This window comes from Pseudomonas sp. 14P_8.1_Bac3 (genome assembly GCF_025466085.1).
In the GTDB taxonomy this organism is placed as follows: Bacteria; Pseudomonadota; Gammaproteobacteria; order Pseudomonadales; family Pseudomonadaceae; genus Aquipseudomonas.
The window spans coordinates 56,932-114,602 of record NZ_JANLOD010000021.1; the positions used below are offsets into that span (position 1 = coordinate 56,932).

The window sequence follows — 57,671 nt, forward strand, 5'->3', positions numbered from 1 at the left end:
CCACGCCACCCCGCTGGATCAACCCGAACGCTTCAACCAAACCCTGCTCGAGTTTCTCACCGCAGTCGACACCACCACACTCAGGATCACTGACCCATGCTGAAAAAAATCGCCCTCGTCGCCGGCTCCGTTCTGTTTGCCGCCAACCTGATGGCCGCCACGCCGGCCAAGGCGCCGCACGTGCTGCTGGAGACCACCAACGGCCAGATCGAAATCGAACTGGACCCGGTCAAGGCGCCGATCAGTACCAAGAACTTTCTTGAGTACGTCGACAGCGGCTTTTACAACAACACGATTTTCCACCGCGTGATCCCGGGTTTCATGGTCCAGGGCGGTGGTTTCACTCAAACCATGCAGCAAAAAGACACCAAGGCACCGATCAAGAACGAGTCGAAAAACGGTCTGCACAACGTCCGTGGCACCCTGTCCATGGCCCGTACTTCCGTGCCTGATTCGGCCACCAGCCAGTTCTTCATCAACGTCAAGGACAACGACTTCCTGGACCAGGGCGACGGCTATGCTGTCTTCGGTAAAGTCGTGAAAGGCATGGATGTCGTGGACGTCATCGTCAACTCGTCGACCACCACCCGCGGCGGCATGAAAGACGTGCCTGCCGACCCTGTGTACATCAAGTCGGCCAAGCGCATCGACTGAGACTCACACGCACAGGGATGTTGAGCGGCCGTCGACCTTCGGCGCCGCTCATAGCGTTTAAAGAAGAGCCCGTACGCGGGCGGAGATCCGATGCTTTATCGCCGTTTTGAACAACTGATCGACGTATTCCGCGACGCCCCGACGGCGGCTCCGCCCGACCGCGTCTGGCCCTTCTATACCTATTACCTCAAGCAGGTCTGGCCAAGCTTCGCCGCCCTGCTGACCGTCGGCCTGTTCGGCGCGCTGATCGAAGTGGCGCTGTTCAGCTACCTGAGCCGCATCATCGACCTGGCCCAGGGCACGCCGAACGTCAATTTCTTCAAGGACCACGGCATCGAACTGGCCTGGATGGCGGTGGTGGCGCTGGTCCTGCGCCCGGTGTTCGTGGGCCTGCATGACCTGCTGGTGCACCAGACCCTGAGCCCGAGCATGACCAGCCTGATCCGCTGGCAAAACCACAGCTACGTGCTCAAGCAAAGCCTGAATTTCTTCCAGAACGACTTCGCCGGACGTATCGCCCAGCGCATCATGCAGACCGGCAACTCGTTGCGCGACTCCGCCGTGCAGGCAGTGGATGCGCTCTGGCACGTGCTGATCTACGCGATCAGTTCGCTGGTGCTGTTCGCCGAAGCCGACTGGCGCCTGATGATTCCGTTGCTGACCTGGATCGCCGCCTACATCGGCGCGCTCTACTACTTCGTGCCGCGGGTGAAAGAGCGCTCGGTGGTGTCCTCGGATGCGCGTTCCAAGCTCATGGGTCGGATCGTTGATGGCTACACCAACATCACCACGCTGAAGCTGTTCGCCCACACCAATTTCGAACAGCAATACGCCAAGGAAGCTATCGAAGAGCAGACCGTGAAAGCCCAACTGGCCGGCCGTGTGGTCACCAGCATGGACGTGGTCATCACCAGCATGAACGGCTTGCTGATTGTCACCACCACCGGTCTGGCGTTGTGGCTGTGGACGCAGTCGCTGATCACGGTCGGCGCCATCGCCCTGGCCACTGGCCTGGTGATTCGCATCGTCAACATGTCGGGCTGGATCATGTGGGTGGTCACCGGGATCTTCGAAAACATCGGCATGGTTCAGGACGGTTTGCAGACCATCTCACAACCGGTGAGCGTCACCGACCGTGAAGCGGCCAAGCCGCTGGCGGTAGCTCGTGGTGAAGTGCGCTTCGAGCACGTGGATTTCCACTACGGCAAGAAAAGCGGGATCATCGGCGACCTCAACCTGACGATCAAACCCGGTGAGAAAATCGGCTTGATCGGCCCGTCCGGTGCGGGGAAATCCACCTTGGTCAACCTGCTGCTGCGCCTCTATGACGTGCAGGGCGGACAGATCCTCGTCGATGGTCAGAACATCGCCGAGGTCGGCCAGGAAAGCCTGCGCGCGCGCATCGGCATGATTACTCAGGACACGTCACTGCTGCACCGTTCGATCCGCGACAACCTGCTTTACGGCAAGCCCGATGCCACCGATGCGGAACTCTGGGAAGCGGTGCACAAGGCTCGCGCCGATGAGTTCATTCCGTTGCTGTCGGATGCCGAGGGACGCACCGGTTTCGATGCCCATGTCGGTGAACGCGGGGTGAAGCTTTCCGGCGGCCAGCGTCAGCGGATCGCCATCGCCCGGGTGCTGCTCAAGGACGCGCCGATCCTGATCATGGACGAGGCGACGTCGGCGCTGGATTCGGAAGTTGAGGCGGCGATTCAGGAAAGTCTTGAAACCCTGATGCAGGGTAAAACCGTGATTGCCATTGCCCACCGGCTCTCGACCATTGCGCGGATGGACCGGTTGGTGGTGCTGGAAAAGGGCCGGATCGCCGAGACCGGGACCCATGCGGAGTTGTTGGCGCAGGGCGGGCTGTATGCGCGGTTGTGGCAGCATCAGACGGGTGGGTTCGTCGGGATCGATTGATCGGTGGGAGCGAGCCTGCTCGCGATGAGGGCGTGCCAGTCTACGGCCATGCTGCCTGGCACAGCGCTATCGTCGGAACGCCGCCCGGAGCCGGCTCGCTCCCACAGGGTTTGAACCGTAAAAAACCGCCACAGCCCTTTGATACTGGGCCCTGGCGGTTTTTTGTGGGCACTGGAAATCTGCACCAATCGTGCTGTACTCAGCGCAGGTTCTGGAGATGAGCCTGTCGTAAATCTGCAGGATGCATAACTCGATACAGTCTCGATAGGAAACCTATCAAGGACGCTCTCATGTCTCTGTTCAAACGTTCAGTCACTGAGTTGTTAGGTACGTTCTGGCTGGTGTTGGGGGGTTGCGGCAGTGCGGTCCTGGCCGCGTCGTCTCCGCTGGGAATCGGGGTGCTTGGCGTGGCCCTGGCGTTTGGTCTGACGGTGCTGACCATGGCGTTCGCCATTGGCCATATCTCCGGCTGCCATCTGAACCCTGCTGTCTCGGTCGGTCTGACGGTGGGAGGCCGGTTCCCCGCCAGGGAACTGCCCGCCTACATCATCGCCCAGGTGATCGGCGCCATTATCGCCGCCGCGTTGATCTACTACATCGCGAGCGGCAAGGAAGGTTTCGACCTCTCTGCCGGCCTTGCCTCCAATGGCTATGGCGAACACTCACCCGGTAAATACTCGATGGCCGCCGGCTTTGTCTGTGAGCTGGTGATGACGGCGATGTTCGTGCTGATCATCCTCGGCGCCACCGATAAACGCGCACCGGCCGGGCTGGCACCGATCGCCATCGGTCTGGCCCTGACGCTGATCCACTTGATCTCGATCCCCGTCACCAACACCTCGGTCAACCCGGCCCGTAGTACCGGCCCGGCGCTGATTGTCGGCGGCTGGGCCATCGCGCAGTTGTGGATGTTCTGGGTCGCGCCGCTGCTGGGCGCGGTGGTCGGGGGCGTGACGTATCGATGGCTGGGCAAGGAAGGTACGTAAGCCGGAAACGAGGATCAGCCTTGTCGATAAGGCAAGGCGGTCCTCGCTTCCTCGGCATACGCCAGCACGCCGAGGCGCTCTTGCGCCAGGAAATCCTTCACCGCGGCTTTCAGGCCGGGATGGCGCAGGTAGTGCCAGGAATGGGTGATCACCGGTTCAAACCCGCGAATCAATTTGTGCTCGCCCTGGGCGCCGGCATCGAAACGCTGAAAGCCGTTGGCGATCGCGTAGTCCATGCCTTGATAGAAACACGTCTCGAAATGCAGGCGGTCGAACTCCGCCAGACAGCCCCAGTAACGACCATAAAAACTGTCGCCGCCGACGAGGCTGAACGCCATGGCCACCGGCCGTGAGCCCTGCCTGGCCAGCACCACGCGAATGGATTCCGGCATGCGTTCGGCCAACAGGCTGAAAAATTCCCGCGTCAGGTAAGGTCGTTGCCGGCGCACCGCATAAGTGTTGGCGTAACAGGCATAGACGAAATCCCACTGCGCCTGATCCAGTTGCCGGCCTTCCAGCCATTCAAATTCGAAGCCCTGCCCCGCGACTTGCTCACGCTCTTTGCGCATCTGCTTGCGCTTGCGCGAACTGAGGACGTCGAGAAAGTCCTGGAAGTCCCGATATCCGCGATTCTGCCAGTGGTACTGACAGCCGATGCGTTGCAGCCAGCCGGGTTGCTCGGCCAGTGCCGCGTCTGTGAACGGGTCGGTGAAATTGATGTGCGCGCTGGAGAGCTCTTCGATCTCAAGGTAGCCCGGCAAGCTCTTCAGCAGCTCAAAGCCGTCTTCGACCGTGGCCGCCAGCAAACGCGGCCCGCTGACCGGGCTGAACGGCACGGCAGTCAGCAGCTTGGGGTAATAGTCGATGCCGGCGCGTTCGCAAGCATCGGCCCAGGCATGATCGAACACGTACTCGCCGTAGGAATGCCACTTGCGGTAACTGGGCAGCGCGGCGATCAAGCGGCCACCTTCCATGTGCAACAAATGCTCGGGCTGCCACCCGGAATGCGGGCCGACGCTGCCGCTGTCCTCCAGAGCGCTGAGAAAAGCATGGCGTAGAAACGGCTGACACTCCGGCACCAGGGCATCCCAGCTTCGCGGTTCGATATCAGACAGCTTTTCCAGACGTTGCAACGGCATCACCTTCTCTCCACTTCGCGGCGTAAAGCCCTGCGAGTATCGCTTATCGCCGTCCTTTCCACACCTCGCGATCCGCCGACAGACCTGCGGATAAAAAGTTCACTCGCGCTCCGAACCGTCATCGAGACGCCATCACATTGCCACTGCTTTGTCATAAACCATCGCGATACTGGCGCCAGTTTTTAGAGCGTCGGGTTCTAGCCCGGCCACTGTTTTCCGTCCATCAATGGTCGGTTGTGTCCTGGGATGGCTCAGTCATCCTCTCTCATCTTCGGAGATTGATATGCGTCTTGCTTCCACGAAAACTGCGGCGGCCCTGTGTGGCGGCCTGCTGCTGGCCATGAGTGTACCGGCCAGCGCCGCAGTCGACGCCAAACTGCTCGACATGCTGAAGGCTAACGGTTCGATTACCAACGCGCAGTACAGCGAACTGCAAGCCGAACTGGCACGGGATCAGAAAGACCAGCAAATCGCCCGTCAAGCTCAGCAAGAGACCAATGAGCAGATCGCGGCGACGGCGAAGAAAACCAACGAACTGAGCACCTTCGACCAGAAACTGGCGTGGGCTGCCAAGACCCAGTTCAAGGGTGACGTGCGTTTCCGTCAGGAAACGGTCAAGAACGACGGTGTTTCGAACAACCGCGACCAGGATCGTCAGCGCGTTCGTGCCCGTCTGGGTGCCTACACCGAGATCAACCCGCAAGTCGACACCGGTATCCGTATCGCCACCGGTAACAACGACGACGCGCGTTCCACCAACCAGAGTCTGGACAACTACTTCGACAAGAAGTCGATCTGGCTGGACCAGGGTTACGTCGACTACCACCCTGACTTCGCCAAGAACCTGCACATCGTTGGCGGCAAGATGCCCCAGCAATGGGTGAGCATGGGCGACATCATCTGGGATAGCGACATCAACCCGGAAGGTCTGTCCCTGTCCTATAAATACCCGCTGGGTTCCACCGCCGAACTGTTCGGTAGCGCCGGCCACTACACCCTCAAGGACAACGTCGATGGCGACGGCGTGCAGTTCAAGCACGACCTGCGCCTGTACGCCGGCCAGTTGGGCGCGCGCTTCGCGATTACCGACAACCTGAAACTGACCCTGGGTGGCAGCATCTACGGCTACGACAACGACGACGACATCACCGCGGGCGGCACCAGCATCCCATCGGTACTGGCCACCAACGGCAACACCCCGAACGAACAGTTCAAATTGTACGAAGGCTTTGGTCAGCTCGACATCGGCGGCCTGCCGGTGCCCCTGTCGTTGTACGGTCAGATCGTCAACAACAAAGATGCCAGCAACGACCAGGACACTGGCTGGCTGGCCGGCGTGAAGACCAAGTTCTACGGCTTCGGCGTGGACTACAACTACCGCGACGTGCAGCGTAACGCCGTGGTCGGTGCCTTCACCGACTCCGACTTTGCCAACGGTTTCACCGGTTCGCGCGGTAGCAAGCTGAAAGTGAACTACGAGCTGGACAAGAACTTCGCCCTCGGCGCGACGTACTTCATGGCGAAGTCCGACTACACCAACGCCACCCTGCGGGACTCGAAGATCAACACCCTGCAACTGGATGCTGAAGCCAAGTTCTGATTCAGCCGCCATAAGACTCGGGCAAGGACGCCTGAGTTGTCCTCATAAACTCGCGTTGCCGTATCGGTCCCCATCATCCGTCCGATACGGCAGCGCGAGTTTTTTTGCGCCTGTTAAAACCTGAGCGAGCTTGCTCGCGATGGTTTCGAGAACGCCGCGGAGTGTCAGGTTCCCAGCGTCATCGTTGACGACCCTCGCGAGCAAGCTCGCTCCTACCATTTCAGCGCTTGCGCAGAATCACGCTACCAATCGAATAACCCGCGCCGAACGAACTGAGCACCGCCAGCGAGCCGGCCGCCAGGTCATCCTGGTTCTTGTGAAACGCAATCACCGAACCGGCGGAACTGGTGTTGGCATAAGTGTCGAGAATCACCGGCGCTTCCTGCTCGGTCGCTTCACGGCCCAGCAACTTCTTCACGATCAGGTGGTTCATGCTGAGGTTGGCCTGGTGCAGCCAGAAGCGCTTCACGTCGCTGACGTTGAGCTGGTTTTCTTCCAGGTGCTTGGCAATCAGCTCGGCCACCATCGGGCAGACATCACGGAACACCTTGCGGCCTTCCTGCACGAACAGTTTGTCCTTGGCACCGATGCCCTCTTCCGCGGCGCGGTTGAGGAAGCCGAAGTTGTTGCGGATATTGTTGGAGAACTTGGTCAGCAGTTTGGTGCTCACCACGTCGAATTGATGCTGCGAGGTTGCCAGATCAGCGCGCTCGATGATCACCGCGGTCGCCGCGTCGCCGAAGATGAAGTGGCTGTCGCGGTCGCGGAAGTTCAGGTGACCGGTGCAGACTTCCGGGTTGACCATCAGGATCGCCCGGGCCTGGCCCAGTTGCACGCTGTTGGCGGCGGCCTGGATGCCAAAGGTGGCCGAGGAGCAGGCCACGTTCATGTCGAACCCGAAACCCTGGATGCCCAGCGCTTCCTGGACTTCGATGGCAATGGCCGGGTAGGCGCGTTGCAGGTTGGAGCAGGCGACGATCACGCCGTCGATGTCAGCGGCGGTTTTGCCGGCGCGCTGCAAGGCTTGCTCGGCGGCGCCGATGGCCATCTGGCAGAGGACCGACCATTCGTCGTTGGAACGCTCCGGTAGGCGTGGCGCCATGCGTTGCGGATCAAGGATGCCGTCCTTGTCCATGACGAAGCGACTTTTGATGCCGGAAGCTTTTTCGATAAACGCCGCGCTGGACTCGGTCAACGCTTCGACTTCGCCACGGGCGATGGCATCGGCGTTGTCGGCGTTGAAAAGCGCGACGTAAGCATTGAAAGACTGCACCAGCTCTTCGTTGGAAATGCTGTTGGCCGGGGTGTACAGGCCGGTGCCGCTGATGACGACGTTATGCATGGTCGTTTCTCTAATCTGTTCAGGCAGAAAGCATTGGCACCGACGTACCAACACACAAAGGGTCTGTTCCCGTCAGAGGAAGCAAACCTGGCATCGCTTTATTCCGAGATCCGGCCCGAGCGAAGGCTCTGGGTCGCAAAACCGGCATTTATGGTCGCGAAGTTTGCCATAAACGCCGGGGTTTGGCGCCTTTTGCAATCACAACGACGTCCTCCTGTTGGAGCGGGCTTGCTCGCGAAGACGCCGTCAGACTCAATATCAATGTTGGCTGACCTGGCGCTTTCGCGAGCAAGCCCGCTCCCAGAGGATTGTGCAAGCCCAACGCCTTATGGCTCGACCTGGCTCCACTGCTTGCTCAGGCGCTTGTCGGAAATCGGCACTTTGGTACCCAACTGCTGGGCAAACAGCGACACCCGGTATTCCTCCAGCCACCAGCGGTACAGCTCGAGCTGCGGATCGCGCTTGCCTTCCTGGGCATGCTTGCTGGCGCGTGCCTGGTACTGAGCCCAGAGACCAGACAATTCGCCGCTCCAGACCCGATCCCGCTGCACTTGCGCGCCTATTTTCTCGAAACGTTGCTCGACCGCCTTCAGGTAACGCGGCAGCTCCTTGAGCCATTGCATCGGCGTTTCGCGGACAAACCCCGGGTACACCAGATGACTGAGCTGCTGCTTGATGTCGTTCAGGGCCACGGCTTGCGCCAGGTCGATCTTGCCCTTGAAGCGTTTTTGCAGGCCGTGCCAGAGCTTGAGAATTTCCAGGGTCAGCTTCGCCAGACGCTCGGCGTGCTCGGTCCAGCCGCCCCGTTTACGCTCGGCCAACGCCGCCAGCCCGGCACCGTCACGCGGCAGCGGATCCTCGCCGTCGAGAATGCAGCTGTCGAGACTGGCCAGCAGAATGTCTTCCACCAGGCTGTCGACCCGCCCCATGTCGCGGTACATCAGGCCCAGCTCGGTCAGGCCCGGCAGCTTGCCGCGCAGGAACTTCGCCGGTTCCGCCAGTTGCTGCATCAGCAAGCGCTGCAAGGCGCGGCGATGCTGGAACTCGGCTTCGGCCGGCGTCGAGAAGCGCCCTTCCTTGACCGTGCCGGCCTCCTCCACCAGCGCCGGATAGACCGTCATCGACAACCCGGCGATCTTCTGTTGGGTCTTTTCCGCCACCGCCGCGAAGACTTTCGCCTCGACCGGCTGCTGGCTTTTCGCGGTCTGCGGCACCGCCAGTGCCGCCTGGCTCGCCTCGGCGAATTTCGCGGTCAGTTCCGCCAGGTCGCGCCCTTCGCCGAGGAACTTGCCCTGGCCATCGACGATTTCCAGGTTCATGCGCAGATGGCTTTCGACCTGCTGCGCCGCTTCGGCCCAGGCTTCGTCGCTGACCCGCGCGCCGGTCATGCGCAGCAGTTCGCGACCCAGCGCCTGAGGCAACGAGCCCTCGGCAAAGGTCATGCGTTGCAACGCCGCCTTGACGAAGTCCGGCACCGGCACGAAGTTCTTGCGCAGCGCCTTCGGCAGGTTGCGTACCAGTGCAATGCACTTGGCCTCGATCACACCGGGCACCAGCCATTCCAGGCGTTCCGGTGGCAGCATCGGCAACAGCGGCGCCGGCACGCGCAGGGTCACGCCGTCGCGCGGATGGTTCGGTTCGAAGTGATAACTGAGCGCCAGCTCCAGATCGCCAATGTGCAAGGTGTCCGGGTAATGCAAGGCGGTGACTTCACTGGCCTCGCGGGCCAGCACGTCTTCTTCGCGCATGATCAGCAGCTGTGGATCTTTCTGACTGTTGACCCGGTACCAGCTGTCGAAGGTCGCGGTCTGGTGGATCTCCGCCGGCAACCGCGCGTCGTAGAAAGCGAACAGGGTTTCTTCGTCGGCCAGGATGTCGCGCCGCCGGGCCTTGGCCTCCAGCTCGTCGAGTTGTTCCAGCAGCTGTTGGTTGGCCGTCAGGCATCGGGCCCTGGACTGGATCTCGCCACGCACCAGGCCTTCGCGAATGAACAACTCGCGGGAGACCACCGGATCGACCGGCCCGTAATGCACCGGACGGCGGCCGACGATGATCAGCCCGAACAACGTGATCTGCTCGAACGCGACGACCTGACCGCGCTTCTTCTCCCAATGGGGCTCGAAGTGGTTTTTCTTGATCAGGTGCCCGGCCAGCGGCTCGATCCAGTCGGCATCGATCTTGGCGACCATACGCGCATACAGCTTGGTGGTTTCCACCAGTTCGGCGGTCATCAGCCATTGCGGACGCTTTTTGCCGAGGCCCGAGGACGGGTGAATCCAGAAGCGGCGCTGACGGGCGCCGAGGTAATCGCCGTCTTCGGTTTTCTGCCCGATCTGGCTGAGCAGGCCCGAGAGCACGGCTTTGTGCAGTTTCGGGTAATCCGCCGGCTCTTTGTTCAGGCTCAACTGCATGTCGCGGCAGATCAGGCTCAACTGCCGATGAGAGTCGCGCCACTCGCGCAGGCGCAGGTAATTCAGGAAATGCTTGCGACACCAGTTGCGCAGCGGGCTCGCCGTCAGCGCCTGGCGTTGCTCTTCGAAACCGCGCCACAGATTGACCAGCCCGGCGAAGTCAGAGTCCACGTCTTTCCATTGCGCGTGCGCCTGATCCGCCGCTTGCTGACGCTCCGGCGGACGTTCGCGCGGGTCCTGGATCGACATGGCGCTGGCGACGATCAGCACTTCCTGCAAGCTGCCGAGTTTCGCCGCCTCCAGCAACATGCGCCCCATGCGCGGGTCCACCGGCAAACGCGCCAACTGGCGACCTAGCGGCGTCAGCTGGCTGTTGCGGTCCACCGCCGAGAGTTCTTGCAGCAGGTTGAAACCATCGCTGATGGCCTTGCCATCCGGCGGCTCGATGAACGGGAAATCGGTGATCTCGCCGAGACGCAAATGCAGCATCTGCAGAATGACCGCCGCGAGGTTGGTACGGAGGATTTCCGGGTCGGTGAATTCCGGACGACCGAGGAAATCCTCTTCGCTGAACAGCCGTACACAGATGCCCGGCTCGACCCGCCCGCAACGACCTTTACGCTGGTTGGCGCTGGCCTGGGAAATCGCTTCGATGGGCAGGCGCTGGACCTTGGCGCGGTAACTGTAGCGGCTGATGCGCGCGGTGCCGCTGTCGATCACGTAACGAATGCCCGGCACGGTCAGCGAGGTTTCCGCGACGTTGGTCGCCAGCACCACGCGACGGCCCGGGTGCGACTGGAATATCCGCTGCTGCTCGGCCGGCGAGAGCCGCGCGTACAACGGCAGAATTTCGGTGTGCTTGAGCTGGGCCTTGCGCAGCATGTCGGCGGCGTCGCGGATCTCGCGCTCGCCGGGCAGGAACACCAGCACGTCGCCCGGGCTCTTGCGCTCGCTGCGTTCGAACGCGGCGATTTCGTCGAGGGTGGCGAGGATCGCCTGATCCACGGTCAGGTCATCCTCGACACGGTTGCCCTCTTCGTCCTGCTCCAGGGTCAGCGGGCGATACCAGGTGTCCACCGGGAAGGTGCGGCCGGAGACTTCGACAATCGGCGCGTCATCGAAATGCCTGGAGAAGCGCTCCAGGTCGATGGTCGCCGAGGTAATGATGACTTTCAGGTCCGGGCGCCGGGGCAGCAGGGTTTTCAGGTAGCCGAGCAGGAAGTCGATGTTGAGACTGCGTTCGTGGGCTTCGTCGACGATGATCGTGTCGTAGCGTTCGAGGTAGCGGTCGTTCTGGGTTTCCGCCAGCAGGATGCCGTCAGTCATCAGTTTGATCAGGGTGTTGGAATCGCTCTGGTCCTCGAACCGCACCTGATAGCCGACCAGCGCGCCCAACGGCGTGGCCAGTTCTTCGGCGACCCGGCTGGCAACGCTGCGCGCGGCGATTCGACGCGGCTGGGTGTGGCCGATCAGGCCATGTTGGCCGCGACCGATTTCCAGGCAGATTTTCGGCAACTGGGTGGTTTTGCCCGAGCCGGTTTCGCCGGCGATGATCAGCACCTGATGCTTGAGCAGCGCCTCCTTGATTTCGTCGCGCTTGGCGGCGATCGGCAGGCTGTCGTCATAGCGGATCACCGGCAGGCTGGCACGCCGCGCCAGCACCTGATCGCAGGACGCCTGCATGCGCGTTACCCATTGGGCCAGCTTGGCCTCGTCGGGTTTCTTGCGCAGCTCAAGCAACTGCCGCCGCAGCCGGTGGCGGTCGGCAAGCATGGCGTGATCGAGGTTTTTCAGCAGTTTGTCGATTGCAGGCGATTCGTCAGTCATCAGGTACGCATTAAGTCGTCTAGTGGCGCAGGGGGCGGATTGTCGCAGATTTTGCGACCGCTGCGCGGCCGATCGCGAGCAGGCTCGCTCCCACACTGGATCTGTCGCGACCACAACATCGGGGCGTCGCGGTCAAATGTGAGAGCGAGCCTGCTCGCGATCGATGGCGCAGCAAACGCAGCGAACTACTCGCTATCGAGGCCCTTGCGCCGATACGGGAACACATCGATCACCTTGCCGGCGCGAATGGCGTCCTGCAGGCTTTTCCAGTAATCGGCGTTGTACAACTCGCCATGCAATTGATCGAACAACTTGCGCTGCCCGGCATCGGCAAACAGAAACGGCGGAAATTCTTCCGGGAACACATCCAGCGGTCCGATCGAATACCACGGTTCAGACGCCATCTCGTCTTCCGGCGTGCGCGGTTGCGGGATGTGGCGAAAATTGGCTTCGGTCAGGAAGCAGATTTCGTCGTAGTCATAAAACACCACCCGCCCGTGACGCGTGACGCCGAAGTTTTTCAGGAGCATGTCGCCGGGAAAGATGTTTGCCGCCGCCAGCTGTTTGATCGCCAGGCCATAATCTTCCAGCGCCTCGCGCACCTGATCGTCATTGGCATTTTCCAGGTACAGGTTCAACGGTGTCATCCGCCGCTCGGTCCAGCAGTGGCGGATCAGCACGGTGTCGCCTTCCACCGACACGGTGGACGGCGCCACGTCGAGCAATTCCTCCAGGCACGCCGGATCGAACTTGCCCAACGGGAAACGGAAGTCGGCGAATTCCTGGGTATCGGCCATGCGCCCGACGCGATCGACGCTTTTCACCAGCCGATACTTCTCGATCACCGTGGCGCGGTCGACGTTTTTCGACGGCGAGAAACGGTCCTTGATGATTTTGAAGACGGTGTTGAAACCCGGCAGGGTGAACACGCTCATCACCATCCCGCGCACGCCGGGGGCCATGATGAACTGATCGTCGGTGTTGGCCAGGTGATTGATCAACGCCCGGTAGAACTCGGACTTGCCGTGTTTGTAGAAGCCGATCGAGGTGTACAGCTCGGCGATGTGCTTGCCCGGCAGGATGCGCCGCAGGAAACCGATGAACTCCGCCGGCACCGGCACATCCACCATGAAGTACGAACGGGTGAACGAGAAGATGATCGACACGTCGGCTTCATCGGTGATCAACGCATCGATCTGGATGCCCCGCCCTTCGCGGTGCAGCAAAGGAATCACCAGCGGCCACTGTTCGTCCTGGGTGAAGATCCGGCCCACCAGGTAGGCGCCCTTGTTGCGGTAGAGCACCGAGGAGAACAGCTCGACGCTCAGCTCCGGGTCCTTGCACACCCAGTCCGGCAGGTTCTCGCGCAGTTGCGCTTCGAGGCGGCGCAGATCCCCCGGCAGGTCGGCGTAATCCTCGCTGAAGCGGTAGTCGGCAAAAATGCTCGCGAGCATGCCGGACAGCTGGCCCTGGGGTTTATAGGTGCGGGTTTGCGCAGCGCGGGCCCGGCGCAGGCTTGGCCGGGTGGTGTGGATGAACATGCAGCCGTCGCTGATCAGGTCATGGCTGAACAGGCCGCAGAAGATCGAGTTGTACCAGGTCTCGGACAGCTCATCATCAAAGCGCAGGTCGATCAGGCTGATGTAGGCGCTTTTCACCAGCGGCCAGCAGCTGACATCCAGCGTGTCGGTGTCGAACGCAATGCGCAGCCGGTCGACCGTCTCGCTGACTTTCTCTTCGTAGAGGTTGATCCGCGCCGCCGAAGCGACTTGCGTCGCCTGCCACTGCGCCTGCTCGAAGCGCGCTCGGGCGCCGTCGGTGATCTGCCGGAAATGCTCGCGGTAATCGTCAAAGCCATCGAGGACCATTCGGGCGATGTCGGCGGCTGGCCATTGCTGCGGCATGGGGAGACCTCTGCGGGAATTCGGAAGCCCTGAGCTTAGCCAGTGAACCGGGTGCAGGAAAAGCGTAATTTTTGGGAGCGGCCACGCCCCCAGCAGGAGCCGCGGGGTCTTTGCTCTGCGGGCTCTGCCGGATTTATTTGGTTACAGATGTTTCGAGTTTTTTTAATTCGACTGTTCGGTCAATAAACCGCCTTGCGAGTCATCGCCTTTTTCAAATAATCGATTTACCTGCAGCCCTTGGACCGTCTGGCTTTCGGATCCAATTCCGGCATTCGGCCGTCGGCAACCCGGTGACTTCCGGCATCTCCTTCCGCCCTCGTTTGCCCGCGACGCACGCCGGGATTGGCCTTACCAAAATAGTGGCACTTTGATATACACGCCGACTTCATTCGCCTGACAACAAGATCCTCGTACACGAGGACTCCCTCTCAATACACCCAAGGAGCACGTTGTATGCCTATAAGGAATCTGCGCATCGGTTTGCGCGCGAGTTTGAGTTTTGCCGTGCTGGCCAGCCTTCTGGTGCTGGTCGGTCTGTTCGGCCTCGGTCAGATGGCGACCCTGCGCGAGAGCGCAGTGGTCATCGAGGAATCGTGGATGCCCAGCATCGAAAGCATCCACGACAGCGCGGCCAATATCGCCACCATCCGCCTGGAATCGTTGCGCTTGATCGCCAACAGCCAAAGTGCGGTGCGGGAAAAGAGCAAAGGCCTCCTCAGTGCCCAACGCCAGGAATTGCTCAAACGCCTCAATGACCACAAGACGCTGCTGTCCAGCAACCAGGAACGGGCCATGCTCGACAGCCTGAATACGGACGTCGGCAAATACCTGTCGATCCTCGACCAGATCATCGCGCGAATCGACGCCGGCCAGAGTGATCAGGCCTACGCCCTTCTCAACAACGAACTGGCCCCGCAAGGCGGCGTGCTGGATAAATCCCTCGAATCGATGATCCGTTTCAATCAGCAAGGCGCCGCGGCTGCCACTGCCGCGTCCGCGTCGATGTACCAGCGTGCGCAATGGATCGTCGGCGCGATCATCGTGGTCGCGTTGATCGCCACCCTGCTGTTGGCCTGGCTGCTGACCCGCAGCATCACCGCGCCGATCAACCAGGCGCTGAACGTCGCGCGGCGGATTGCCTCGGGTGACCTCAGCGGCCAGATCGTCAGTGAGGGCCAGGACGAAGCCGCGCAGTTGCTCGATGCCCTGGCCGAGATGCAGGTCAGTCTGCAGGCGACCATTCGCGGCATCAGCGAATCAGCGCGGCAACTGGCGTCCGCCGCCGAGGAGATGAGTTCGGTGATGGAAGAAAGCACCCGCGGCCTGCAACAGCAGAACGACCAGATCGAAATGGCCGCCACCGCCGTCACCGAAATGAGTACCGCGGTGGATGAAGTGGCTGCCAACGCGGTGTCCAGCGCCGAAGCGTCCCAGGCATCGAACGACGACAGCAAGCACGGCCACATTCAGGTCAGCGAAACCATCGCTTCGATTCAGGGCCTGGTCAGCGAAGTGCTCGGCGCGTCGCAACAGGCCGAGGGCCTGGCGGTTCAGGCGCAGGACATCAGCAAAGTGCTGGAAGTGATCCGCGGCATCGCCGGGCAGACCAATCTGTTGGCGCTCAACGCTGCCATCGAAGCCGCCCGGGCCGGTGAAGCCGGACGCGGCTTCGCCGTGGTGGCCGATGAAGTGCGCTCGCTGGCGCTGCGCACGCAGAATTCCACCGAAGAAATCGAATTGATGATCAACGCTATCCAGCAAGGCACCGGGGCCACGGTCAGCGCCTTGCAGAACAGTGCCGAGCAGGCGAGCCAGACCCTGCGCCGGGCCAATAGCGCCGGCAACGCCCTGGAGAAAATCACCGCGTCGATCTCGCAGATCAACGAGCGCAACCTGGTCATCGCCAGCGCCGCCGAACAGCAAGCGCTGGTGGCTCGGGAAGTCGACCAGAACCTGGTGAACATCCGCGACCTCTCGACCCAGACCGCCGCCGGCGCCACCCAGACCTCGGCCGCCAGCCAGGAACTGTCGCGGCTGGCCGTCGACCTCAACGGCCTGGTGACACGCTTCATCATTTGATGTCGGTTTTTCGGTTGCCACGGACAAGGCTCTCGGCAACACTCTCGCCCCCATCAAGGAAGGAGTGCACCGTGAGCCCTGTCGATATCATTCGTATGTTGTCGCTTGCCGCCATCTGGGGCGCGAGCTTTCTGTTCATGCGCATCATTGCCCCGGTGATCGGCACCGTGCCTACGGGATTTTTCCGCGTGTCGATTGCGGCAGTCGGGTTGCTGGTGATTGTCGCGATGATGCGCATCAGCTGGGATTTCAAAGGCAAATTGAAAACCGTGATGCTGCTCGGGGTGATCAACTCCGGGATCCCGGCGACCCTTTATTCCGTGGCGGCCCAGGTACTGCCCGCCGGATACTCGGCGATTTTCAACGCCACCACGCCGTTGATGGGCGTGCTGATCGGCGGCCTGTTTTTCCATGAACGGCTCACCGCGGCCAAGCTGGGCGGCGTATTTCTCGGACTGTTCGGCGTCGGCGTCCTGACCCGAGCCGGTCCGGTGGCCTTCGACCTGCAACTGCTGATGGGCGCCCTCGCCTGCCTGCTCGCCACCACTTGCTATGGCTTCGCCGGGTTCCTCGCGCGCCGCTGGCTGGATCAGGCCGGCGGTCTCGACAGCCGTCTCTCGGCGCTGGGCAGCATGCTCGGGGCGACGCTGTTTCTGCTGCCGTTGTTCGGGTACAGCGTGATCAGCCAGCCGCCGGCGAGCTGGGGCGGCTGGAATGTCTGGCTGTCGTTGCTGGGCCTGGGTCTGGGGTGCACGGCGTTTGCGTACATTATTTACTTCCGCTTGCTCAGCTCGATCGGGCCGGTGAAATCGATGACCGTGACCTTCATGATTCCGCCGTTCGGGGTGTTGTGGGGCGCGTTGTTGCTGGATGAGCCGTTATCGATGGCGCATATCTATGGCGGGGTGTTGATTGCGGCGGCGTTGTGGCTGGTGTTGAAGCCGGCGGTGGTGAAGTCTGTTGAAGTGACGGCCCGGTAAATGTGTAGCGCGGCTCATGGCGCCTTCGCGGGCAAGCCCGCTCCCACAGTGATGGCTGTCGTACGCAGATTTTGTGTACCACGCCGAACCCTGTGGGAGCGGGCTTGCCCGCGAAGGCATCGGTCCAGGCGCTACAACGCCGCCTGACTCACCTCTCCCTCCACCAACCGCCGAATCCCCAGCGGATTGGCGTTTTGCAACGCCTCGGGCAACAGCGCATCCGGATAATTCTGGAAGCATACCGGCCGCAGGAATCGATCGATCGCCAATGTCCCCACCGACGTCCCGCGAGAATCCGAGGTCGCCGGATACGGCCCGCCATGGACCATCGCCTCGCAGACCTCGACCCCGGTCGGATAACCATTAAGCAAGATCCGCCCGACCTTTTCCTGCAGCGACTCCGCCAGCCAGCGGTATTCCAGCAACTCGTCGGACTCGCCAATCAACGTCGCCGTCAATTGCCCGCGCAAGCCGTGCAGCGCGGCCGCGAGCTGTGCCCGGTCCTCGACTTCGATGACGATGGTGGTCGGCCCGAACACCTCTTCCTGAAGCAGTTCATCACCGTTGAGCAACAGGCTGACATCGGCCTTGAACACCTGCGGTTGCGCCTGCTTGCCCTGCTGCGGCCGGCCCGCCAGGTGCATCAGCCCTGGATGCTCGTGCAGTTCGGCCAAGCCTTTGCTGTAGCTGACCAACGCACCGGCGTTGAGCATGGTTTGCGCCGGTTGCTGGTTCATGCTCGCACACAAGGTTTCGAGGAAGGTGCTGAACTGCGGCGAACGCAAGCCGATGACCAGGCCCGGATTGGTACAGAACTGGCCACAGCCCAGAGTCACTGAGCCGGCCAGTTGCGAAGCGATCTGCTCGCCCCGCACCCTGAGGGCTTCCGGCAACAGGAACACCGGGTTGATGCTCGACATTTCGGCAAACACCGGGATGGGCTGCGGACGGGTCGCGGCCATGTGGCTCAGCGCGTTGCCGCCCTTGAGCGAGCCGGTAAAACCCACCGCCTGAATCGCCGGGTGCTTGACCAGCCACTCGCCGACACCTGCGCCATAAATCATGTTGAACACACCGGCCGGCATTTCGGTTTTATCCGCGGCGCGAATGATCGCGTCAGCCACCCATTCGGCCGTCGCCATGTGCCCGCTATGCGCCTTGAACACCACCGGGCAACCGGCGGCCAGGGCCGAAGCGGTATCGCCACCCGCCGTGGAGAACGCCAGCGGAAAGTTGCTGGCGCCGAACACCGCCACCGGACCGATGGCGATGCGGTATTGACGCAGGTCCGGCCGTGGCAGCGGCTGACGATCCGGCAGCGCCCGGTCAATACGCGCACCGTAGAAATCGCCGCGCCGCAACACCTTGGCGAACAGACGCATCTGCCCGCTGGTGCGTCCGCGTTCACCCTGGATGCGAGCGGCCGGCAAAGCGGTTTCCCGGCACACGGTGGCGACGAAGTCATCGCCCAGCGCATCGATTTCATCGGCAATGGCATCAAGGAACGTGGCGCGTTTTTCCGCGCTCAGATTGCGGTAGATCGGGTACGCCGCGGCGGCGGCCTGAGCGGCGGCATCCACTTCGGCTTCGGTGGCCTGAAAGAAGCCGCCGGGCAGCGGCTCGCCCGTGGTCGCGTCGAGGCTTTGCAGTTGCAGCGTGCCGGCGGCACTGCGCCAGCCGCCGATGTAGTTGTGTCCCAGTAACGTGGTCATGAGGTCATTCCTGATCAATTAGCACGGACCTGTAGGAGCCGGCTTGCTGGCGATGGCGTAGGGTCAGCCCACATCAATTTCGCCTGACAAATCGCTATCGCCAGCAGGCTGGCTCCTACAAGGGTCTAGCGTTCCGCCAGTTTTTAGAGCGCCCGAATCTGGCCGATGGGCAGTGGCTGGGCGCTCTCGCCGATGCCGTTTTCCAGCGGTGCGCCGAAGGCGTCGAGGCTGATCTGGAAGCGATCGCCGGGCTGGGTCTTCACCCCATCGGCAAAAGACAACGTGGCGGTGCCGAAGTAATGCACGTGAACATCGCCGGGCCGCAGAAATTGTGCGTACTTGAAGTGGTGGAATTCGAGGTTGGCGAGGCTGTGGCACATGTTGTCTTCGCCGCTGAGAAACTCTTTTTCCCAGAGCGTTTCGCCGTTGCGGATGATGCGGCTGGTGCCGGCCAGATGCCGGGGTAATTCACCGACGCGCAACTCAGGACCATAGGCGCAGAAGCGCAGTTTCGAATGGGCGAGGTACAGGTAATTACGGCGCTCCATCACATGGTCGGAGAACTCGTTGCCCAGGGCATAACCGACGCGATACGGCTGGCCATCGTCGCCGATCACGTAGAGACCGGTGAGCTCCGGCTCTTCACCGGCATCTTCGGCGAACGGCGGCACCGGAAAGTCCGCACCGGGGCGCACGACGATGCTGCCGTCACCTTTGTAGAACCATTCCGGTTGCGCGCCGACCTGGCCCGCCGCCGGTTTGCCACCTTCCAGGCCCCACTTGAAGATGCGCATGGTGTCAGTCATCCCGGCTTCGACCGCACCGTCCTGCTGATGCATTTTGTCTCGCGTCGAGGCGCTGCCCAAATGCGTCAGGCCGGTGCCGCTGATCAGGCAGTGGGCCGGGTCTTCGTGGTCCAGCGGCGGCAGGACCTGACCCTGTTGCAATAGCTGCGCGTAATCGGGGCCGGGTTCGCTGCCGCGCAGGGCGGCTTCGTCTTGCAGGCTGTGCTGGGCGCGGATCGCCGCGAGGGCCAGTTCACGGGTGCTGCGGGTGTTGTTCAGTACCTGGACGCGGGAGCCGTCGACCACGCCGACCTGGCGTTCTCCGGCAGTGTTTTCGAATTGAATCAGGCGCATGTCGGCCTCCATAAGTCGGGGAGAGCGCCGCCGCGAGACGGCACCTCAAGGTCACTCGATGATGTTGAAGTCGCTCAGGTATTCATCGGAGATTTCCAGGCCCAGACCAGGCTTGTCGTCGTCGAGCTGGATGTAGCCGTTGACCGGTTGCGGCTCGCCCTTGAACACGTAGTAGAAGAGTTCGTTGCCGACCTCGACATCGAACACCGGGAAGAACTCGGCCATCGGCGAGGCGGTGGTGGACATGGTCAGGTGATAGTTGTGCATCTGCCCGGCGTGCGGAATCACCGGCACCGACCAGGCTTCGGCCATGGCGTTGATCTTGCGCGCAGCGGTGATGCCGCCGACGCGGTTGGTGTCGTACTGGATCACGTCGACGGCGCGGCGTTCCAGCAGGTCCTTGAAGCCGTAAGAGGTGAATTCGTGCTCGCCGCCGGAGATCGGCATGATGCCCATTTTTTTCAGTTCGACGTAGCCTTCGATGTCGTCGGCGATCACCGGTTCTTCGAGCCAGCGCGGCTCGAATTCTGCGAGTTTCGGCAACATGCGCCGGGCGTATTCCAGGGTCCAGCCCATGTAGCATTCGAGCATGATGTCGATGTCCGGGCCGGCCAGTTCACGCAGGGCGCGCACTTGCTCGATGTTCTTGCGCATGCCCGCCGGTCCGTCTTTCGGGCCGTAGCCGAAACGCATTTTCAGCGCGGTAAAGCCCTGGTTGAGGTAACCCTGGGCCTCTTCGAGGAACAGGTCGAGGTTGTCGTTGGCATAGAGCTTGGACGCGTAGGTCCAGATCTTTTCCTTGGTGCGACCGCCGAGCAGTTTGAACACCGGTTTGTTGACCGCTTTGCCCATGATGTCCCAGATCGCGATATCGATCGCCGAGATCGCCGCCATGCCGATGCCTTTGCGGCCCCAGGCGTGACTCTGGCGGTACATTTTCTGCCAGATGTATTCGTTGTCGAACGGGTCTTCGCCGATGGCGATCGGGGCCAGGTAGGTGTCGATGATTTCCTTGGCCACACGCGGCGCCAGGGCGCAGTTACCAATGCCGACGAGGCCGGTGTCGGTCTCGACTTCCACCACCAGCCAGCCGTGGAAACGGAACGAGCCCATGGCGTCGCCGCGTTCGAACAGGATGTCGCTGGCGTTAGTGCAGAAGTGCGCCTGAGGGGGAACGACTTTGCCTTTCCACTCGAAAACGCGGGTACGGATGGCTTTGATTTTCATGAATACGGATTCCTTGCGCTGACGGCTTTTTGTAGTTGTTCGAGTCGTGTGCGCCGAGCCGTCCGAGGGGCGGGTGACGGGCATTCGATGGAGCGACTTTAGCCAGCGCCCGGGGGCGGCGGATAATCACTTATGCGCATCCGTCGATAACCTGAGGTGATCGCATGGGGCAATTTCTGCGTTGATGAGGTTATGGGTACACCCCAAAACAACTGTGGGAGCGGGCTTGCTCGCGAAGAGGGCGTGTCAGTCGACATTGATGCCGTTTGGCACAGCGCCTTCGCGAGCAAGCCCGCTCCCACCGGGTCTTGCAATGATCAAAAATTCGGGCAGCACCACCGGATACTGTGGGAGTGGGCTTGCCCGTGAAGAGGGTGTGCCAGTCGACATTGGTGCCGGCTGACACAGCGCTTCGCGAGCAAGCTGGCTCCTACAGGGGGCGGCTGCGTGTTAGTAGGTGTTGCCGCCCATGCGGCAGGCGATTTCGAAGGCCTGGCGGATGGCGCCGACGTTGGCCTTGCCTTGCCCGGCGATGTCGAAGGCGGTGCCGTGGGCCGGTGTGGTGATCGGGATCGGCAAACCGCCCTGTACCGTCACGCCGCGGGAGAAGCCCATCAACTTGATCGCGATCTGTCCCTGGTCGTGGTACATCGTCACCACCGCATCGAAGGCGCTGGCGTCGCCCTGAACCTTGAGGAAAATCGTGTCGCCCGGGTACGGCCCTTCTGCGGCAATACCCAACGCCTGCGCCGAGCGAACCGCGGGACCGATGATGTCCAGCTCCTCGCGGCCGAACGAGCCGTTGTCGCCGTTATGCGGGTTCAAGCCACACACGCCGATGCGCGGTTTTTCCAGACCGTTGCGCTTGAGCGCGGTGTCGATCAGCTGGATCGCCTCCACCACACGCGCCTGGCTGAGCATGCCCGGCACCTCGGCCAGCGCGACATGGGACGTCACCCGCGAGGTCCAGAGGTTGTCGAGCACGTTGAATTCGCAGAACGGCCCGTGGAAATCCAGCAATTCGGCGAACCAGTGCAGCTCATCGTTGTGCGCCATGCCGGCCATGTGCAGCGAGGTCTTGTTCAACGGCCCGAAGAGAATGGCATCGGTGGTGCCGGCCTCGGTCAGGCGCAGGGCTTTTTCCAGGGTATCGAGGCTGTAGCGACCGCCGATCACACTGGCTTCACTGCGCGCAAATTCACCGACCGTGTCGCCCCGAAAGTCATAGAACAGCGGCGTGTCATCGGTAAACGTCAGTTGCTCCAGTGACTCCACCCGACGGTATGGAAACTCCGTCCCGGCGATGCGCATGCCGCGACGCATTTCCGCCTCGTCGGCAATCAGGATCACGTTGGCCTGACGGCGCACGTCGGGCTCGCCGAGCAGGCGCGCGATCAGTTCCGGGCCGATGCCCGCCGGGTCGCCCAGGACCATGGCGATGGTTGTCTTGTTCATGCTTCACTCCTCAAGGATTCGGGCCATGTACGGTCAATGGCGCAAGGCTCGCAGCGGTAGACCCGCTGGGCGTTGCCGTAGAACAGTCGCTCCTGATCCGCCCGCGGCAGGTCAGCAACGATGGATTTGAAACCGCTGTAGATGTCGTCGAACGAGCCACACAGGCTGTCCACCGGGAAGTTGCTGGCGAACATCACGCGATTGGTGCCGAACATCGCAATCACTTCGCGCACGATCCACGCATTGTCCTTGGCGCGCCACGCCTGGCCTTTCTGGCCCAGGCCGGAAATCTTCACCTGGACGTTCGGCCACTCGGCCACTCGCGCCATCGCCAGACGCCAACCGGCCAGGCCTTCGGCGCTGCGGTCGCTGGGTAAACCGGCGTGGTTGAGGATCAGCGTGGTGCCGGGAAAATCCCGGGCCAGGCGCTCGGCTTCGTGGAGGTTCCACCACGGCGTCTGCAAATCGAAATGCAGCCCCAAACCTTGCAGCGCGGCGTAACTGCGGCGCCAGTGCTCATCGCTCATCAGGCTGCGCACATGGCCGACCTGCGCGGGCGAGGTCGGTCCGCCAGGCTTGTGGCGCACGCTGCGCACGCACTTGAAACCGGCTTGCTCGGCGAGCATGTCGAGGGCGTCCGGGTGATCGAGCCAGGCTTGCGCGACGATCGCATTCGGTACGCCGTAACGGGCGGCCAGTTGCTCGACGAAGCGGGTTTCGCCAATCGGATCCTGCGGGTCCCATTCGGTTTCGATGTACACCGTTTGCACCACGTGATGCGGACCGGCATCGGCGAAATAATCGTCGGGAAAATAGCGCCGCTTGATCGCGCTGTAATCACCGTAGCGAAACGGAATGTTGGCCTCAGGCGCAAGCCACGGGTGGGGATTGATCGTCGGATCCCAGAAGTGGTGATGGGCGTCGATGATCGGTCCGTCATACAGCTTGGTCATGCCGCACCTCGTCGAGGCTGATGAACAACGTGGCGAACACGAAGACTGCCGAGCACGCGGCGAAGAACCCCAGCACCGGCGCAAAGCCACCGGCCATCTGCAGGATGACGCCGACCAGGATCGGCACCGCAATGCCACCGGTGCTGCCCGCCATATTCATTACGCCGCCGATCAGGCCGACGCGCGCCGGTGCTGCCAGCAGCGCCGGGAAGCTCCAGTAGAGGCTGCCCCACATGAGGAAAAACGCGGTCATGGCCAACAACGCCACAGCGGCAAACGGGTTGCTCAGGGTCGGCAGCAACAGGAACGCGCCGAGGGCCACCAGGCCGGAAAACGTCAACAGGCTCTTGACCGCGATGCCGCGGCTGACGCCTTTGCGGATCAGCCCGTCGCAAAGGAAACCGCCGGTCAAAGACCCCAGCGCGCCGCAGACGAAAATCACGAAGGTCGCCGCGCCAATACCCTTGATATCAAAGCCACGGGCCTGCGCCAGATAACTCGGGCCCCAGGTCAGCAAGCCGAAATACACCATCGCCCAACTGGCGCGGCCGATCAGCAAGCCGCTCAGGGAACGCGCGGCGATGCCCAGGCCTTTGACCGGCACCCGCGCCGCTTCGGCAGCCGGTGTGGCGCGCCCGGCGTTGATCTTCTCGAGTTCCCCGGCATTCACTTGCGGGTGTGTCGCCGGGTCATCACGCAGGTAACGCCGCGCCAGCCACGCCAGCACCAGCGTGGCGATCCCGGCGATCACAAAAGCCAGGCGCCATGAGTCGAGTGACGCAATCAGGTAGGCGATGATCAGTCCGCCGAGCGCCACGCCCAGCGGGCTGCCGCTGTCCATCAAGACTGCACCGCGACTGCGTTCGTTCGGCGCCAGCCACAGGGAAATCAGCTTGCCGCCCGAAGGGAACAACGGCGCCTCGGCAGCCCCGAGCGCGACCCGGGCGAACAGCAATGACAAGCCGCCGGTGGCGAACGCGGCGATCACCTGGAACGTGCCCCACAATCCGGTGGACCAACTGATCACCCGGTGCGGCCCGAAGCGATCGATCATCCAGCCGCCGGGAATCTGCAACAGCGCATACGCCCAGAAGAAGCTGCTGAGGATCAGCCCTTGCATGCTCGGCGACAGGGAAAATTCATGGGCGATGGTCGGCATCGCGATCGACAGCGACACCCGGTCGATCAGGTTGACCATGGTTAGCGCGAAGATGATCGCGAAGATTCGCCAGCGCACATGGCTGGCTTTGGTGGCGCCGGTCAGCGGGGTGGCCGCTGCGACGGGCTGGGCAACTACGCCTGGTAGCTGCAGGGAAGCACTGGGACGAGCCATGGTGCGTACCTCGATTTATTATTTTTGTGGGGCAATCAAGGCGTAACGCCATTCAAACTGTGGGGGCGAGCATGCTGGCGATGAAGCTCAGGGCTCCGCGGGGTTTCAGGCTTCCCGCGTCATCGTTGGCGACCCTCGCGAGCGAGCTCGCTCCTACAGGTTGAATGGCACTCCGCTTTGGTGAGCACTATCAAAGGCTCAGTGATAACCGTCTAATCAAAGATTGAAATACGGCGATAGCCTTGGGTTATGGCATGCCCTGCTTTCACCTCGCTTTCAATCGATTAGACCCGCATCAAATATGCTGTGAAACCGCTCTGGTACAAAGGCTTTAGCGATCAGCGCGATTTTTCCCATCCAGACCTATAACCCCAGGCTATCGGTGTATGTATTGTTTTGACTAGACGCGGCGGCAGAGGCTTCCCACACTCAGGCCAGGCTTGCAGCTTTACCGCACCGACAAGTCACTCATAACAACTACAAAAAACGAGGCCCTTCCATGCGAAATGCATTCGTCCGACGCACATCCCGTCTGTTTCTTGGCTGCACGCTGGTTGCCGCCGGCGCCCTTCCCGCCCTGGCGCAGGCCGCCTGGCAACCGGACAAGAACGTCGAAATCGTGGTTGCCGGCGGTCCCGGTGGCGGCACCGACCAACTCGGCCGGCTGATCCAGTCGATCATCACCACCCACAAGTTTCTCGACGTGAATACCATCGTCCTCAACAAGGGCGGCGGCAATGGCGCCGAGGCCTTCCTTGACCTGAAAATGAACAAGGGTGATGCGGAAAAACTGGTGATCGGCACCAACAACATCTACCTGCTGCCGCTGGTGTCCAAGCTTGGCTATCAATGGCAGGAACTGACCCCGGTCGCCGCCGTGGCCGAGGATGACTTCATTCTCTGGAGCTACAAGGATGCGCCGTGGAAGGACGCCAAGGGTTTCTACGAAGCGGTCAAGGCTGACCCGTCGAACCTGCGCATGGGCGGCAGTCAGTCCAAGGATGTCGACCAGACCCTGACCCTGCTGCTGAACCAGACCACCCACAGCAAACTGGTGTACATCCCGTTCAAGAGCGGCAGTGAAGCCGCGACCCAACTGGCCGGCAAGCACATCGCCGCCAACGTCAACAACCCCAGCGAAAGCATCAGCCAATGGCGCGGCGATCAGGTCGAGCCGCTCTGCGTCTTCAGTAAGGAGCGCATGACCTACACCGAAAAAGTCGCCGGCGATAAATCCTGGGCCGATGTGCCGACTTGCCACGAACAGGGCCTGGGCATTGATCAGTACCGTTTCCCGCGCACCGTGTTCATGCCCGGCGAAGTCACCGCCGAGCAGCGGGCGTTCTATGTCGAGCTGATGCGCAAAGTCACCGAGACGCCGGAGTTCAAGGCCTACGTCAAGCAGAACGCGCTGGTGCCGACCTTCCTTGAGGGCGAGCCGTTGACTGCCTACATCGAACAAGACACCGCCCGCGTCACCCCGGTGTTCAAAGAAGCCGGCTGGCTGAAAAACTGAGTTGCCGACGGCCGTCCGCCCGCGCACGGCCGTCACCTCTGGAGGTGTCTGCATGTCCCAATCTACGGATTCACCGGCGCTGGTCGGTACCCGCTGGGTCGAACTCGGCCTGGCCATCTTCACTGCGCTGATCGGCGTGGTGGTGATGTTCGGCAGCGTCGAACAAGGTATTGGCTGGGGTGATTCCGGCCCCGAGCCGGGTTACTTCCCCTTCTACATCGGCCTGATGCTCAGCGCCGCGAGCGTGGCCAACGGCGTCTGGACGGTGGTGCGCTGGCAAGCCTTGAGTATTGCATTCGTCAGCCGCAGCGCGTTCAAGCAAGTGCTGTCGGTGTTCATCCCGATTGCGCTGTTTGTCGGTGCGATGCCGTTCACCGGGATCTATGTTGCGTCAGCCTGTTTCATCGCCTGGTTCATGTGGCGTGACAAGGTCCGCGCCAAGCCTTACGGCAAACTGATGATCGGCAGCGTGTCCCTTGGCGCGGTGTTGGCCAGTTACCTGATTTTCGCGCTGTGGTTCAAGGTGCCGCTGGATGCTGGTCCGATGGGCGACTGGATTGCCCTGGCCGGGAGACATTTCAAATGAGCGAGTTCGATTCCCTGTTGCAAGGCATGAACCTGATTTTGACTCCGGGCCACATCGGCCTGATGGTGATCGGCGTGCTGCTGGGCATTCTGGTCGGCGTGCTGCCCGGTCTCGGCGCCCCCAATGGCGTCGCGTTGCTGCTGCCGCTGACGTTCACCATGTCGCCGGTGTCGGCGATCATCCTGCTGTCGTGCATGTATTGGGGCGCGCTGTTCGGCGGCTCGATCACCTCGATCCTGTTCAACATACCCGGCGAGCCCTCGTCGGTGGCGACGACGTTCGACGGCTACCCGATGGCCCGCGAAGGCCGCGCCGCGGAAGCGTTGACCGCGGCATTCAGCTCGGCGCTGGTCGGCGCACTGGCCGGGGTGTTGTTGCTGACCTTCCTCTCGACAAAGATCGCCGCGTTCGCCATGTCGTTCAGCTCGCCAGAGTTCTTCGCGGTGTACTTGCTGGCGTTCTGCACTTTCATCGGCATGAGCAAGAACCCGCCGCTGAAAACCGTGGTGGCGATGATGATCGGTTTCGCCATGGCGGCGGTCGGCATGGACACCGTGTCCGGCAACCTGCGCCTGACCTTCGATCAGCCGATCCTGATGACCGGCATCAGCTTCGAAGTGGCGGTGATCGGTCTGTTCGGCATCGGCGAAATCCTCTGCACCGTCGAGGAAGGCCTGGTGTTTCGCGGCGAGCATGCGCGCATCACACCGATGGTCATCCTGCGCACCTGGGCCAAGTTGCCGCGTTACTGGTGGACCATTGTGCGCAGCACCCTGGTCGGTTGCTGGATGGGCATCACCCCAGGCGGTCCGACCGCGGCGTCGTTCATGAGCTACAGCCTGGCGCGGCGTTTCTCGAAGAATCGCGAAAACTTCGGCAAGGGTGAACTCGAAGGCGTGATCGCCCCGGAAACCGCTGACCACGCGGCGGGCACCAGTGCCCTGCTACCGATGCTGACCCTGGGGATTCCGGGCTCCGCGACGGCGGCGGTGATGCTCGGCGGGTTGATGATCTGGGGCTTGCACCCTGGCCCGACACTGTTCGTCGAGCAGCATGATTTTGTCTGGGGCCTGATCGCCAGCATGTACCTCGGCAACGTGGTCAGCCTGATCGTGGTGCTGGCGACCGTGCCGCTGTTCGCCTCGATCCTGCGCATCCCGTTCTCGATCATTGCGCCGATCATCATCATGGTCTGCGCCATCGGTGCGTACTCGGTGCACAACTCGTTCTTCGACGTGGTGCTGATGCTGGGCTTCGGTGCGCTGGGGTATCTGTTCAAGAAACTCGGCTACCCGATTGCGCCGCTGGTGCTGGCGGCCGTGTTGGGGGACAAGGCGGAAGATGCGTTCCGTCAGTCGATGCTGTTTTCCGATGGCCACTTGGGTATTTTCTGGTCCAACCCGCTCGTGGGCTGCCTGACCACCGCGGCGCTACTGATGCTGTTCTGGCCGTTGATTTCCAAAGCCGTGGGCGGCCTGATGGGCCTGCGCAAGACGCCCGTCGCCAAGACCAAATCGGTGCTGTGACACAGCAATGCTGGCAACGCCTGACATTTGTTGTCAGGCTTGCCGCAGACTTTTCTGCGAGCGCGGCCCATGACCCGAATTCCTGATGCCAATGTGATCCACAGTCGACTGCGTCTGCGCCAATTGCGGCTGATGCTGGCGCTGCAGGAATTCGGCTCGTTGCGCCGCGCCGCCGATCACATCGGCATGACCCAGCCGGCAGCCACCAAAATGCTGCACGAGGCCGAGGACTTGCTCGGCGTCGAACTCTTCGAACGCCTGCCCCGGGGCATGCGCTCCACCCCGTTCGGGGAAACGGTGATTTATTACGCGCGCATGGTGTTCGCCGAACTCAGCGGTATGCGCGAAGAACTGGTCGCCCTCGAATCCGGCAACCTCGGGCGGGTCGCGGTCGGGGCGATTCCGGCGCTGGCCTCGGGGTTGTTGACCCGCACCATCGCCACCCTGAAGCAAAGCCATCCGCGCTTGTCGATGAGCATCCAGGTCGACACCAGCGACGTGCTGGTCCAGGCACTTTTGCAGGATCAACTCGACATCGTGCTGGGGCGGATTCCCGCCGGCGCGCGCGCCGAAGAGCTGCTGTTCGACAGTCTCGGCGAAGAGGCCTTGTGTGTGATCTCCGGCGCACAGAACCCATTGGCGAAGGAGAAACACCTGAGCTGGGCGGAACTGCAGAACATGACCTGGGTGCTGCAACAGCAACCGAGCCCGATGCGCGCGATCATCAACCAGGTGTTCCACAACGCGCGGGTCGACATCCCCAGCAGCATCGTCGAAACCACCTCGATCATGACCCTGCTGTCGCTGATCCAGCAAACAGACATGCTCGGCGTCACACCGGTGTCGGTGGTCGAGGATTACCCCGGCCGCGACCTGCTGGCGGTGTTGCCGATCAAATTTGAAGCGCGGCTGCCGCCCTACGGGCTGATCACCCGGCGTCATCGCATTCAGTCGTCAGCGATGCAGGCGTTCATGAATTCGGTGCGGGCGGAGCATGCGTTGAGCAAATAAAAAAGGCCTGACGCAATGCGCCAGGCCTTCTCGTTTTTACGCTGTCTTGCGGAACACAAATACCAGCCCGACGATGATCAGCAGCATGCCAAGGATGCTTAATGTCGCCAGCCTGTTACCGAAAAACAGATAATCCATCACCGCCGTGACGGCCGGCACCAGATAAAACAGGCTGGTGACGTTCACCAGATTCCCCCGCGCAATCAGGCGATACAGCAGCAACGTCGCCAACACCGACACCACCAGCCCCATCCACAACACCGGCACGATGAAACCACTGGAGTGTTCGAAGTGGAACGGCTGGAAAGGCACGAATATCCCGCAGAGCAACATCCCCGCGAGGTATTGCACCGGCATCGTGCCCAGCGGATTTTCGGTGATGCGCTTTTGCATGATCGAACCGAACGTCATGCTCGCCAGCGCCAGCAAACCGAAGAGCATCCCCGCCAACGACATGCCGGCCAGGCCGATGCCCTGGTAAACCACCATGATCAGACCGGCAAGGCCCAGAGTCAGGCCGAACATCCGGCTGGCCGAGCGCTGCCGCTCCATGATCACCACCGTGAGAATCGGTTGTACGCCCATGATCGTGGCCATCACCCCTGGCGTGACTTTCAGGTCCAGGGCCAGCAGATAGAAAATCTGATAAGCCCCCAGCAACACCACGCCCGTAGCCATCGCATACGCCATCGGTTTGCCGCGTTTGGGCAACTTCAACTTCAGCAACGGCACCAGCAGCACCAACCCGCACAGGGCGATGGCAAAGCGGATCAGCAGAAAAGCAAACGGTGAAGCGTGGGCCAGGCCCCATTTGGAGAAAATCGCCCCGCTGCTCCACAGCAGGACGAACAGGCTCGTGGACGCTGCCGCGAGCGCGGACTTTTTCGAAAGGACAAACATGAATACCACCTGTAGTCAGGCAAAAAGCCAACTCAGCCGAAGCTGAAATCCAGTAGTTGTTCAGGCGGGCGTGGGGAACAGCAAAGAGCAGCTGATCAGCCCGAAATGCCAACGCCCGGCGGTGATAAGACTGCGTACACCGGCGTGCTACGGACAGGTGGGGGGTAATGACTGATCTGCACAGGCTGCTGATTCCCGCACGGCACGACGCCAGCGTTGACCGCTGAATCGACTACCGCATTGATGAGGGAAACTGGCATGGGCTGATCTTTTTGATGGGTGGACGGTGACTCAGGAAATCACCGTGCGCCGACTATAACCAGCGGGTGACATGGATTGCAATGACTTGGACAAAGGGCCAGTAAGGACGGTTAAAGATTTGCTGCTTACGCTGAGGGAAAGGAATCACCCGTTGCGGGAGACTGGGAATGCAAGAGATCACATGCCAAGGGAACGGACGCATCTTCGGTATCAGTTGTATAAATCTCAGGCCAGAAAGCTTGCCGGCCTCAGCGCTATTCAGCTGCAACAAGAACTGGAACTGCCCAGTCCTGACACTCCCGACTTATCACAGAGGCGCAGTTTCGACCTATCAACGACTCGGCTTTGAATTCGATGCCAGTGGCCGACTTGTAAAATCACTGGAGAGCCGCGGTGGAACTGACAGCCAGCCAGCGCCGTACACTTCAATTCGTAGTGACAGGTATTGAAGATGAACCGGATGGCGTTCTCGCAGGCGCTTCATTCAAGTTTTCGTAAAAAAACCGCTCAGAGAGCGTTTTTTTATAGAGACAATCACCCAAACAACCAATACCCCAACAACGTCAACACCGCCACCGCCAGCACCGGCCGCAGCACACGGTAGGCTTTTGGATGACGACGCTTCCACTGCTTGACCACGCCACTGAATTTGTCGCTGGAGTTCTTGCTCCAGGCATACGCCTGGTTGATCCCGCCTACCCGCTCGTCGTCGAGGTTCTGCGGCGCCGTGGCGCGACCGAGCAGGCCACTGATTCCGCGGTTGATGCGGGTCATGATGCGATTGCTCAGCGGGCGTTCGATGTCGCAGAACAGAATCACCCGGGTCTTCTCGGTTTCGTTCTTCACCCAGTGCACATAGGTCTCATCGAACATCACGTCTTCGCCATCGCGCCAGGCGTAAACCTGGCCGTCGACGAAGATCCGGCAATCATCAGAGTTCGGGGTCGACAGCCCCAGGTGATAGCGCAGGGAGCCGGCAAACGGATCGCGGTGCGGGTTGAGATGGCTACCACCCGGCAGCAACGCGAACATGGCACCCTTGACGTTGGGAATGCCGCTGACCAGGGCCACGGTCTTCGGGCACAGGGCTTCGGCGGAGGGCAGCGGCTTGTCGTACCACTTGAGGTAGAAACGCTTCCAGCCTTTCTTGAAGAACGAGCCAAAACCGGCGTCATTGTTCTTCTCCGCGGCGCGGATATAGCCCTCGTCGAACAGGTGCATCGCTTCGTCGCGGATGACCTCCCAGTTGTCCCTGAGCACATCCAGTTCGGGAAATTTGCTGCGATCCAGGTAAGGCCTGGAAGGCACGCTGGAGAACAGGTACATCAAGGCGTTGTAAGGCGCGAACAGTGCCGAGTGGTTGACGAATTGACGCAAGACAGGCAGGCGCGCCTTGCCGCGCAAATGCACATAAAGAGTGCTGCCCAGAAACAGCAACAACAGCGACGCCTTCACGGCAAAGGAAAAGGTCATCCACAACTCCTTGAGAATAAACAACGCTGCACACCGCCATTTACCCGACGTGGCAGCCGGTCATGATAAACATTACCGGCCTCGGGAAAAACCCGCCCGTCCCAAGATTCAGTATTAAGCGTTGTGCAATAAAGCACTTCTTAACATAAGTCGCCTGAACGGGCGCTGACCTGGATCAAGCCCGATCAGGCTCCGGCGCCTACGCCTGAGTTTCCTGCTCGGTAAACAAGTCACTGAACAGCATGCTCGACAAATAGCGCTCGCCGGAGTCCGGCAGGATCACCACGATGGTCTTGCCCTGCATTTCCGGGGTTTCTGCCAGACGCACCGCCACGGACATCGCGGCACCGCACGAGATGCCGCACAAAATCCCTTCTTCCTGCATCAAGCGCAGGGCCATGGCCTTGGACTCATCGTCGGTCACCAACTCAACCCGATCGACCATCGACAAGTCCAGGTTTTTCGGCACAAAACCGGCGCCGATGCCCTGGATCTTGTGCGGGCTCGGTTTGATCTCCTGGCCCGCCATCGCTTGAGTAATCACCGGCGACGCCACCGGTTCCACGGCCACCGACAGGATCGGTTTGCCCTGGGTATTCTTGATATACCGCGAAACCCCGGTGATGGTTCCACCGGTTCCGACGCCAGCGACCAGTACATCGACCGCACCGTCGGTGTCGTTCCAGATTTCCGGACCGGTGGTTTTTTCATGAATCGCCGGATTCGCCGGGTTTTCAAACTGCGCGGGCATGAAATAGCGGGACGGGTCATTGGAGACAATCTCGGTTGCCTTTTCGATTGCGCCCTTCATGCCTTTGGCCGGGTCGGTCAACACCAGTTCGGCGCCCAGCGCCTTCAACACCTTGCGCCGTTCAATGCTCATGGACGATGGCATGGTCAGCATCAGCTTGTAGCCCCGTGCCGCGGCCACGAACGCCAGGCCGATACCGGTGTTGCCCGAGGTGGGTTCGACGATGGTCATGCCTGGCTTGAGTTTGCCGGTGCTTTCGGCATCCCAGATCATGTTCGCGCCAATACGGCACTTGACCGAATAACCGGGGTTGCGCCCCTCGATCTTGGCCAGAATGGTGACGCCTCGCGGCGCGATGCGGTTGATCTGCACCAACGGCGTATTGCCAATGGAGTGGGCATTGTCAGCGAAAATACGACTCATGGCTGGGTCCTTATGCAGCATTGAATTAGCTCTCCACGGTATGCCTGTTGCCCGTGGTCGTCCAGTCAGGCCGAACGTCCGCTGAGCGGCGCAGTCAATGCTTTACATCGCCAGAGATTTGCCATCATGAAACGTCGATACAGCTGGCCCCTGTGGACCCTCCTCGGTCTTGTTGTGCTCCTGATTGCCTTGCACATTGCCCTGCCCTACGTGGTGCGTGACTACCTGAACGACAAGCTTGCCGACATGGGCGACTACCGTGGCCAGGTGACCGACGTGGACCTCGCGTTGTGGCGCGGCGCCTACAAGATCAACGGGCTGAAAATCGTCAAGGTCGACGGCAAGGTCCCGGTGCCCTTCGTCAGCGCACCGTTGATCGACCTTTCCGTCAGCTGGCACTCGCTGGTCTACGACCATGCCGTGGTGGCCAAGGCGCAGTTCTTCAACCCGGAAGTGAACTTCGTCGACGGCGGCGCCAACAAGCAGAACTCCCAGACCGGTCAGGGCACCGACTGGCGCCAGCAAATGAGCAAACTGCTGCCGATTACACTGGACGAAGTGCGTATCTACGACGGCAAGATCAGTTTCCGCAACTTCAACTCCAAGCCCCCCGTCAACATGAACGCCACCCAGGTTAACGCCAGCATCTACAACCTGACCAACGTCGTCGACAAGGAAGGCAAGCGCGACGCCCGCTTCGATGGCAAGGCGCTGCTGCTGGGGCATGCCCCTCTGGAAAGCACGGCAACGTTCGATCCGTTGAGTAATTTCGAAGACTTCGAGTTTCGCCTGCGCGCCAAGGACATCGAACTCAGACGCCTGAACGACTTCGCCTCCGCCTATGGCAAGTTCGACTTCAATGCGGGTCACGGTGACGTGGTGATTGAAGCAAAAGCGAAAAAAGCTCAATTAACCGGTTACATCAAACCCCTGCTGAAAGATGTCGATGTGTTCAATTGGCAGCAGGACGTCGAAAACAAGGACAAAGGCTTGTTCCGGTCCGTCTGGGAGGCCATTGTCGGCGGCTCCGAGACCCTTCTGAAAAACCAGGGTAAAAACCAGTTTGCGACACGCGTCGAGCTTAGCGGTAACGTGCATCGGCAAGATATCAGCGCGTTCCAGGCGTTTTTGCAGATTTTACGCAATGGTTTCGTCCAGGCATTCAATGCCCGGTATGAGCGTCCGAAGCCGGAGACCGGTTAAGGTTTGCGCTTGACGGTACAGCGCCCGGTGTCTTCGGCCCAATATGGCGATATTTCAGCACTGGCCAGCCGCCGAAACCGAGTCAAGATGTGACGCCCCATTCAGAGACTGAATAAGCCGTCTGCGTTCACAGTCGACCGGCTCGCGCGTTATAGTCGGGTACACATTTATTGCGCCCCGCCCTGCCCCGTCAGGTCGGCGTTACCGTTCGAGGATTAGCAGATGAAGTTCGAAGGCACCCAGGCCTACGTCGCCACCGATGACCTGAAGCTGGCGGTCAACGCCGCGATCACCCTGGAGCGTCCGCTGCTGGTCAAGGGCGAGCCGGGCACTGGCAAGACCATGCTGGCCGAGCAACTGGCGGAGTCCTTCGGCGCCAAGCTGATCACCTGGCACATCAAGTCCACCACCAAGGCGCATCAGGGCCTGTACGAGTACGACGCGGTCAGCCGTTTGCGCGATTCGCAGCTGGGCACGGAAAAAGTCCACGACGTTCGCAACTACCTGAAGAAGGGCAAGCTCTGGGAGGCTTTTGAGTCGGAAGAGCGGGTGATCCTGCTGATCGACGAAATTGACAAGGCCGACATCGAATTCCCCAACGACCTGCTGCAAGAACTCGACAAGATGGAGTTCTACGTTTACGAGATCGACGAGACCATCAAGGCCAAGAAACGGCCGATCATCATCATTACCTCCAACAACGAAAAAGAACTGCCGGACGCCTTCCTGCGCCGCTGCTTCTTCCACTACATCGCGTTCCCGGATCGCGTCACGCTGCAAAAGATAGTCGACGTGCACTACCCGGACATCAAGAAGGATTTGGTCAGCGAAGCGCTGGACGTGTTCTTCGACGTGCGAAAGGTGCCAGGCCTGAAGAAAAAACCATCGACCTCCGAACTGGTGGACTGGCTGAAGCTGCTGATGGCCGACAACATCGGTGAAGCCGTGCTCCGCGAGCGCGATCCGACCAAGGCGATTCCGCCGCTGGCCGGTGCACTGGTGAAGAACGAACAGGACGTGCAACTGCTTGAGCGTCTGGCGTTCATGAGCCGTCGCGGCTCTCGTTGATCCTTTGAGGCGATAGCCATGCTGCTCAACCTGTTCAATGAAATGCGCGCCGCCAAAGTGCCGGTCTCGGTGCGTGAGCTGCTGGACCTGATCAACGCGCTGAAACAGCGCGTGACCTTCGCCGACATGGACGAGTTCTACTACTTGTCCCGGGCGATCCTGGTGAAGGACGAAAAGCACTTCGACAAGTTCGACCGCGCCTTCGGGGCCTACTTCAATGGCCTGGAAAAACTCGACGATCACCTTCAGGCGTTGATTCCCGAAGACTGGTTGCGCAAGGAGTTCGAGCGTTCGCTGACCGATGAAGAGCGGGCAGCGATCCAGTCCCTTGGCGGTCTGGACAAGCTCATCGAGGCGTTCAAGAAGCGCCTGGAAGAACAGAAAGGACGCCATGCCGGCGGTAACAAATGGATCGGCACCGGCGGCACCAGCCCGTTCGGCTCCGGCGGATTCAACCCGGAAGGTATCCGGGTTGGCGATGCTGGCAAGCGCCAGGGCAAGGCGGTCAAGGTCTGGGACCAGCGCGAATACAAGAACCTCGACGATTCGGTGGAGCTGGGTACGCGCAACATCAAGGTTGCCCTGCGTCGTTTGCGCAAATTCGCCCGCCAGGGTGCGGCGGAAGAGCTCGACATCGATGGCACCATCGACCACACCGCGAAAGACGCCGGGCTGCTGAACATCCAGATGCGTCCGGAGCGGCGCAACACCGTCAAGCTGTTGCTGTTGTTCGACATCGGCGGTTCGATGGATGCGCACGTGAAGATCTGCGAGGAACTGTTCTCGGCCTGCAAGACCGAGTTCAAGCACCTGGAGTACTTCTACTTCCACAACTTCATTTATGAGTCAGTGTGGAAGAACAACATGCGCCGCACCTCCGAGCGCACCTCGACCCAGGACCTGCTGCACAAGTACGGCGCCGACTACAAAGTGATCTTCATTGGCGACGCGGCGATGGCGCCTTATGAAATCACCCAGGCCGGCGGCAGCGTCGAGCACTGGAACGAAGAAGCCGGTTACGTGTGGATGCAGCGGTTCAAAGAGAAATACAAGAAGCTCATCTGGATCAACCCGTATCCGAAAGACACGTGGGGTTACACCTCGTCGACCAATATCGTGCGGGATTTGATCGATGACCAGATGTACCCGCTGACGTTGCGGGGGCTTGAGGAAGGGATGCGGTTTCTGTCCAAGTAATCCGGGTTGTCTGGCCGAATGCTTCGCGGGCAAGCCCGCGAAGCTGTTAACGGCTGCCGAATCGCCGCAAATATTCGACCTGTTCGCGGTGCGCCACCTCCTGCACCACCGGCCGCAACCGCACCACGGCCCCTGGCAGATACTGCGCCAGCCGCGCCAACGCCAACGGCGTCAACGCCCCCAACTGCGGATACCCGCCAATCGTCTGCCGATCATTGAGCAACACAATCGGCTGCCCATCCGGTGGCACCTGAACCGCGCCCCACGGGATGCCTTCGGAAATCATCGGTTTGCCCTGGTGCTGCAACGCCGTTCCCAACAGGCGGGGGTGGGTCGAGGAAATTGTCACGCTGTGTCAGCACGTGCCGATCGGGTATGCCCGGGAGGTCGGCGAGCGGTACATCGTGTTGAGTCAATCGTGACTGAAACGACAACAAGACGTTTCCCACACGATAATAGGAATCGCCTTCATTACCATCTTTATCCATCTCAATATGCTGAGCGCGCCTTCAGTCAAACGACTATCGACAGGAGTCGAATTCGATGCGCGCGTACACGCAAAAACAGCAGCAGTTGCTCTCTCACTGGAGCGAAGCCCTTGGCACCGAGGCCTTCCAGGCCCATCGCATCACCCTCGATCATCTGAGCAACGCCCTTGAGCCCGCGGCTCAACGCTGCTTTCAACGTCTGATCCAGGCACTGTTTCGCGAAAACCTGATCCCCAGCGATCTCTGCTCCTACGACGACGATGGCCATTGCTGGTTGCCGGTCGGAAATGACGCGCAGCTGTCCTTCGATCGCTTGTCCGGCGGAAGAATGGACAGTTGGGACGTGCGTGGCAGCGTCATTCTTTACACCCCTGGCAAGATGCCGCACAAAATCCAGCTGCCCAGTGAGCTGCTCGGTCACCTCAGCGTCCACTTCTCCCCTGCGGCTTCTGCTGATGTTCTCGAACGCCTGGCTCAGGAACTGGATGACAGCTTCCGCAACGACACTTTGTGCCTGGCGTTTCATCATGGCTGGACGGAACGGTTGATAGAGCAGATCGACACCGAGCACGATGACAACCTGCTGGCGTGGCTGAAAGGCGGCACTGTCCCGCAGAACCCAACGCTGCTGCTTGAACAATGGGGCACGCTTGGCCATCCCTGGCACCCGAACTACAAGACCAAACTGGGCTTGAGCGCGACGCAGGTCATCGCGTTTTCTCCAGAGTTCGAGGCCAGTTTCCCGATTGTCCTTTGCGCCTTGCACCGCCAGTCCGCCCACGTCGAAACGCTGGGCGGCAGCATCGACTATCCGGACTGGTGGCGCGCCCATTTCCCTCACGCCGCCGAACAGCTGCGCCAGCATCTGGAGCAACTCGGTCTGGCGGCTGCGGATTACCTCCCACTTCCCTGCCACCCCTGGCAAGCCCGTGAGGAACTGCCGCACTCGTTCGCCCGGGAACTGGCTGACCGCCGATTGATCATCACCGACATCGTCGCCTTCACCGCCCGCCCGACCATGTCCTTCCGAACGGTCGTCCCCCAAGCCGGACGAACCGCGCCCATGGTCAAACTACCGGTGTCATTGCGACTGACCAGTGTGCAACGCACCGTATCACCGCGTTCGGCGAGGATGGGACCGCGCATCAGCCAATTGCTGCTGAAAATCCTCGATCGAGAACCGGGCATTCAGCGGTTGCTGAAGATCGTCCCGGAACGCATCGGCGTTCACTACGCCCCGCAACCCAGCGACGACGATCGCTCCCGGCATGTGGCAGTACTTTTTCGCGACAACCCGCTGGCCCTGGTTGAAACCGGCGAACTGGCCGTACCGGTCGGCAGCCTGTTCGCTGTCAACGAATGCGGACAACCGTTGCTGCGTGACTGGGTGCAACTGGCTCAGCGCCGCGACGACAGCGAAGCCATGCTGGCGTTCTTCGAGGATTATCTGTCGATTACCGTACCCAGCCTGGTGGGTCTGTACCTGATGTACGGCGTAGCCTTCGAAGCGCACCAGCAGAACAGCTTCATGGTGATGGGCGCCGACGGGCAGTTGAATCACCTGCTGCTTCGCGACTTCGGCGATATCCGCATCCATCGAAAAACGCTGCATGGCAAGGACCTCGACATCCTGTTGCATGACCCGGGAATGACCCTCTACGACGACCCCGGATTTGTTCGCGACAAATTGCTTCACACCACGTTCATGTGCCACCTCGGCGAGCTGGCATTGCTCTGCGCGCGGCACTGGAATGTGCCTGAAAGCATCCTTTGGGAACGGATGGCGAACCACATCGCGCAATGCTTCGACGCCTTGCGCGAGCATGTCGAACCGGACCGCTGGGAGACCGAACGCCGCGCCCTGCTGGAACAGGATTGGCCCGCCAAATCGTTTATGCGCATGCGGTTGCTCGACTGTCACACCGACATCGTCGGACGCTTGAATAACCCGTTGCGATCAACCTCCCGTGCGCGCTAACGGGCACGGGCTGCAGCTGTTGATCGTCATCCAGTTCGTGTCCATGGGCGCCATGGAAATGAGCGGCCCGTTCTGGCCCTTGCAGATCCAGCATCTTCTCGGGCCGGAGGGTGCCGGCTACGCGTCCTTGCTGTCGACACTGGTCTACGCCGGGCCAATGCTGGCCGCCATGATCGTCACGCCGCTATGGGGTCGGTTGGGCGATCGCAGCGGGCATAAGCCGATGCTCGTCCGGGCATTGCTCGCACTGGCGATCTGCCAAGGCTTGGCGGGCGTCATCCTCGACCCTTGGTGGCTGGTCGGTATCCGCGTGATGCAAGGCGCGCTCGCCGGATTTCTCGCTGCGGCTCAAGCTTACGCACTGGCCTGCTGCGACAACGCCCGGCGCGGTCATACCCTGGCTCGCCTGCAATCAGCGACCGCGGTCAGCTCGTTGATCGGCCCGGTCCTGGGCGGCTGGCTGATGGACGTCTCGGGATTCGCCCTCCTCTGTCATGGCGCGGCGGCGATTTGTCTGGCGTGTGCACTTGGAAGCGTCTTCCTGCCGCCCGACAAGGCCCGGCGGGCGCACAAGCCGCCGGCTGCGCCGGTGCCCCTGCCGAAAGGCTGGCTGGGTGGAATGCTACTGATCGTCGTGTTGGTACAAGCCGCCAAGATGATCCCGCAACCGTTTTACGCCCTGTACGTCGCCGACATTTTGCAGGCGCCCAACTGGCTGATCGGTGCCACTTACGCAGCAAGCGCCGCCACCCTGGCCCTCTCCGCGCCGATATGGGGACGCCTGTTTGACCGCTGGGACGCAAGTCACACCTTGCGCGTTATCGAAGGCGTGGCCTGGTTATGCGCACTGACGCTTGCCGCGACAGCACTGGCCAGTGGGTGGCTTGGGTTTCTCGTCAGTCGACTGGTCTGGGGCTTCTGGCAAGGCGCGCTGCTTCCCGTCGCCTATGCGCTGATCGCCAATACCGTTTCCGCTAACCAGCAAGGATATGCCATGGGCCTCGGCAACAGCGCCGCCAAGGCCGGCGCGCTGTTCGGCGTCGTTGTCGGCGGAGCCGGGATGGGGCTGGTAGGCCTGGCTCACAGTTTCTGGCTGGTGGCGCTGACCTACGGGCTCGCTGCTTTCGGGATCCGTTGGATACGCCACCGCAACACCGGCCCCCTTGGTTCGTTCCCCCCCAACTGTCCACAACAAAAAAAGACCCTGCCATGACTCAATCCAGACTTTCCTATCTGATTCCCCTGCTCGGCGCCTTCAGTCCTGCTCTGTCGGCGGATGAAACCGAACAGCCCCCCGGCACCCTGGACATTCAAGCCACCGTGGTTTCCGCGACGCGCAGCGAAGCGGGCATTGCCTCGATTCCGGGGTCGGTGCAGGTCATCGATGAACAGCAAGTCCGCGAACAGAGCGGCGCGGGCCGTCGAGTGTCCGACATCCTCGGGCAGCTGGTCCCCGGCCTTGCACCGTCCAGTGGCGGGATGAGCAACTTTGGCCAGACCCTGCGCGGGCGCAACATGCTGGTGCTGATCGATGGCGTGTCCCAGAACGCCACACGCGACAATTTCCGCCAGCTGAACAGCATTGCGCCCGCCAGCATCGAACGCATCGAAGTCATTTCCGGCGCCAGTAGCGTCTACGGCGCCGGGGCTTCCGGCGGCATCATCAACATCATTACCAAACGCAATCAGGGACAGGACATCGCCTACAGCTCCAGGCTCGGTTTGACCAGCGGCGATCACTTCAACCGCAAAGGGTTCGCCTATGAGGTTTTCCAGAGTGCAACCGGACGCAGGGACGCACTGGACTGGTACGTCTCCGCCGACCTGACTCAACGCAACGATCAATTTGACGGCAACGGCAAGCGCATTCCCCAGGACACCTCCCAGGGCAGCAACATGGACACCGAGACCTACGACCTGCAAGGTCGATTCGGTTTCGAACTGGATGCCGACAAAAAACTCAGTCTGTCGTTGCAGGACTATAAGGACCGGCAGGACACCCATTACACCAAAGACCCGAAAAATCGCGAGCAGGCGGTAGCGGTGAAGGGGCTGAAACTCGGCGATCAGCCCTACACCCACAATCAGGCCGTCAACCTTAACTACTCGGACAAGGACTTCTACACGCAGAGCCTGCAGCTGGAAAGTTACTGGCGCCGAGCCGATGCGCTGTTCTTCCCGGACCTGGCGCGCGGCAAAGCGGGCATCGCGGACAACAACAGCGTGCAGGATGTCTACGGTTTGCGCGCAGCCATCGATACGCCGTTGCCGGCCATCGGCAGTGCCACGGGCAATCTGGTCTGGGGTGCCGACTACGATCACGAGCGCTCCCGCCAACGCGGTGACCAATACCGGCTCAATGGCCTGGCTTACACCAAGACCGGCATCACTTACGAGATGGGCCCCAACATCGAAACCACGACCCGGGCGTTGTTCGGGCAGATGTCCTGGGACATTGGCGACTGGACTTTGCGTGGCGGCGTGCGTCGCGAGTGGATCGAAAGTGAAGTCGCCGACAGTATCGCCTACGGTCAGATCGTCCAGACCGGCGTGCGCGCAACGTTGCCCGGCGACACCCTCAAGTACGACGCCACGCTCTACAACCTGGGAGCCGTCTATCACCTTAGCGAAAACCAGGACATCTTCGTCAACTTCAGTCAGGGCTTTTCGCTGCCGGATATTCAACGCTTCCTGCGCGATGTGAACAGCACCTACGACATTCAGAACCTGAACGCCCAGGCCATCAAGGTCGACAGCTACGAAGTGGGTTGGCGTGGTAACTGGGAGCAGTGGCAAGCCGACCTCACCGCTTATGAAAACACCTCGGACGTGACGCAGTTCTACGATGCCAATGATCGCGTACTGCGCCTGATCAATCAGAAAGAACGGGTTCGCGGGGTTGAGAGCAGCCTGACATTCCGTGCGACCGATCAATGGTCGTTCGGTGGCACCTACGCGTGGGCCAAAGGCGAAACCGAACAAAACGGCACATGGCGGAACCTACCGGCGACCCGCATTTCACCGGCAAAAACCACGCTGTTCGCCGGCTACACCCAGGATGACTACACCCTGCGTCTGCAAGGCATGCGCCTGGCCAATTACGATGCCGCCGCCAAAGACAACAAAGGGCGGGCCATTGATGGCTATACGCTGGTGGATTTGCTCGGTTCGGTGGAGCTACCGGTGGGCCGTCTTGAAGGCGGGGTGTATAACCTGGCCGACCGCACCTACAAAAACCTGTTCGCCCAGGCCAACGCGCGCGCGCCTTACGCTAATGCCCAAGGCCGGACGTTGAGCATGAGTTACTCAGTGGATTGGTAAGAAGAGACTGGTCACAACTACAGGGAAACACGGTCCAACCGGCATGCCGGCTCTTGTTGTTTAGAGACCGCGCACATCCCGATCCACGATCGGCCGGCTCTGGCGCAGGCGTTTGCCGCCCAGCACCACCCAGTCGATCAACCGGAACAGGCATTCGATCCCGAAGGACAGCAACAACGCGCCGCTCATGCCCCAGATCATCGCTTCCGGCGTCAGCAGGATCTGGTAGCTGTAGCCGTTCCAGGTTTCCTTGCGGATATCCGGGTCGGCGGCCAGCACCACTTGCAGGAAGCGGATGTACCAGGGGCCTTGCATGGCCTGGAACTGTTTATCGAGGGCCAACTGACGGGTGAGCAGGTTGCTCAGGCTGTCGGCATCGCTGCGAAAGATCGGGTCTTCGCTGGCGCGGTAATGGGCGACCAGCGCCTGCATGTCGCCCTTGAAGAACTGATTCGCCGTGCCTTGAAAACCACTCAGGCCGGTCTGCGCCTCGATCAGGTGCGCTTCAACCCGCTTGGCGTAGTCGTTGATGAACCCCGGCACCTGGACACCGATCAACAGTCCCGCCGCGAACAACACCAGCCGTAGATAACTGAGCAACATGGGAGCGTCCTTTATTCGGTCTTGCCCTGGCTGACGCATTCACCGCGTCGCCACAGGCTCCATTGGCCCGGTTCGTAGCGGGTCCAGGTTTCATTTTCGGTCAGCGGTTCGGTGGCGATCACCGTGACCACGTCGTTGGGCGTGGTTTCGGCCTGGAAGTCGACGATCACATCGACATCTTTCAAGCGCGCCGGGCCGAACGGTGCGCGGCGAGTGATCTGCGCCAATTTGGTCGAGCAGTAGCAGAACAGCCAGTCGCCGTCGCTGAGCAGGCAGTTGAACACGCCTTTGCTGCGGTATTCAGCGCAGGCAGCCACCAGATCCGGCAACAGTGCTTCGATCTCGACCGGTTCTGGAAACGCTGCACGGACGCGGTTGAGCAAGTCGCAGAACGCCGCTTCGCTGTCGGTATCGCCGACCGGACGGTAAAAACTCGTGATGGGTTGAAAATCCGCCAGTTGGCCGTTGTGGGCGAAACACCAGTTGCGCCCCCACAGCTCGCGCACGAACGGATGGGTGTTGGACAGGCAGACCTTGCCGACGTTGGCCTGGCGGATATGCCCGATCACCACTTCGCTCTTGATCGGATACCGCTGCACCAGGTTAGCGACTTCCGATTCGGAACTCGCCGCCGGGTCCTGGAACAGGCGCAGACCCCGGCCCTCATAGAACGCAATGCCCCACCCGTCACGGTGCGGGCCGGTACGGCCGCCGCGCTGCATCAGCCCGGTGAAGCTGAACACGATATCGGTCGGGACATTGGCGCTCATGCCCAATAACTCACACATGCTCGGACTCTCTGATAGGCAGGGGCAAGGTTACAGCCGCGGTTCGACCCGCATGCGCTGCGGGTTGCTCGGGACCGGCGGGCGACCGTAACGGTCATCACCGGCACCGCCGAAGGGATGGTCGTCGTCAGGGGCGTCGGCGCGGGCCGCCGCGTTGGCGGCCGCCGTTCGTTCCTTGCGGGCCTTGGCGGCGCGTTCGATCGGGAAACGGATCGCCACGAACACCAGATAAATGCCGAAGGCGATCATGCCGTACATGAACAGGTCGGAGATGGCTCGCCAGGCGTTGTTGCCGACCTTGAACGCAAGGTCCAGGGCGGTGATAGCGATGGCCGGGGCAACCTTTTCCTTCACCGGATCGATGATCGTCGGGCTGAACAGCAACACCGCGACCAGCAGCCGCAGCGGTTCCCGCAGCCAGCGCCACATCCAGCGGGTCAAGCGCATCCACACCAACAGGCAGCCTAAAGCGGCAAAGGCGTAGAGGCCCCAAGCGATCAGATAGTCGTTCTCGGTCATGGTGTCCATGGCAAGGCAGGCAAAGAGGCGCTTATAGTAACGACTTTTCGCACGTCAGGCTTGCCCATGTGGGAGCGGGCTTGCTCGCGAAAGCGGCAGATCGGTCAACATTGATGCTGAATGTGCTGGCCTCTTCGCGAGCAAGCCCGCTCCCACAAGGACCTGTGCAAGGCATCAGGATTTTTTCTGGCCCCGCGAAACCCTCTATTCCGTACATTGTTCGAGAGCCCTCCATGCCCGTATCCGCCAACATCACCAGCGCCCCGATTGCCCACAAGGCTGAAGGCCCTGACCCGTATGCCTGGCTGCAGGAACGCGACACCGACGCGGTGCTCGATTACATGAAAGCGGAAAACAGCTACCAGGAGGCGCAAACCGCCGATCAGGCCGGGCTGCGCGAAACGCTGTTCGAAGAGATAAAAGGCCGGATTCTCGAAACCGACCTGTCACTGCCCTCCCCGTGGGGCCCGTATCTGTATTACACGCGCACCACCGCCGGTGACGAATACGCCCGGCACTACCGCTGCCCGCGCCCGGCCGACGACAGTCTGCAGCTCGACGAAAGCCAGGAACAACTGCTGCTGGACCCCAACGAATTGGCCAATGGCGGCTTCTTTTCCCTCGGCGCCTTCAGCATCAGCCCGGATCATCAGCGCCTGGCCTACAGCATCGACTCCACCGGCGATGAGATTTACACCCTGTTTGTGAAGGAATTATCCAACGGTCGTGTCAGCGAACTGGAATTCGAAGACTGCGACGGCAGCATGACCTGGGCCAACGACAGCCTGACGTTGTTCTTCGGCGAACTGGACGACACCCACCGTCCGCACAAGCTGTTCCGCTATCGGCTGGACGGCACGGCGGCCGAAGAGGTGTTCCATGAGCCGGATGGCCGGTTCTTCATGCATTGCTACCGCTCGAGTTCCGAACTTCAATTGCTGCTGGCCCTGGGCAGCAAGACCACCAGCGAAGTCTGGGTGCTCGACGCGGACCAGCCGCAGCAGGCGTTTACCTGCATCGCGCCAAGGGTCGAAGACCATGAGTACGATGTCGATCATGGCGCACTCGATGGTCAATGGACATGGTTCATTCGCACCAACCGCGACGGCATCAACTTCGCCCTGTACACCGCCGTCGATACCGGCGTCGCGCCGACCGAAGCCGACTGGCAGATCCTGATTCCCCATCGCGACACCACGATGATCGACGGCATGAGCCTCAACACCGGCGCCATGACCCTGAGCCTGCGCGAGGGTGGACTGCCGATCATCGAAGTCCACCCACAAGACCTGCCCAGCTACCGCGTGCAGCTACCGGATGCGGCCTACAGCCTGCACGTGCAAAACAGCCTGGAGTTCGCCAGCGACCGCATCCGTCTACGCTACGAAGCGTTGAACCGTCCGGCGCAGATCCGTCAGCTCGAACTGGTCAACGGTGAGCAGACAGTGCTCAAGGAAACCCCGGTGCTCGGCACGTTCGATGCCGATGCCTACGTCAGCCAGCGCCTGTGGGCGACCGCGCCGGACGGTACGCAAGTGCCGATCAGCCTGGTGATCAAGCGCGCAGACCTGGGAAAACCTGTACCGCTTTATCTGTACGGCTACGGCGCCTATGGCCAGAGCCTCGATCCGTGGTTCTCGCACGCGCGCCTGAGCCTGCTGGATCGTGGCGTGGCGTTTGCCATCGCCCACGTGCGTGGCGGCGGCGAACTGGGCGAAGCCTGGTATCGCGCCGGCAAGCAGGAACACAAGCACAACACGTTCGGCGACTTCATCGCCTGCGCCGAGCATCTGATTGCCAACGGTTTCACGACTTCAAAACAATTGGCGATCAGCGGCGGCAGCGCGGGGGGCTTGCTGATCGGCGCGGTTCTTAACATGCGACCGGAGCTGTTCGGCGTGGCGATCGCCGAAGTGCCGTTCGTCGATGTGCTGAACACCATGCTCGACCCGGACCTGCCGCTGACCGTCACGGAATACGACGAGTGGGGCAATCCTGAGGAGCCGGACGTTTATGATCGGCTCAAGGCCTACGCCCCTTACGAAAACGTCACCGCGCAGGATTATCCGGCGACGCTGGTGATTGCCGGCTACAACGACAGTCGCGTGCAATATTGGGAAGCCGCCAAGTGGGTGGCGAAATTGCGTGCGACCAAAACCGATGACAATCCGCTGCTGCTGAAAACCGAACTGGGCGCCGGGCATGGCGGGATGAGCGGCCGTTACCAGGGATTGCGTGACGTAGCACTCGAATATGCATTTGTTTTCAAGGTTTGGGGGATTGCCTGAGGAACTTGGCGTGGCGTTCGGGTCTTAAATCCATAACGCCGAGGCCCGGTTCAACCCATATCCCTTGTTGGAGCAAGCTTGCTCGCGATGGTGGTGTAACATTCGACATTGATGCTGAATGTGATGGCCCTGTCGCGAGCAAGCTTGCTCCTACAGGGAATGGGCGACTTACCGAAAATGCCGGAACAGCAACAGACAACAAAAAGACCGTGACGACATGCCAGAACCGACCCTGCTGAACAACGAAATCCGCGACTGGCTGATGGACTGTGGCCTGTTCAATCAATTGCTGCCCGCCGACTTCGCGGCAGCCTCTGGCTACTTCAGCATCAGCACGGTGGCCGAAGGCGAAGAGATTTTCCACGAGGGTGATGCCGGCAGCTTCATGTGCATCATCCACACCGGCCAGGTGGCCGTGCAGAAAACCAACGGCGACGGGCAACGGGTGGTCATGGCCACGCTGCGCAGCGGTCGGTCGTTCGGCGAAATGGCCGTGCTCGATGGCGAGCGACGCTCCGCCAGCTGCGTGGCCGCGACCCATTGCCAGTTGCTGAACCTGGGCAAGGACTCGCTGGAAAAGATGATGAACGACGCGCCGAAGATTGCCGCGAAGATCATCCGCGCCCTCGCCGTCTCCCTGTCCAAGCGCCTGCGCATGGCCGACGGACAATTACTGTCGCAACAGGTTTAACCCCCAGGCGATTTGACTCTCGTGCCGTTCTGCTCAAGGCCTGGCAAAGTCTGGTCTTTCGGCGGGCTCGGCACTTCGATCGGCGGCAACAGGGGCGACCCGCCACTGCCGGGGCCGGCCTTGGGCACGCTGTTGGGGGTGATCTGCGGGTACGGCGTCGGCGTGGCGGTGCCGGGCGAACCGGGCAGCGGCGTCGGGCTGGTCGGAATGGTTTGCAGCTCCTGGGCCTGCACTGCAGTTATCGAGAGCGCGGCCAAGGCAATGACCGTTAGAATGATGCGCTTCATCAATGGCTCCGTTGGCCTTGTTGTATGGTTGCAGGCTACTCCCAACTGCGTTCGTTTGCCCTCCCCAATGCCCATTCTTCGCACGAGAACCCCATGAAACGTTTCGTTCTGCTCGACACCGCCCCCATCCCTGAAAACGGCGGTGCCCTGTGCCTGTTCGAATACGGTGAGGATTTCGTCATCAAGATCCAGGGCGGCGACGGCGGGCAACTGATGAACACGCGCATGCACGGCTCCGAAGATGCGCTCGCCGAAATCCCTTGCCGCAAAGTCGCCGGCCGGCCAAATTCGCGGGTGCTGATCGGTGGCCTGGGGATGGGCTTCACCCTCGCCTCGGCCCTCAAGCACTTGGGCAAGACCGCGGAAGTGGTGGTCGCCGAACTGGTGCCCGGCGTGGTTGAGTGGAATCGCGGGCCGCTGGGCGAGAAAGCCGGCAATCCGCTGCTCGACAAGCGTACGGTGATTCGCATGGAAGACGTCGCGAAGGTGCTGCAAGCCGAACCGCAAGGCTTTGACGCGATCATGCTCGATGTCGATAACGGCCCCGAAGGCCTGACCCAGCGCGCCAACAGCTGGCTCTATTCCGCCGGTGGCTTGAGCGCCTGCGCCAAGGCCCTGCGACCAAAAGGCGTGCTGGCCGTCTGGTCGGCCAGCGCCGACAAGCAGTTTTCCGACAAACTGAAAAAAGCCGGCTTCAAGGCCGAGGAAGTCCAGGTCTTCGCCCACGGCAACAAAGGCACTCGCCATACCATCTGGATTGCCGAGAAGCTCAAGGGCTGAGCTAAACTTAAGTCATACCCGTCATTACCGTCATTAGTCTTTTACAAAGGTGAACCCATGAGTTCGTCCACCCCGACCAATACCTCGAAGCTGGACCGCATCCTCGCCGACAACCAGCGCGACAAGGAAATGGGTTACCGCGACAAGGCCCTGAAGATGTATCCGCATGTGTGCGGCCGCTGCGCCCGTGAGTTTTCCGGCAAGCGCCTGAGCGAACTGACCGTCCACCACCGCGACCACAACCACGACAACAATCCGCAGGACGGCTCGAACTGGGAGCTGTTGTGCCTGTATTGCCATGACAACGAACACTCGCGGTACACCGACCAGCAGTATTTCGGCGAAGGCTCGCTGAGCACGCCGAAGATCGCGAAGGCGACGCATAACCCGTTTGCGGCGTTGGCCGGGTTGATGAAGAAAGAAGACTGAGGCTGTTTTTGGGCGCCATTACTGGCCCCATCGCGAGCAGGCTCGCTCCCACAGGGGATCATGAGTATTCAGCAGATCAGTGTGGGAGCGAGCCTGCTCGCGATGAGGCAGTCAGAACAGCACAAATTTCAAACCAGCCCCCTGCCCCAATCCCCGTATAATCGCCGTTTTTTCCCCGAAGGCACCCCGCTCGTGGCAGACAAACGGTACAGCTGCATTGGTTTGTATAACCCTAAATCACCGGAAAACGTCGGCTCGGTCATGCGCGCCGCCGGTTGCTATGGCGTGGCCTCCGTGTTCTACACCGGCAAGCGTTACGAACGCGCCGCCGACTTCGTGACTGACACCAAGCGTGTCCACTACGACATTCCGCTGATCGGCATCGACGACCTGAAAAAGATCCTGCCGCTGGGCTGCGTACCGGTCGCCGTGGAGCTGGTCGAAGGCGCCCGTTCGCTGCCGGAATACACCCACCCGGACCGCGCGCTGTACATCTTCGGCCCGGAAGACGGCTCGCTGGATAAAGAGATTCGTGACTGGTGCGAAGACGTGGTGTACATCCCGACCACGGGCTGCATGAACCTCGCCGCCACGGTCAACGTCGTACTCTATGACCGCATGGCCAAAGGCCTCAACACCCGCTCCGGGCCGAAATTCCGCTGAGCCGACGCACATTCGATGGAACAAGCCGCCCGCCTCGGCAGTCAGCTTAATTATCTATTCTTGAAGCACGCCAGGAGACAGATCATGAGCGAACTCAAACGCGTCGAGCGCATCGAATCCACCCCGTTCCAGAGCCATTCCGAACAGAACGTCCACGGCTGGGAACGCGTCGGCTCGCTGGCCGGTGGCGTGGTGATGGTCGGCAAGGGCCTGCGCCGCGGCGGCATCTTCGGTTTGATCCAGGTAGCGATTGGCGGCGTGGCGCTGGCCCGTGGCATTACCGGCCACAGTTCGGCCAAGAGCCTGCTGGAGAAAAGCCGCCAGGACATGAACAACGTGCGGGCAAAAATCGAGCGCGCCGGGGAAGAGCTGGTGAAGTTGAAGGCGAATGCCGAGGCGGCGACCAGAACGGCTACGGTGACCGGGAATGATTCGTTGAAGTCGCCGAAAGCCGGGGTTTGATCCGGATTATTCGTTGAGGCTTATGGCCTTTTCGCTAGCAGGCTAGCTCCCACACTTGATCTGCGTTGTACATGTGGGAGCTAGCCTGCTAGCGATGGCAATTTTACTGGAGTAACCCGGTATCCAGGACTTTGGAAGACTCGCCAATCACACTCTCGGCCAGTTGAACAAATTCCTTCGTATCAACACTCTCCATATGCATCGCCCCGCGCATCACATCGTCCAGCGAACGCTTGTTGCGCGTTTTGATCCGAATCTCCTGGTCCAGCTCACTCAGCAGCAACACCGCTTTACCAATCTGGGCCGGACTGACCTGCTCACCGCGCAACGTCGTGACCTTCAGTGCGTTTTTGGCCAGCTTCTTCTGCAAACTGGCATAGCGCTCGTCACTCATTCCCCCCGCCCGGCGCACCAGTTCTATCGCGTAATACTCGGCAAAACCCTCGCTGATCCAGTCACTGCGCTGCTGGTCGTTGATGCGTCCAAACACCTGGGCCAGCTCACGCACCAGGGCACTGGTGCCGCTTTCGCTGACCAGCGGCAGGCGCGTGTTCAGGTAGATCGACTCGCGCGCCGCCAGGCTGCCCCGCCACATCGGGTCGTTGGCGCCGACGATGAGCAGTTTGGACGGATGACGCGGGAAGACCGCCTGCACTTGCGGCCAGACGAACGTCAGCAGCGTCAGTACGTCCATACGACGCATGCCCTGGCCCAACGGCGAGGCGACGGTGACTTCGGTTTCCCCCAGGCGCGTGCGCCGGCTGCCGAGGTGGCCGGCGAGCATCCAGCCAGTGGGTCGGTCGAACAGGCGCGAGACATTGTCGATGCGGAACTTGTTCTTGCCGATCCGCGGCCAGGCGGTTTCGACGCTTTTCCAGCCGGTGGGCAATTCGAATTCAAGGCGTGACACCAGTTCAATGCCGTCCTGCTGATCAAGGCGGGCGGCGGGCACCAGGTCGTCGCCGCGCATCAGCGCCCAGGTCGGCGTCATGCGGGTGTCGAAACTGCCGTTCTTGCGCCCGTGGCTGATACGCACGCGGTAGCTCAGGCTGGCTTTATCGGCGGCCGGGCGCCAGACACCGCGGGTCTGCTGACCCGGTGTGAGCTGCCATTGGCCGTCCGCCTTGAAATCGCTGTAGTGGCTGCCGTCGCCGAGGTCGAAATCCAGACTGCGCACCGCTGAACCCTGGGCCAGGGTCAGGCGCACTTCGGCCTGATCGCTTTGCGGCAACAGACGCACGTGGTAATCCAGATCGACTTTCTTCGCCGCCCACACCGACGAACTCAGGGCCACCAGCCCGACGGCCAACGCCAGCCGCAATCCCACAGCCATACACACTCCTTTGTAAAACTAACCTGCCCGGAAAATCAGATGGTCTTCCCAATCATCTTCGGCCACGCTGCCTTCAGCGAGCATGCGCCCGGATTGGGAGATGCGTTCGTGGTGCACGGCGTCGCGATCGCCACACACCAGGTGATGCCAGAGCGGCAAGTCCTTGCCTTCGCTGACCAGACGATAGCCACAGGTCGGCGGCAGCCACTTGAACTCGTCGGCCTTGCCCGGTGTGAGTTGAATACAGTCCGGCACGAAGTCGCGACGATTCGGGTAATCGCTGCACTGACAGGTTTTCAGGTCCAGCAACTTGCAGGCGATGCGCGTGTAATAAACGCTGTTGTCTTCTTCATCCTCAAGCTTTTGCAGGCAGCACAGACCACAACCGTCGCACAGCGATTCCCATTCCTCCTGATCCAGTTGATCGAGGGTTTTGCGTATCCAGAACGGTTCGACTTTGGCGGCCATGGCTCAAGCATCAACATCAGGTGGTGAAAAGGCCGCCAGTCTAGTGCGCAGCGCCCCGCGGGCCAAGCATTGGCGACTGCCGGTAGAACGGGACTTGTCAGTTATTGCGCCGCCAAGTAGCTTTGCCAGTCGCAAGGAGCCAGAACTGCGTGCCATTAACGCCCCACCGCGTTGCATCCAGATGAACTGCCAGGCTCACGAAAAACCCCACCGCCCAGCCTAACTGTGCCCGCCGGTTTTCAATCGTCCCTCTGACTTACCCGTCGCAAAGGAATCTCTGCATGAGTGCCAATCCACGCGTTGCCGATTATGCCATTCACCCACAATTCACCGATCGCTGGTCGCCCCGCGCCTTCACCGGCGAAGCCATCCCCGAGGAAACCCTGCTGAGCTTCTTTGAAGCGGCACGCTGGGCGCCATCGGCCTACAACTCGCAGCCTTGGCGGTTTCTCTACGCGCGTCGGGATACGCCGAACTGGGAGCGTTTCCTGGGTTTGCTGAACGAGTTCAACCGCGGCTGGGCGCAACACGCCTCGGCGTTGGTGATCGTGATCTCGAAAACCACCTTCGCGGCGCCCGGCGCCACGGAAGAAACCCCGGCCCTGTGGCACACCTTCGACACCGGTTCCGCCTGGGGTCATCTGGCGCTGCAAGCGAGCCTCAGCGGCTGGCACACCCACGGCATGGCTGGCTTCGATCAGGAACTGACCCGCAAAGAGCTGAACATTCCTGAAGGCTACGCGCTACACGCAGCGGTGGCGGTGGGCAAGCTGGGGGATAAAGCGACGCTGGCGGATTACCTGCAAGCGCGTGAAGCGCCAAGCCCGCGTCGTCCGTTGAGCGAGCTGGCGGCTGAAGGCGATTTCACCCTCTAAGCCACTTCCCTATAGGAGCGAGCTTGCTCCGGGCGGCGTTCCGACGATGGTCGCGATGGTCGCGATGGTCGCGAACGATGACGGTAGCCGCCTGATATCCAACGGCGGCCTCACGTTTTTCGCGAGCAAGCTCGCTCCTAAGGGGGATGCGGTGACTTTAGTAGCCGCGATTGAAATCCACTTCCCCGCGCAACGCCTCGCCTGCGTGATACGCCCGCAGGTTCTCGACAAACAGGTTCACCATCATCGCCGGCGACGTCGGTGCCGAGCTGTGCCCGGTGAGCAACAACCCCCACGCCGTCCAGAACGGATGACGTTGCGGCAACGGCTCCTGACGGCAAACGTCGATGACCGCCCCCGCCAGATGCCCTTCCTTCAGGGCTTCGACCAAGTCCGCGTCGACCACCGCCACGCCACGCCCGACGTTGATGAACAACCCGGTCGCCTTGAATTGCTTGAACAGGGCCGCGTCGTACAGATCGTGGGTATTCGGCGTGTTTGGCAGCAGATTGATCACGTAATCCACTTCGCCCACAAGCCGCGGCAGGTCCGCCAACCCCGCCACTTCAATGAACGGAGCCTGCTCGCGGGCTTCACTGGCGATGCCATACAACTCGACGCCAAACGGCAGCAAAAACTGAGCGACGGTCTGGCCGATGTCGCCGGTGCCGACGATCAATACCTTGCGCCCCGCAAGGCTCTGGCCCTGACGACTGTCCCATTTACGCTCGACCTGGCTGACCAGCCGCGGCAGCACTTCGCGCTCGTGGCCGAGCATGTAGGTCAGCACGTATTCGGCCATGACCTGGCCGAAAATCCCCACCGCGCGGGTCAGGCGATAGTGCCTTGGCAGGCCGTCGGCCAGTAACGGCGTGATGCCGGCCCAGGTCGATTGCAGCCATTGCGGCTGGTGGCCCTGACGCAACAGGGTGGCCAGCAGGTCAGGCTGGCCGAGCCAGATCGGGCAATCGGCGGCGTGGCGGGCGAGTTCGGCCGAGTCGCCGCTGGTCAGCACTTCCACTTCAGGCGCGGCCTGGCGCAACAGTTGGGCATATACAGGGTGGTCGTGTTCAGCAATCAGAACGCGCATGGTTCAAACCTTTCAAAAGCAGTGCAGACGGCCTGCCGGTGGAGTATCGCTCCCGCACCGTGGCCATCGTCAAAATCATTCCAGTGTTTCACGCAGACTCTGAACAGAGCCTGTCTGCCCATCACATCGGATCATTGCGTCGCAGCAATTCTTCCGGCAAGTGTTCGATGTATTCGTCTTCTGCCGGTGGCATTTGCAGGTGATAGCCCTGCTTCTCGAGATTTTCCAGGACCACCGTGATGTCCTCGCGCGACAGCTTGCGTTCGGGGGTCAGCACCAGGTCGAATGCGTGGTGCGGTTTGCCGAAAGCGGCCATCAGACTTTCCGGAACGCGCTCCAGTGCATCGCTCTTGAGCACATAGAGGTACATTTCGTTTTTCTTCAGGCTTCGATAGATGGAGCAGATACGTTTCAAGGCTGTTCTCCGGCGGTGGCCAGGCTGTCGAGCAGCGCCTGGCCCATCAATTCGCGGCGCCAGCCACGCAGCGAATCAGGCAATTGGTAAGGACCGTTGGGAAAGCCGCTCTTGAGCAGCGCTTCCAGGGTTTTCTTGCGCAGCATCAGTTCCGGCGCAACATTCAGTCGTTCGGCTTCGGCCTGGCCGAGGGCACGCAGCTGTTTGATCAGCGCGGCGGCATCCACCGGCAACGGCTCCGGCACGGCAGGCGGCCATTGGTCTGGCGACACACTGCCAGAGCGCTTGATCAGATCAAGCAGAAATTCGCCATCCTGACGCACGGTACGCGGGTGCATGTCTTCGATTTTCGCCAGCGCCCCGAGGTTGTCCGGTTGCGTCCGCGCCAGCGGCCAAAGGGAATGTTCGCGGATGATCCGATTGCGCGGCAGGTCACGGGCGCGGGCTTCGCGTTCGCGCCAGGCGCAGAGCTCACGCAGCACGGCGAGTTGAGCGCGGGACAGTTTCCAGGCCAGTTTGGCGTCGCGGTAAACCTCATACGGGTCCACTTCCCGACGCAGGTTGGCCACCAGCTCGGCACCGTCTTCCAGGACCCAGGCGTATTTGTCGTCAGACAGTTTCGGACGCAGTCGTACGAACACTTCCGCCAGGTGCAGGGCGTCTTCGGCGGCATAGCTGATCTGCGTCTCGGAGAGCGGGCGCTGCAGCCAGTCGGAACGGGTCTCGCCCTTGGGCAGGTCGATGCCGAGCACTTCCTGCACCAGCCGCGAATAACCCATGGAGAAACCGAGGTTCAGGTAAGCGGCGGCCAATTGGGTGTCGAACAGCGGCGCCGGCAGGCTGCCGGTCAGGCGCAACAGAACTTCGAGGTCTTCGCTGCAGGCATGGACAACCTTGACCACGGCCGGGTTTTCCAGCAGCGCGGCCAAGGGCTGCCAGTTGTCGATGGTCAGCGGATCAATCAGGTAAGCGCGTACGCCATCGCCGATCTGCAGCAGGCCTGCGATCGGATAAAAGGTGTCGACCCGCATGAATTCGGTGTCGAGGGCAACGTAGGGCAGTTGCTGCCATTCGGCGCAAAACCGGCCGAGGCTATCGTTGTCGCGAATCCAGTGAATATCGATGGCCACACGGCTCTCCCTTGAAGAATGGCGCGCAGTATATATCGCCCCCGGAGATTTCCGCGCATCCACTGAACAAGAGCTTTAGCGAAAGTACCTACTGGATAGCAAGAATTGTCTGACGGAGGGAGGTTATCCAGCCTTACGCAACACATAGACACGCATGCGCACGCAACCGGGCAGGAAGTCTTGATGGCTGAGCACACTGAAACCCGCCTGTTTGAACTCGGCTTCCACCTCGGCCTTGTTGGCCACCGGTAGCATCGCGGCGTCGTCGCCCCGGGGTCGCCGACGCTTTAAACGGGCATTGATCCGCACCGCGATAATCACCGTATCGCGGCTGACCCGGTGAAATTCGCCGAGCATGGCCGAGCGATGCTCGGGGTCGGCGATATGCTGAAACAGTTGCATGCAAAAAATGCAGTCCACCGCATTCGCCGACAAACCGATGGTGAATGCCGAACTCTGGAAGGTCTTGACCCGTTTCAGCAACTGCTGCGGGTGGTGTGTCCGTGCGTGATCGAGCATGTCCTGCGACGGGTCGGACGCCAGGATCACCCGATTGGCGTGCTCGGCCAACACGGGCCAGAAACGCCCTGCCCCGCAGGCGACGTCAAGAATCAGCCCCGGCTCGCCGGCCACCTTGAGCGCGTTGCGCACCAATTGCTCGTCACGCCAGTACGTCAGGCGCCCGGCGAGACCACGGGCGCGCGGCTGCAGGCAGACGCGGGCGTGTTCCTGGTCATGGCGCCGGGCGAACTCTAGTTCGACGACTGAAGGGGGCTGAGCGGACATGTCAGAGGGCTCTTACGGAAATATCTACCAGGGCCGCAGGTTAACGGCCGATACGTGAAAAAAAGGTCGTGACGCTCACTCATTGGCCAGGACGCCGTCGATCACGGCACCGCGACAGCCGGCAAACAGATCCAGGTCCGGCTTGTAGACCTTGCTGCTGACCTCCAGCAAACCGAGCATCGAATGGAACAGGTTGTCCTGGCTCAACGGCTTGTTCCGGCTCAGTTGCAGGCAGTGAGTATCGACCGAGAACGACTTCTGATAACTGTCGGAGAACCACGCCAGCATGGCGACATGCTTCTGTTGATCCGGAGCCATCACGTAAGGCGTGCCATGAAGGAACAGGTTGTATTCGCCGAGAGATTCGCCGTGGTCCGACAGGTACAACATCGCGGTATCCACCTTATCCTGGTTCTTGCGCAGCAGATCGATCAGCGTCGACAACACATGGTCGGTGTACACCAGCGTGTTGTCGTAACCATTGACGATACTTTCGCGGCTGCAATTGTTCAGCGCGTTGCTTTCACAAACCGGGGTAAAGTACTCGTACTCCTTCGGGTAGCGCTTGAAGTATTCCGGCCCGTGACTGCCCATCTGATGCAAGACCAACACAGTGTCCTTATCCAGGGTATCGATGAAGTGCTGCAGACCTTGCAGAAGAATTTCATCGCGACATTCACTGTTGGCGCACAACGCCGGGTCTTTCAAGTTGCTGACATCCTCGAGGGTGACGCGGTCGCACGTGCCTTTGCAGCCCGACTGGTTATCACGCCAGATGACTTCAAGGCCCGCGCGCTTGAGCACGTCCAGCAAGCCTTCTTCATTCTTGGCCTTGCTCGCGTTGTAGTCTTTGCGGCCCATGTTGGAAAACATGCAGGGCACCGAAACGGCGGTCTCCGTGCCGCAGGAATGCACATCGGTAAAGGCAATCAAACCGGCTTCCTTGTCCAGCTTCGGCGTGGTGTCACGCGTATAACCCAACACACCGAAGTTCTCGGCCCGGGCACTTTCGCCCACCACCAGTACGGTCAACGATTTGCGACCATGGGTTTGCCAGGCCGGATTTCTCGCGGCGTCTTCGCCAATCTTGACGAAAGGTTGTTGAGCCGAAACCACTTGCTCGCGCAGGAAGCTGACCGACGCACCGATGTAGTTGCTGGGCACGACCATCAATCGCAACTCGTGGTGATTACGAAACAACGAGGAAAGGCCTTGGTAGTTAACCAGTGCAACCCCTCCGATCACCGCCACCGACGCGACACCCACCAACACTTTGCTCAACAACTCGCGATGCCAGCGGCGATAGTTAACCGGTGTTTTCCACAACAGCCAAGACGGCAAAACGCCGAGAACGCCAATATAGCCAAGCAACTTTATCGACAGTAAGTCACGTACTTCCGTGGCGTTGGTTTGCACAAAATTACGCAACATGCCGGTATCAATCAGCACGCCGTACTGACTCATGAAATACGCCACGCCGGCGCTGACCATAAAGATCAGGGTCAATACCGGCTTCATCACCGGCCGGAACGCCAGGAGGGTCAATACGATGTTGAAGGCGGCCAGAATCATCAAGCCGAACGCCACGCGCATCGCGACACCCTGGGCGTCTGATGCGGTGATCGAAAACAGGTGCTGCCACAGCACCCCATTAAAGCCAATTAATAGAAAGGCGCTGGCAATCAGTGTCACCCACTC

General features: G+C 61.0%; 47 protein-coding genes and 2 pseudogenes (2 of these 49 only partly in view). 24 read left to right on the plus strand and 25 right to left on the minus strand.

What is annotated here, in order from left to right; translation table 11 throughout:
• The 4 genes and pseudogenes from NTD84_RS07630 to aqpZ form a co-directional block, all read left to right on the plus strand.
• Nucleotides 1-93, plus strand: a pseudogene (locus NTD84_RS07630) (alpha/beta fold hydrolase); it begins 713 nt to the left of the window's first position.
• Between the two features lie 3 nt (nt 94-96).
• Nucleotides 97-654, plus strand: coding sequence for a peptidylprolyl isomerase (locus tag NTD84_RS07635; protein ID WP_262164483.1), 558 nt, complete (start codon nt 97-99; stop codon nt 652-654).
• Nucleotides 655-744: 90 nt separating this feature from the next.
• Complete coding sequence (locus NTD84_RS07640; RefSeq protein ID WP_262164484.1) at nt 745-2,577, plus strand: ABC transporter ATP-binding protein; 1,833 nt, start codon at nt 745-747, stop codon at nt 2,575-2,577.
• Between the two features lie 290 nt (nt 2,578-2,867).
• On the plus strand, nt 2,868-3,563 hold the full coding sequence (aqpZ, locus tag NTD84_RS07645; protein ID WP_262164485.1) for an aquaporin Z: 696 nt from the start codon (nt 2,868-2,870) through the stop codon (nt 3,561-3,563).
• A 14-nt stretch (nt 3,564-3,577) separates the two neighbouring features.
• Here aqpZ and NTD84_RS07650 read toward each other — a convergent pair whose 3' ends face one another.
• Nucleotides 3,578-4,702: a GNAT family N-acetyltransferase gene (locus tag NTD84_RS07650; protein ID WP_262164486.1), complete on the minus strand. Its 1,125-nt coding sequence runs from the start codon at nt 4,700-4,702 to the stop codon at nt 3,578-3,580.
• A gap of 283 nt (nt 4,703-4,985) precedes the next feature.
• On the opposite strand from NTD84_RS07650, the gene NTD84_RS07655 reads away from it, so the two are divergent.
• Nucleotides 4,986-6,302 (plus strand): putative porin, encoded by a 1,317-nt coding sequence (locus NTD84_RS07655; RefSeq protein ID WP_262164487.1) that lies wholly within the window; start codon nt 4,986-4,988, stop codon nt 6,300-6,302.
• A gap of 220 nt (nt 6,303-6,522) precedes the next feature.
• Here the strand turns inward: NTD84_RS07655 and NTD84_RS07660 are convergent, their stop codons facing one another.
• The 3 genes from NTD84_RS07660 to aceK all read right to left on the minus strand — a co-directional run bounded on the left by NTD84_RS07660 (nt 6,523) and on the right by aceK (nt 13,786).
• Nucleotides 6,523-7,644, minus strand: a complete 1,122-nt coding sequence (locus NTD84_RS07660; protein ID WP_262164488.1) for a beta-ketoacyl-ACP synthase III — start codon at nt 7,642-7,644, stop codon at nt 6,523-6,525.
• A gap of 326 nt (nt 7,645-7,970) precedes the next feature.
• Nucleotides 7,971-11,882, minus strand: coding sequence for an ATP-dependent RNA helicase HrpA (hrpA, locus tag NTD84_RS07665; protein WP_262164489.1), 3,912 nt, complete (start codon nt 11,880-11,882; stop codon nt 7,971-7,973).
• A gap of 185 nt (nt 11,883-12,067) precedes the next feature.
• On the minus strand, nt 12,068-13,786 hold the full coding sequence (gene aceK / locus NTD84_RS07670; protein ID WP_262164490.1) for a bifunctional isocitrate dehydrogenase kinase/phosphatase: 1,719 nt from the start codon (nt 13,784-13,786) through the stop codon (nt 12,068-12,070).
• A 453-nt stretch (nt 13,787-14,239) separates the two neighbouring features.
• Here aceK and NTD84_RS07675 point away from each other — a divergent pair, with 453 nt between their 5' ends.
• A complete protein-coding gene (locus NTD84_RS07675; RefSeq protein ID WP_262164491.1) occupies nt 14,240-15,865 on the plus strand; it encodes a methyl-accepting chemotaxis protein in 1,626 nt (541 codons plus the stop codon).
• Nucleotides 15,866-15,936: 71 nt separating this feature from the next.
• Nucleotides 15,937-16,845, plus strand: a complete 909-nt coding sequence (locus NTD84_RS07680; protein WP_262164492.1) for a DMT family transporter — start codon at nt 15,937-15,939, stop codon at nt 16,843-16,845.
• 131 nt (nt 16,846-16,976) lie between these two features.
• On the opposite strand, the gene NTD84_RS07685 is transcribed toward NTD84_RS07680, so the two are convergent.
• The 6 genes from NTD84_RS07685 to NTD84_RS07715 all read right to left on the minus strand — a co-directional run bounded on the left by NTD84_RS07685 (nt 16,977) and on the right by NTD84_RS07715 (nt 24,664).
• Nucleotides 16,977-18,557: an aldehyde dehydrogenase (NADP(+)) gene (locus NTD84_RS07685; protein WP_262164493.1), complete on the minus strand. Its 1,581-nt coding sequence runs from the start codon at nt 18,555-18,557 to the stop codon at nt 16,977-16,979.
• Nucleotides 18,558-18,700: 143 nt separating this feature from the next.
• The gene (gene araD1, locus NTD84_RS07690; protein ID WP_262164494.1) at nt 18,701-19,696 is read right to left on the minus strand and encodes an AraD1 family protein; all 996 of its coding nucleotides are present in this window, start codon (nt 19,694-19,696) and stop codon (nt 18,701-18,703) included.
• Between the two features lie 51 nt (nt 19,697-19,747).
• Nucleotides 19,748-20,923: an L-rhamnonate dehydratase gene (locus tag NTD84_RS07695; RefSeq protein ID WP_262164495.1), complete on the minus strand. Its 1,176-nt coding sequence runs from the start codon at nt 20,921-20,923 to the stop codon at nt 19,748-19,750.
• A 450-nt stretch (nt 20,924-21,373) separates the two neighbouring features.
• On the minus strand, nt 21,374-22,378 hold the full coding sequence (locus NTD84_RS07705; RefSeq protein ID WP_262164496.1) for a 4-hydroxythreonine-4-phosphate dehydrogenase PdxA: 1,005 nt from the start codon (nt 22,376-22,378) through the stop codon (nt 21,374-21,376).
• Nucleotides 22,375-23,331 (minus strand): amidohydrolase family protein, encoded by a 957-nt coding sequence (locus tag NTD84_RS07710; RefSeq protein ID WP_262164497.1) that lies wholly within the window; start codon nt 23,329-23,331, stop codon nt 22,375-22,377. The genes NTD84_RS07705 and NTD84_RS07710 overlap by 4 nt, the downstream gene beginning before the upstream one ends.
• The gene (locus NTD84_RS07715) at nt 23,315-24,664 is read right to left on the minus strand and encodes an MFS transporter (protein ID WP_262164498.1); all 1,350 of its coding nucleotides are present in this window, start codon (nt 24,662-24,664) and stop codon (nt 23,315-23,317) included. Before NTD84_RS07715 ends, NTD84_RS07710 begins: the two co-directional genes overlap by 17 nt.
• A gap of 499 nt (nt 24,665-25,163) precedes the next feature.
• Here NTD84_RS07715 and NTD84_RS07725 point away from each other — a divergent pair, with 499 nt between their 5' ends.
• The 4 genes from NTD84_RS07725 (at nt 25,164) to NTD84_RS07740 (ending at nt 29,303) form a co-directional block, all read left to right on the plus strand.
• Nucleotides 25,164-26,180, plus strand: coding sequence for a Bug family tripartite tricarboxylate transporter substrate binding protein (locus NTD84_RS07725; protein WP_262164499.1), 1,017 nt, complete (start codon nt 25,164-25,166; stop codon nt 26,178-26,180).
• Nucleotides 26,181-26,232: 52 nt separating this feature from the next.
• The gene (locus tag NTD84_RS07730; RefSeq protein ID WP_262164500.1) at nt 26,233-26,766 is read left to right on the plus strand and encodes a tripartite tricarboxylate transporter TctB family protein; all 534 of its coding nucleotides are present in this window, start codon (nt 26,233-26,235) and stop codon (nt 26,764-26,766) included.
• Entirely contained in the window at nt 26,763-28,292 is a 1,530-nt protein-coding gene (locus NTD84_RS07735) for a tripartite tricarboxylate transporter permease (protein ID WP_262164501.1), read from the plus strand. The genes NTD84_RS07730 and NTD84_RS07735 overlap by 4 nt, the downstream gene beginning before the upstream one ends.
• Before the next feature lie 69 nt (nt 28,293-28,361).
• A complete protein-coding gene (locus tag NTD84_RS07740; protein WP_262164502.1) occupies nt 28,362-29,303 on the plus strand; it encodes a LysR family transcriptional regulator in 942 nt (313 codons plus the stop codon).
• A 36-nt stretch (nt 29,304-29,339) separates the two neighbouring features.
• On the opposite strand, the gene NTD84_RS07745 is transcribed toward NTD84_RS07740, so the two are convergent.
• From NTD84_RS07745 to cysK, 3 genes are all read right to left on the minus strand, one after another.
• On the minus strand, nt 29,340-30,203 hold the full coding sequence (locus NTD84_RS07745) for a DMT family transporter (protein WP_262164503.1): 864 nt from the start codon (nt 30,201-30,203) through the stop codon (nt 29,340-29,342).
• 795 nt (nt 30,204-30,998) lie between these two features.
• Nucleotides 30,999-31,937 (minus strand): aspartyl/asparaginyl beta-hydroxylase domain-containing protein, encoded by a 939-nt coding sequence (locus NTD84_RS07750; RefSeq protein WP_262164504.1) that lies wholly within the window; start codon nt 31,935-31,937, stop codon nt 30,999-31,001.
• Nucleotides 31,938-32,136: 199 nt separating this feature from the next.
• Nucleotides 32,137-33,111 (minus strand): cysteine synthase A, encoded by a 975-nt coding sequence (gene cysK / locus NTD84_RS07755; protein WP_262164505.1) that lies wholly within the window; start codon nt 33,109-33,111, stop codon nt 32,137-32,139.
• Between the two features lie 126 nt (nt 33,112-33,237).
• Between cysK and NTD84_RS07760 the strand changes: the two genes are divergently transcribed.
• The 3 genes from NTD84_RS07760 (at nt 33,238) to NTD84_RS07770 (ending at nt 36,579) form a co-directional block, all read left to right on the plus strand.
• The gene (locus NTD84_RS07760; protein WP_262164506.1) at nt 33,238-34,314 is read left to right on the plus strand and encodes a DUF748 domain-containing protein; all 1,077 of its coding nucleotides are present in this window, start codon (nt 33,238-33,240) and stop codon (nt 34,312-34,314) included.
• A 222-nt stretch (nt 34,315-34,536) separates the two neighbouring features.
• Nucleotides 34,537-35,382 carry an AAA family ATPase gene (locus tag NTD84_RS07765; protein WP_262164507.1) on the plus strand — a complete coding sequence of 282 codons (846 nt, stop codon included), beginning with the start codon at nt 34,537-34,539 and terminating at the stop codon, nt 35,380-35,382.
• Nucleotides 35,383-35,400: 18 nt separating this feature from the next.
• Nucleotides 35,401-36,579 carry a vWA domain-containing protein gene (locus NTD84_RS07770; RefSeq protein WP_262164508.1) on the plus strand — a complete coding sequence of 393 codons (1,179 nt, stop codon included), beginning with the start codon at nt 35,401-35,403 and terminating at the stop codon, nt 36,577-36,579.
• 46 nt (nt 36,580-36,625) lie between these two features.
• Here the strand turns inward: NTD84_RS07770 and NTD84_RS07775 are convergent.
• Nucleotides 36,626-36,904, minus strand: a pseudogene (locus NTD84_RS07775) (allophanate hydrolase); the annotation flags it as partial.
• A 218-nt stretch (nt 36,905-37,122) separates the two neighbouring features.
• Between NTD84_RS07775 and NTD84_RS07780 the strand changes: the two are divergent.
• The 3 genes from NTD84_RS07780 to NTD84_RS07790 are packed head-to-tail and all read left to right on the plus strand — an operon-like array spanning nt 37,123 to nt 42,366.
• On the plus strand, nt 37,123-39,045 hold the full coding sequence (locus NTD84_RS07780) for an IucA/IucC family protein (protein WP_262164509.1): 1,923 nt from the start codon (nt 37,123-37,125) through the stop codon (nt 39,043-39,045).
• A gap of 43 nt (nt 39,046-39,088) precedes the next feature.
• Nucleotides 39,089-40,258, plus strand: a complete 1,170-nt coding sequence (locus tag NTD84_RS07785; protein ID WP_410017336.1) for an MFS transporter — start codon at nt 39,089-39,091, stop codon at nt 40,256-40,258.
• Nucleotides 40,255-42,366 (plus strand): TonB-dependent receptor, encoded by a 2,112-nt coding sequence (locus NTD84_RS07790; protein WP_262164511.1) that lies wholly within the window; start codon nt 40,255-40,257, stop codon nt 42,364-42,366. The genes NTD84_RS07785 and NTD84_RS07790 overlap by 4 nt, the downstream gene beginning before the upstream one ends.
• 60 nt (nt 42,367-42,426) lie before the next feature.
• Here NTD84_RS07790 and NTD84_RS07795 read toward each other — a convergent pair whose 3' ends face one another.
• The 3 genes from NTD84_RS07795 to NTD84_RS07805 are packed head-to-tail and all read right to left on the minus strand — an operon-like array spanning nt 42,427 to nt 44,285.
• Nucleotides 42,427-42,969: a DUF2937 family protein gene (locus NTD84_RS07795; protein ID WP_214381329.1), complete on the minus strand. Its 543-nt coding sequence runs from the start codon at nt 42,967-42,969 to the stop codon at nt 42,427-42,429.
• A gap of 11 nt (nt 42,970-42,980) precedes the next feature.
• On the minus strand, nt 42,981-43,757 hold the full coding sequence (locus NTD84_RS07800) for a class II glutamine amidotransferase (RefSeq protein WP_214381327.1): 777 nt from the start codon (nt 43,755-43,757) through the stop codon (nt 42,981-42,983).
• Nucleotides 43,758-43,787: 30 nt separating this feature from the next.
• The gene (locus tag NTD84_RS07805) at nt 43,788-44,285 is read right to left on the minus strand and encodes an MFS transporter (protein ID WP_262164517.1); all 498 of its coding nucleotides are present in this window, start codon (nt 44,283-44,285) and stop codon (nt 43,788-43,790) included.
• Nucleotides 44,286-44,509: 224 nt separating this feature from the next.
• Between NTD84_RS07805 and NTD84_RS07810 the strand changes: the two genes are divergently transcribed.
• Together NTD84_RS07810 and NTD84_RS07815 are read left to right on the plus strand one after the other, a co-directional pair.
• Nucleotides 44,510-46,564, plus strand: coding sequence for a S9 family peptidase (locus NTD84_RS07810; protein WP_262164518.1), 2,055 nt, complete (start codon nt 44,510-44,512; stop codon nt 46,562-46,564).
• 217 nt (nt 46,565-46,781) lie between these two features.
• A complete protein-coding gene (locus NTD84_RS07815) occupies nt 46,782-47,255 on the plus strand; it encodes a cyclic nucleotide-binding domain-containing protein (protein ID WP_262164520.1) in 474 nt (157 codons plus the stop codon).
• Here NTD84_RS07815 and NTD84_RS07820 read toward each other — a convergent pair.
• Nucleotides 47,252-47,542, minus strand: coding sequence for a hypothetical protein (locus tag NTD84_RS07820; protein WP_262164522.1), 291 nt, complete (start codon nt 47,540-47,542; stop codon nt 47,252-47,254). The two genes, NTD84_RS07815 and NTD84_RS07820, sit on opposite strands and share 4 nt — an antisense overlap.
• 93 nt (nt 47,543-47,635) lie before the next feature.
• Here NTD84_RS07820 and NTD84_RS07825 point away from each other — a divergent pair, with 93 nt between their 5' ends.
• The 4 genes from NTD84_RS07825 to NTD84_RS07840 all read left to right on the plus strand — a co-directional run bounded on the left by NTD84_RS07825 (nt 47,636) and on the right by NTD84_RS07840 (nt 49,876).
• A complete protein-coding gene (locus tag NTD84_RS07825) occupies nt 47,636-48,322 on the plus strand; it encodes a spermidine synthase (RefSeq protein ID WP_214381319.1) in 687 nt (228 codons plus the stop codon).
• Between the two features lie 57 nt (nt 48,323-48,379).
• Nucleotides 48,380-48,751 (plus strand): YajD family HNH nuclease, encoded by a 372-nt coding sequence (locus tag NTD84_RS07830; RefSeq protein ID WP_007944009.1) that lies wholly within the window; start codon nt 48,380-48,382, stop codon nt 48,749-48,751.
• Nucleotides 48,752-48,943: 192 nt separating this feature from the next.
• Nucleotides 48,944-49,414: an RNA methyltransferase gene (locus NTD84_RS07835; RefSeq protein ID WP_095171660.1), complete on the plus strand. Its 471-nt coding sequence runs from the start codon at nt 48,944-48,946 to the stop codon at nt 49,412-49,414.
• Between the two features lie 84 nt (nt 49,415-49,498).
• Complete coding sequence (locus NTD84_RS07840; protein ID WP_262164527.1) at nt 49,499-49,876, plus strand: DUF2892 domain-containing protein; 378 nt, start codon at nt 49,499-49,501, stop codon at nt 49,874-49,876.
• A 103-nt stretch (nt 49,877-49,979) separates the two neighbouring features.
• Here NTD84_RS07840 and NTD84_RS07845 read toward each other — a convergent pair whose 3' ends face one another.
• Nucleotides 49,980-51,209 (minus strand): hypothetical protein, encoded by a 1,230-nt coding sequence (locus NTD84_RS07845; protein WP_262164529.1) that lies wholly within the window; start codon nt 51,207-51,209, stop codon nt 49,980-49,982.
• Nucleotides 51,210-51,227: 18 nt separating this feature from the next.
• On the minus strand, nt 51,228-51,677 hold the full coding sequence (locus NTD84_RS07850; RefSeq protein ID WP_262164531.1) for a YcgN family cysteine cluster protein: 450 nt from the start codon (nt 51,675-51,677) through the stop codon (nt 51,228-51,230).
• 281 nt (nt 51,678-51,958) lie between these two features.
• Between NTD84_RS07850 and NTD84_RS07855 the strand changes: the two genes are divergently transcribed.
• On the plus strand, nt 51,959-52,552 hold the full coding sequence (locus tag NTD84_RS07855; protein WP_262164534.1) for a nitroreductase family protein: 594 nt from the start codon (nt 51,959-51,961) through the stop codon (nt 52,550-52,552).
• Between the two features lie 157 nt (nt 52,553-52,709).
• On the opposite strand, the gene NTD84_RS07860 is transcribed toward NTD84_RS07855, so the two are convergent.
• From NTD84_RS07860 to NTD84_RS07880, 5 genes are all read right to left on the minus strand, one after another.
• The gene (locus NTD84_RS07860; RefSeq protein ID WP_262164536.1) at nt 52,710-53,642 is read right to left on the minus strand and encodes a D-2-hydroxyacid dehydrogenase; all 933 of its coding nucleotides are present in this window, start codon (nt 53,640-53,642) and stop codon (nt 52,710-52,712) included.
• A 121-nt stretch (nt 53,643-53,763) separates the two neighbouring features.
• Nucleotides 53,764-54,057, minus strand: a complete 294-nt coding sequence (locus NTD84_RS07865) for a YcgL domain-containing protein (protein WP_007898694.1) — start codon at nt 54,055-54,057, stop codon at nt 53,764-53,766.
• Entirely contained in the window at nt 54,054-55,187 is a 1,134-nt protein-coding gene (rnd, locus tag NTD84_RS07870; RefSeq protein WP_262164538.1) for a ribonuclease D, read from the minus strand. Before rnd ends, NTD84_RS07865 begins: the two co-directional genes overlap by 4 nt.
• A gap of 123 nt (nt 55,188-55,310) precedes the next feature.
• Nucleotides 55,311-55,973 carry a class I SAM-dependent methyltransferase gene (locus NTD84_RS07875; RefSeq protein ID WP_262164540.1) on the minus strand — a complete coding sequence of 221 codons (663 nt, stop codon included), beginning with the start codon at nt 55,971-55,973 and terminating at the stop codon, nt 55,311-55,313.
• A gap of 75 nt (nt 55,974-56,048) precedes the next feature.
• Nucleotides 56,049-57,671, minus strand: the 3' portion of a protein-coding gene (locus NTD84_RS07880) for a phosphoethanolamine transferase (RefSeq protein ID WP_262164542.1). The gene runs 27 nt beyond the window's last position; 1,623 of the gene's 1,650 nt are visible here — the last part of the coding sequence; the start codon falls outside the window, past its right edge; it ends in the stop codon at nt 56,049-56,051.

Excerpts from the sequence above, each read along its gene's own strand:
- NTD84_RS07635 (WP_262164483.1), top strand. The coding sequence starts at position 97 with ATGCTGAAAAAAATCGCCCTCGTCGCCGGCTCCGTTCTGTTTGCCGCC.
- NTD84_RS07640 (WP_262164484.1), top strand. The coding sequence starts at position 745 with ATGCTTTATCGCCGTTTTGAACAACTGATCGACGTATTCCGCGACGCC.
- aqpZ (WP_262164485.1), top strand. The coding sequence starts at position 2,868 with ATGTCTCTGTTCAAACGTTCAGTCACTGAGTTGTTAGGTACGTTCTGG.
- NTD84_RS07650 (WP_262164486.1), bottom strand. The coding sequence starts at position 4,702 with ATGCCGTTGCAACGTCTGGAAAAGCTGTCTGATATCGAACCGCGAAGC.
- NTD84_RS07655 (WP_262164487.1), top strand. The coding sequence starts at position 4,986 with ATGCGTCTTGCTTCCACGAAAACTGCGGCGGCCCTGTGTGGCGGCCTG.
- NTD84_RS07660 (WP_262164488.1), bottom strand. The coding sequence starts at position 7,644 with ATGCATAACGTCGTCATCAGCGGCACCGGCCTGTACACCCCGGCCAAC.
- hrpA (WP_262164489.1), bottom strand. The coding sequence starts at position 11,882 with ATGACTGACGAATCGCCTGCAATCGACAAACTGCTGAAAAACCTCGAT.
- aceK (WP_262164490.1), bottom strand. The coding sequence starts at position 13,786 with ATGCCGCAGCAATGGCCAGCCGCCGACATCGCCCGAATGGTCCTCGAT.
- NTD84_RS07675 (WP_262164491.1), top strand. The coding sequence starts at position 14,240 with ATGCCTATAAGGAATCTGCGCATCGGTTTGCGCGCGAGTTTGAGTTTT.
- NTD84_RS07685 (WP_262164493.1), bottom strand. The coding sequence starts at position 18,557 with ATGACCACGTTACTGGGACACAACTACATCGGCGGCTGGCGCAGTGCC.
- araD1 (WP_262164494.1), bottom strand. The coding sequence starts at position 19,696 with ATGCGCCTGATTCAATTCGAAAACACTGCCGGAGAACGCCAGGTCGGC.
- NTD84_RS07695 (WP_262164495.1), bottom strand. The coding sequence starts at position 20,923 with ATGAAAATCAAAGCCATCCGTACCCGCGTTTTCGAGTGGAAAGGCAAA.
- NTD84_RS07705 (WP_262164496.1), bottom strand. The coding sequence starts at position 22,378 with ATGAACAAGACAACCATCGCCATGGTCCTGGGCGACCCGGCGGGCATC.
- NTD84_RS07710 (WP_262164497.1), bottom strand. The coding sequence starts at position 23,331 with ATGACCAAGCTGTATGACGGACCGATCATCGACGCCCATCACCACTTC.
- NTD84_RS07715 (WP_262164498.1), bottom strand. The coding sequence starts at position 24,664 with ATGGCTCGTCCCAGTGCTTCCCTGCAGCTACCAGGCGTAGTTGCCCAG.
- NTD84_RS07725 (WP_262164499.1), top strand. The coding sequence starts at position 25,164 with ATGCGAAATGCATTCGTCCGACGCACATCCCGTCTGTTTCTTGGCTGC.
- NTD84_RS07730 (WP_262164500.1), top strand. The coding sequence starts at position 26,233 with ATGTCCCAATCTACGGATTCACCGGCGCTGGTCGGTACCCGCTGGGTC.
- NTD84_RS07735 (WP_262164501.1), top strand. The coding sequence starts at position 26,763 with ATGAGCGAGTTCGATTCCCTGTTGCAAGGCATGAACCTGATTTTGACT.
- NTD84_RS07740 (WP_262164502.1), top strand. The coding sequence starts at position 28,362 with ATGACCCGAATTCCTGATGCCAATGTGATCCACAGTCGACTGCGTCTG.
- NTD84_RS07745 (WP_262164503.1), bottom strand. The coding sequence starts at position 30,203 with ATGTTTGTCCTTTCGAAAAAGTCCGCGCTCGCGGCAGCGTCCACGAGC.
- NTD84_RS07750 (WP_262164504.1), bottom strand. The coding sequence starts at position 31,937 with ATGACCTTTTCCTTTGCCGTGAAGGCGTCGCTGTTGTTGCTGTTTCTG.
- cysK (WP_262164505.1), bottom strand. The coding sequence starts at position 33,111 with ATGAGTCGTATTTTCGCTGACAATGCCCACTCCATTGGCAATACGCCG.
- NTD84_RS07760 (WP_262164506.1), top strand. The coding sequence starts at position 33,238 with ATGAAACGTCGATACAGCTGGCCCCTGTGGACCCTCCTCGGTCTTGTT.
- NTD84_RS07765 (WP_262164507.1), top strand. The coding sequence starts at position 34,537 with ATGAAGTTCGAAGGCACCCAGGCCTACGTCGCCACCGATGACCTGAAG.
- NTD84_RS07770 (WP_262164508.1), top strand. The coding sequence starts at position 35,401 with ATGCTGCTCAACCTGTTCAATGAAATGCGCGCCGCCAAAGTGCCGGTC.
- NTD84_RS07780 (WP_262164509.1), top strand. The coding sequence starts at position 37,123 with ATGCGCGCGTACACGCAAAAACAGCAGCAGTTGCTCTCTCACTGGAGC.
- NTD84_RS07785 (WP_410017336.1), top strand. The coding sequence starts at position 39,089 with ATGGGCGCCATGGAAATGAGCGGCCCGTTCTGGCCCTTGCAGATCCAG.
- NTD84_RS07790 (WP_262164511.1), top strand. The coding sequence starts at position 40,255 with ATGACTCAATCCAGACTTTCCTATCTGATTCCCCTGCTCGGCGCCTTC.
- NTD84_RS07795 (WP_214381329.1), bottom strand. The coding sequence starts at position 42,969 with ATGTTGCTCAGTTATCTACGGCTGGTGTTGTTCGCGGCGGGACTGTTG.
- NTD84_RS07800 (WP_214381327.1), bottom strand. The coding sequence starts at position 43,757 with ATGTGTGAGTTATTGGGCATGAGCGCCAATGTCCCGACCGATATCGTG.
- NTD84_RS07805 (WP_262164517.1), bottom strand. The coding sequence starts at position 44,285 with ATGGACACCATGACCGAGAACGACTATCTGATCGCTTGGGGCCTCTAC.
- NTD84_RS07810 (WP_262164518.1), top strand. The coding sequence starts at position 44,510 with ATGCCCGTATCCGCCAACATCACCAGCGCCCCGATTGCCCACAAGGCT.
- NTD84_RS07815 (WP_262164520.1), top strand. The coding sequence starts at position 46,782 with ATGCCAGAACCGACCCTGCTGAACAACGAAATCCGCGACTGGCTGATG.
- NTD84_RS07820 (WP_262164522.1), bottom strand. The coding sequence starts at position 47,542 with ATGAAGCGCATCATTCTAACGGTCATTGCCTTGGCCGCGCTCTCGATA.
- NTD84_RS07825 (WP_214381319.1), top strand. The coding sequence starts at position 47,636 with ATGAAACGTTTCGTTCTGCTCGACACCGCCCCCATCCCTGAAAACGGC.
- NTD84_RS07830 (WP_007944009.1), top strand. The coding sequence starts at position 48,380 with ATGAGTTCGTCCACCCCGACCAATACCTCGAAGCTGGACCGCATCCTC.
- NTD84_RS07840 (WP_262164527.1), top strand. The coding sequence starts at position 49,499 with ATGAGCGAACTCAAACGCGTCGAGCGCATCGAATCCACCCCGTTCCAG.
- NTD84_RS07845 (WP_262164529.1), bottom strand. The coding sequence starts at position 51,209 with ATGGCTGTGGGATTGCGGCTGGCGTTGGCCGTCGGGCTGGTGGCCCTG.
- NTD84_RS07850 (WP_262164531.1), bottom strand. The coding sequence starts at position 51,677 with ATGGCCGCCAAAGTCGAACCGTTCTGGATACGCAAAACCCTCGATCAA.
- NTD84_RS07855 (WP_262164534.1), top strand. The coding sequence starts at position 51,959 with ATGAGTGCCAATCCACGCGTTGCCGATTATGCCATTCACCCACAATTC.
- NTD84_RS07860 (WP_262164536.1), bottom strand. The coding sequence starts at position 53,642 with ATGCGCGTTCTGATTGCTGAACACGACCACCCTGTATATGCCCAACTG.
- NTD84_RS07875 (WP_262164540.1), bottom strand. The coding sequence starts at position 55,973 with ATGTCCGCTCAGCCCCCTTCAGTCGTCGAACTAGAGTTCGCCCGGCGC.